This is a genomic window from Polyangium sp. 15x6 (assembly GCF_029960785.1).
GTDB lineage: Bacteria > Myxococcota_A > Polyangia > Polyangiales > Polyangiaceae > Polyangium.
This window is the reverse complement of sequence record NZ_JASBQE010000017.1, coordinates 1-57,671: the sequence shown is the minus strand read 5'-3', so window position 1 is coordinate 57,671 and position 57,671 is coordinate 1. Positions and strand designations below refer to the sequence as shown.

General features: G+C 68.0%; 49 protein-coding genes and 1 pseudogene (1 of these 50 running past the window's edge). 26 read left to right on the top strand and 24 right to left on the bottom strand.

Going from position 1 to position 57,671, the window contains the following annotated elements:
• The 3 genes in view from QHF83_RS14985 to QHF83_RS14975 are tightly spaced (at most 14 nt apart) and all read right to left on the bottom strand, a layout consistent with a single transcriptional unit that may run on beyond the window.
• Positions 1-146 carry the start of a hypothetical protein gene (locus QHF83_RS14985; protein WP_282418506.1) on the bottom strand. It extends 394 nt beyond the left edge of the window, so the window shows 146 of its 540 coding nt (coding positions 1-146); its start codon is at positions 144-146; the stop codon falls past the left edge of the window.
• A gap of 14 nt (positions 147-160) precedes the next feature.
• A complete protein-coding gene (locus QHF83_RS14980) occupies positions 161-793 on the bottom strand; it encodes a hypothetical protein (RefSeq protein WP_282418505.1) in 633 nt (210 codons plus the stop codon).
• A 13-nt stretch (positions 794-806) separates the two neighbouring features.
• A complete protein-coding gene (locus tag QHF83_RS14975; RefSeq protein WP_282418504.1) occupies positions 807-2,030 on the bottom strand; it encodes a DUF1015 family protein in 1,224 nt (407 codons plus the stop codon).
• A gap of 86 nt (positions 2,031-2,116) precedes the next feature.
• Between QHF83_RS14975 and QHF83_RS14970 the strand changes: the two genes are divergently transcribed.
• From QHF83_RS14970 to QHF83_RS14940, 7 genes are all read left to right on the top strand, one after another.
• Positions 2,117-3,748, top strand: a complete 1,632-nt coding sequence (locus tag QHF83_RS14970) for a helix-turn-helix domain-containing protein (RefSeq protein ID WP_282418503.1) — start codon at positions 2,117-2,119, stop codon at positions 3,746-3,748.
• Positions 3,741-5,240, top strand: a complete 1,500-nt coding sequence (locus QHF83_RS14965) for a glycosyltransferase family 39 protein (protein ID WP_282418502.1) — start codon at positions 3,741-3,743, stop codon at positions 5,238-5,240. The genes QHF83_RS14970 and QHF83_RS14965 overlap by 8 nt, the downstream gene beginning before the upstream one ends.
• A gap of 22 nt (positions 5,241-5,262) precedes the next feature.
• Positions 5,263-5,589 (top strand): TerB family tellurite resistance protein, encoded by a 327-nt coding sequence (locus QHF83_RS14960; RefSeq protein WP_282418501.1) that lies wholly within the window; start codon positions 5,263-5,265, stop codon positions 5,587-5,589.
• A gap of 40 nt (positions 5,590-5,629) precedes the next feature.
• Positions 5,630-6,688, top strand: a complete 1,059-nt coding sequence (locus QHF83_RS14955; RefSeq protein WP_282418500.1) for a LysM domain-containing protein — start codon at positions 5,630-5,632, stop codon at positions 6,686-6,688.
• 2 nt (positions 6,689-6,690) lie between these two features.
• A complete protein-coding gene (locus tag QHF83_RS14950; protein ID WP_282418499.1) occupies positions 6,691-7,827 on the top strand; it encodes a serine/threonine-protein kinase in 1,137 nt (378 codons plus the stop codon).
• A 60-nt stretch (positions 7,828-7,887) separates the two neighbouring features.
• Positions 7,888-9,282 carry a DUF1573 domain-containing protein gene (locus QHF83_RS14945; RefSeq protein WP_282418498.1) on the top strand — a complete coding sequence of 465 codons (1,395 nt, stop codon included), beginning with the start codon at positions 7,888-7,890 and terminating at the stop codon, positions 9,280-9,282.
• A gap of 203 nt (positions 9,283-9,485) precedes the next feature.
• Positions 9,486-10,496 carry a helix-turn-helix domain-containing protein gene (locus tag QHF83_RS14940; RefSeq protein ID WP_282418497.1) on the top strand — a complete coding sequence of 337 codons (1,011 nt, stop codon included), beginning with the start codon at positions 9,486-9,488 and terminating at the stop codon, positions 10,494-10,496.
• On the opposite strand, the gene QHF83_RS14935 is transcribed toward QHF83_RS14940, so the two are convergent.
• Both QHF83_RS14935 and QHF83_RS14930 read right to left on the bottom strand, forming a co-directional pair.
• Positions 10,497-11,432: a hypothetical protein gene (locus tag QHF83_RS14935; protein WP_282418496.1), complete on the bottom strand. Its 936-nt coding sequence runs from the start codon at positions 11,430-11,432 to the stop codon at positions 10,497-10,499.
• 31 nt (positions 11,433-11,463) lie between these two features.
• Entirely contained in the window at positions 11,464-13,167 is a 1,704-nt protein-coding gene (locus QHF83_RS14930) for an AMP-binding protein (protein WP_282418495.1), read from the bottom strand.
• A gap of 43 nt (positions 13,168-13,210) precedes the next feature.
• Between QHF83_RS14930 and QHF83_RS14925 the strand changes: the two genes are divergently transcribed.
• From QHF83_RS14925 to QHF83_RS14915, 3 genes are all read left to right on the top strand, one after another.
• Positions 13,211-13,609: a TIGR02266 family protein gene (locus tag QHF83_RS14925; RefSeq protein ID WP_282418494.1), complete on the top strand. Its 399-nt coding sequence runs from the start codon at positions 13,211-13,213 to the stop codon at positions 13,607-13,609.
• 106 nt (positions 13,610-13,715) lie between these two features.
• Positions 13,716-15,971, top strand: a complete 2,256-nt coding sequence (locus QHF83_RS14920; RefSeq protein ID WP_282418493.1) for a hypothetical protein — start codon at positions 13,716-13,718, stop codon at positions 15,969-15,971.
• A 62-nt stretch (positions 15,972-16,033) separates the two neighbouring features.
• Positions 16,034-16,945 (top strand): M23 family metallopeptidase, encoded by a 912-nt coding sequence (locus QHF83_RS14915; protein WP_282418492.1) that lies wholly within the window; start codon positions 16,034-16,036, stop codon positions 16,943-16,945.
• Positions 16,946-16,966: 21 nt separating this feature from the next.
• On the opposite strand, the gene QHF83_RS14910 is transcribed toward QHF83_RS14915, so the two are convergent.
• The 7 genes from QHF83_RS14910 to QHF83_RS14880 all read right to left on the bottom strand — a co-directional run bounded on the left by QHF83_RS14910 (position 16,967) and on the right by QHF83_RS14880 (position 24,735).
• A complete protein-coding gene (locus QHF83_RS14910; protein WP_282418491.1) occupies positions 16,967-17,767 on the bottom strand; it encodes a hypothetical protein in 801 nt (266 codons plus the stop codon).
• 17 nt (positions 17,768-17,784) lie between these two features.
• Positions 17,785-18,756 carry a CDC27 family protein gene (locus QHF83_RS14905; protein WP_282418490.1) on the bottom strand — a complete coding sequence of 324 codons (972 nt, stop codon included), beginning with the start codon at positions 18,754-18,756 and terminating at the stop codon, positions 17,785-17,787.
• Between the two features lie 8 nt (positions 18,757-18,764).
• Positions 18,765-20,186 carry a serine/threonine-protein kinase gene (locus QHF83_RS14900; protein ID WP_282418489.1) on the bottom strand — a complete coding sequence of 474 codons (1,422 nt, stop codon included), beginning with the start codon at positions 20,184-20,186 and terminating at the stop codon, positions 18,765-18,767.
• A 79-nt stretch (positions 20,187-20,265) separates the two neighbouring features.
• The gene (locus QHF83_RS14895) at positions 20,266-21,390 is read right to left on the bottom strand and encodes a D-Ala-D-Ala carboxypeptidase family metallohydrolase (RefSeq protein ID WP_282418488.1); all 1,125 of its coding nucleotides are present in this window, start codon (positions 21,388-21,390) and stop codon (positions 20,266-20,268) included.
• Complete coding sequence (locus tag QHF83_RS14890) at positions 21,383-21,775, bottom strand: hypothetical protein (RefSeq protein ID WP_282418487.1); 393 nt, start codon at positions 21,773-21,775, stop codon at positions 21,383-21,385. The genes QHF83_RS14895 and QHF83_RS14890 overlap by 8 nt, the downstream gene beginning before the upstream one ends.
• A 36-nt stretch (positions 21,776-21,811) precedes the next feature.
• On the bottom strand, positions 21,812-23,353 hold the full coding sequence (locus QHF83_RS14885; protein ID WP_282418486.1) for a hypothetical protein: 1,542 nt from the start codon (positions 23,351-23,353) through the stop codon (positions 21,812-21,814).
• 5 nt (positions 23,354-23,358) lie between these two features.
• Positions 23,359-24,735, bottom strand: a complete 1,377-nt coding sequence (locus tag QHF83_RS14880) for a trypsin-like peptidase domain-containing protein (RefSeq protein WP_282418485.1) — start codon at positions 24,733-24,735, stop codon at positions 23,359-23,361.
• Positions 24,736-24,779: 44 nt separating this feature from the next.
• On the opposite strand from QHF83_RS14880, the gene uvrC reads away from it, so the two are divergent.
• A complete protein-coding gene (gene uvrC / locus QHF83_RS14875; protein WP_282418484.1) occupies positions 24,780-26,924 on the top strand; it encodes an excinuclease ABC subunit UvrC in 2,145 nt (714 codons plus the stop codon).
• A gap of 36 nt (positions 26,925-26,960) precedes the next feature.
• On the opposite strand, the gene QHF83_RS14870 is transcribed toward uvrC, so the two are convergent.
• The 4 genes from QHF83_RS14870 to QHF83_RS14855 form a co-directional block, all read right to left on the bottom strand.
• Positions 26,961-28,232 carry a PAS domain S-box protein gene (locus tag QHF83_RS14870; protein ID WP_282418483.1) on the bottom strand — a complete coding sequence of 424 codons (1,272 nt, stop codon included), beginning with the start codon at positions 28,230-28,232 and terminating at the stop codon, positions 26,961-26,963.
• A 147-nt stretch (positions 28,233-28,379) separates the two neighbouring features.
• On the bottom strand, positions 28,380-28,883 hold the full coding sequence (locus QHF83_RS14865; protein ID WP_282418482.1) for a hypothetical protein: 504 nt from the start codon (positions 28,881-28,883) through the stop codon (positions 28,380-28,382).
• 95 nt (positions 28,884-28,978) lie between these two features.
• Positions 28,979-31,963 carry a hypothetical protein gene (locus tag QHF83_RS14860; RefSeq protein ID WP_282418481.1) on the bottom strand — a complete coding sequence of 995 codons (2,985 nt, stop codon included), beginning with the start codon at positions 31,961-31,963 and terminating at the stop codon, positions 28,979-28,981.
• Between the two features lie 154 nt (positions 31,964-32,117).
• Complete coding sequence (locus QHF83_RS14855) at positions 32,118-32,744, bottom strand: hypothetical protein (RefSeq protein ID WP_282418480.1); 627 nt, start codon at positions 32,742-32,744, stop codon at positions 32,118-32,120.
• Positions 32,745-33,386: 642 nt separating this feature from the next.
• Between QHF83_RS14855 and QHF83_RS14850 the strand changes: the two genes are divergently transcribed.
• Positions 33,387-33,791, top strand: a complete 405-nt coding sequence (locus QHF83_RS14850) for a hypothetical protein (RefSeq protein ID WP_282418479.1) — start codon at positions 33,387-33,389, stop codon at positions 33,789-33,791.
• Positions 33,792-33,799: 8 nt separating this feature from the next.
• Complete coding sequence (locus QHF83_RS14845; protein WP_282418478.1) at positions 33,800-34,294, top strand: hypothetical protein; 495 nt, start codon at positions 33,800-33,802, stop codon at positions 34,292-34,294.
• Between the two features lie 13 nt (positions 34,295-34,307).
• On the opposite strand, the gene QHF83_RS14840 is transcribed toward QHF83_RS14845, so the two are convergent.
• The 4 genes from QHF83_RS14840 to QHF83_RS14825 form a co-directional block, all read right to left on the bottom strand.
• On the bottom strand, positions 34,308-34,958 hold the full coding sequence (locus QHF83_RS14840) for a hypothetical protein (protein WP_282418477.1): 651 nt from the start codon (positions 34,956-34,958) through the stop codon (positions 34,308-34,310).
• 523 nt (positions 34,959-35,481) lie between these two features.
• Complete coding sequence (locus QHF83_RS14835; RefSeq protein WP_282418476.1) at positions 35,482-36,735, bottom strand: hypothetical protein; 1,254 nt, start codon at positions 36,733-36,735, stop codon at positions 35,482-35,484.
• Positions 36,736-37,003: 268 nt separating this feature from the next.
• On the bottom strand, positions 37,004-37,627 hold the full coding sequence (locus tag QHF83_RS14830) for a hypothetical protein (protein ID WP_282418475.1): 624 nt from the start codon (positions 37,625-37,627) through the stop codon (positions 37,004-37,006).
• 230 nt (positions 37,628-37,857) lie between these two features.
• Positions 37,858-38,199 carry a hypothetical protein gene (locus QHF83_RS14825; protein ID WP_282418474.1) on the bottom strand — a complete coding sequence of 114 codons (342 nt, stop codon included), beginning with the start codon at positions 38,197-38,199 and terminating at the stop codon, positions 37,858-37,860.
• Positions 38,200-38,317: 118 nt separating this feature from the next.
• Here QHF83_RS14825 and QHF83_RS14820 point away from each other — a divergent pair, with 118 nt between their 5' ends.
• The gene (locus QHF83_RS14820; RefSeq protein WP_282418473.1) at positions 38,318-38,821 is read left to right on the top strand and encodes a hypothetical protein; all 504 of its coding nucleotides are present in this window, start codon (positions 38,318-38,320) and stop codon (positions 38,819-38,821) included.
• Between the two features lie 129 nt (positions 38,822-38,950).
• Entirely contained in the window at positions 38,951-39,148 is a 198-nt protein-coding gene (locus QHF83_RS14815; protein WP_282418472.1) for a hypothetical protein, read from the top strand.
• 7 nt (positions 39,149-39,155) lie between these two features.
• Here QHF83_RS14815 and QHF83_RS14810 read toward each other — a convergent pair whose 3' ends face one another.
• Entirely contained in the window at positions 39,156-40,376 is a 1,221-nt protein-coding gene (locus QHF83_RS14810) for a hypothetical protein (protein ID WP_282418471.1), read from the bottom strand.
• 98 nt (positions 40,377-40,474) lie between these two features.
• On the opposite strand from QHF83_RS14810, the gene tssI (QHF83_RS14805) reads away from it, so the two are divergent.
• From tssI (QHF83_RS14805) to QHF83_RS14760, 10 genes are all read left to right on the top strand, one after another.
• A complete protein-coding gene (gene tssI / locus QHF83_RS14805; protein WP_282418470.1) occupies positions 40,475-42,559 on the top strand; it encodes a type VI secretion system tip protein TssI/VgrG in 2,085 nt (694 codons plus the stop codon).
• Positions 42,560-42,573: 14 nt separating this feature from the next.
• On the top strand, positions 42,574-42,936 hold the full coding sequence (locus tag QHF83_RS14800; protein ID WP_282418469.1) for a PAAR domain-containing protein: 363 nt from the start codon (positions 42,574-42,576) through the stop codon (positions 42,934-42,936).
• Positions 42,933-43,790, top strand: coding sequence for a DUF4123 domain-containing protein (locus QHF83_RS14795; protein WP_282418468.1), 858 nt, complete (start codon positions 42,933-42,935; stop codon positions 43,788-43,790). The genes QHF83_RS14800 and QHF83_RS14795 overlap by 4 nt, the downstream gene beginning before the upstream one ends.
• A gap of 18 nt (positions 43,791-43,808) precedes the next feature.
• Entirely contained in the window at positions 43,809-45,917 is a 2,109-nt protein-coding gene (tssI, locus tag QHF83_RS14790) for a type VI secretion system tip protein TssI/VgrG (protein WP_282418467.1), read from the top strand.
• A 135-nt stretch (positions 45,918-46,052) separates the two neighbouring features.
• Positions 46,053-48,137 carry a type VI secretion system tip protein TssI/VgrG gene (tssI, locus tag QHF83_RS14785; protein WP_282418466.1) on the top strand — a complete coding sequence of 695 codons (2,085 nt, stop codon included), beginning with the start codon at positions 46,053-46,055 and terminating at the stop codon, positions 48,135-48,137.
• A gap of 14 nt (positions 48,138-48,151) precedes the next feature.
• Positions 48,152-48,514 carry a PAAR domain-containing protein gene (locus tag QHF83_RS14780; protein WP_272417791.1) on the top strand — a complete coding sequence of 121 codons (363 nt, stop codon included), beginning with the start codon at positions 48,152-48,154 and terminating at the stop codon, positions 48,512-48,514.
• On the top strand, positions 48,511-49,371 hold the full coding sequence (locus QHF83_RS14775; RefSeq protein WP_282418465.1) for a DUF4123 domain-containing protein: 861 nt from the start codon (positions 48,511-48,513) through the stop codon (positions 49,369-49,371). The genes QHF83_RS14780 and QHF83_RS14775 overlap by 4 nt, the downstream gene beginning before the upstream one ends.
• A 15-nt stretch (positions 49,372-49,386) precedes the next feature.
• On the top strand, positions 49,387-51,534 hold the full coding sequence (gene tssI / locus QHF83_RS14770; protein ID WP_282418464.1) for a type VI secretion system tip protein TssI/VgrG: 2,148 nt from the start codon (positions 49,387-49,389) through the stop codon (positions 51,532-51,534).
• The gene (locus QHF83_RS14765; protein ID WP_282418463.1) at positions 51,531-52,250 is read left to right on the top strand and encodes an N-acetylmuramoyl-L-alanine amidase; all 720 of its coding nucleotides are present in this window, start codon (positions 51,531-51,533) and stop codon (positions 52,248-52,250) included. Before tssI (QHF83_RS14770) ends, QHF83_RS14765 begins: the two co-directional genes overlap by 4 nt.
• A gap of 116 nt (positions 52,251-52,366) precedes the next feature.
• Positions 52,367-53,098 (top strand): N-acetylmuramoyl-L-alanine amidase, encoded by a 732-nt coding sequence (locus QHF83_RS14760; protein WP_282418462.1) that lies wholly within the window; start codon positions 52,367-52,369, stop codon positions 53,096-53,098.
• A 6-nt stretch (positions 53,099-53,104) separates the two neighbouring features.
• On the opposite strand, the gene QHF83_RS14755 is transcribed toward QHF83_RS14760, so the two are convergent.
• The gene (locus QHF83_RS14755) at positions 53,105-54,340 is read right to left on the bottom strand and encodes a hypothetical protein (protein ID WP_282418461.1); all 1,236 of its coding nucleotides are present in this window, start codon (positions 54,338-54,340) and stop codon (positions 53,105-53,107) included.
• Positions 54,341-54,520: 180 nt separating this feature from the next.
• Here QHF83_RS14755 and QHF83_RS14750 point away from each other — a divergent pair, with 180 nt between their 5' ends.
• Positions 54,521-56,185, top strand: coding sequence for an ATP-binding protein (locus QHF83_RS14750; RefSeq protein ID WP_282418460.1), 1,665 nt, complete (start codon positions 54,521-54,523; stop codon positions 56,183-56,185).
• On the opposite strand, the gene QHF83_RS14745 is transcribed toward QHF83_RS14750, so the two are convergent.
• Positions 56,133-56,468 carry a hypothetical protein gene (locus QHF83_RS14745; RefSeq protein WP_282418459.1) on the bottom strand — a complete coding sequence of 112 codons (336 nt, stop codon included), beginning with the start codon at positions 56,466-56,468 and terminating at the stop codon, positions 56,133-56,135. The genes QHF83_RS14750 and QHF83_RS14745 overlap by 53 nt on opposite strands.
• 57 nt (positions 56,469-56,525) lie before the next feature.
• A pseudogene (locus QHF83_RS14740) lies at positions 56,526-57,671 on the bottom strand (hypothetical protein); the annotation flags it as partial.

Below are 57,671 nucleotides of genomic sequence, written 5' to 3'. Positions count from 1 at the left end.
GGGGCGTCCTCGAGCGTCATGCCCACCTCGACCGCGAGCGCACGGCGTTGCTCGCGCATGAAAGCCACCACGAGGTCGACACGACGGCGCATCTCGGAGACCGTGAGCGCGTCGAGCCGTTGCTGGAGATCGTCATCGTCCGCCATCAAAATCGCGCTCCTTACCGCCCCCGCTCGTAATCCTTCGCCGCCCTCTCGACGATATCCCAATCCCGCGCCGCCCGCTCCGACTCGGCCACGAGGTCGGCCGTGAACAGCGTGAGCCCCCAGATCCCATTCTCGCGCCGCCGGAACCCGTAGCGCGTGCCGCGCGCCGTCTCCACCGTCGCCCGCTCGCCCACGATTTCGACCTTCGCCATTCCCGACAGATCCCGCCGCAGCCGCGTCACGAATCCTTTTTTCGTCGCGAGATCCACCCACACGTCCGCCCCGTCCTCGGCCGTCGCGTGCGTCCGGTACGCGTCGACGAGGCGCGTGCGCTCGGGCTCGGGGTAGGCCTGCGTGATGCGGTCGCTCGCCTTCTTGCGATAATCGCGGATGCTGTAGGCGGCGTGTTGCGCCGAATCTTCGAGGTAATGGAAGCAGGTGCGCGCGTCGCCGTGCGCGAGGTTATACGCAATCCGCAGGTAAGCGCCCTCGGGCGTGGTGTCCGGCGGGAAACGAGACGCCGCCCAGAAGACATACCCGCCGCCGCCGAGCGTGAGGAGGGCGAGGCCGGAGGCGAGGGCTTGGCGGCGCGTGAGGGGCATCGGCGAGGTCAGCGTCTCGTTTCCACGGAAAAGGCCGCTCGGCAAGCGGCCAGGCGTATCAGAAGGTGTGCACGAAGAGGCCGCTGCGGAGCTTCGGCTCGAACCAAGTGCTCTTCGGCGGCATGAGCAGGCCCGCGTCACTCACCGCGAAGAGCTGCTCGATCTGCGTCGGATAGAGGTGGAGGCCCAGCGTGAACTCGCCCGCGTCGACGCGCCGCTCGAGCTCGCCGTAGCCGCGGATGCCGCCCACGAAGTCGACGTGCTTGTCCCGCCGCGGGTCCTTCACGCCGAAGATCGGGCCGAGGAGGAGGTCCTGCGCGATCGAGCAGTCGAGCGAGGCGACCGGATCCTCGGCCCGCGCGGGATCCTGCGGGGCGCGCAGGAGGTACCACTTGCCCGCGAGGTACGCGCCGAAGGTGCGCGGCTCGGGCGGGGTCGCGGCGAGGCCGTCCGGGCGCGGCTCGACCTGCATGACCGACGCGAGGCGCTCGAGGATCGCCTCGGGCGAGCGGCCCTCGAGGTCACGCACGACGCGGTTGTACGGCATGATCTTCATCTGGTCGTGCGGGAAGACGACGGCGAGGAAGATGTCGTGCTCGCGGCCGTCGCCGCGGGATTTTTGGTGCACGCGCGCGGCGGCGGCGCTGCGGTGGTGGCCGTCGGCGACGTAGAGGCAGGCGACGTCCTCGAAGCGCTCTTCGAGGGCGCGCGTCGCGTCGCGGCCGAGCACCCAGAAGCGATGGCCGACGCCGTCCTTCGTGGTGAAGTCGTAGATCGGCGGCGCCTCGGTGGAGGCCCGGACGAGCGCGTCGATCGCCCCCTCCTTGCGGTACGTGAGGAAGACGGGCTCGTCGTGCGCGGAGAGCTCGTCGATGTGGCGCGTGCGGTCGTCTTCCTTGTCGGCCCGGGTTTTCTCGTGCTTCTTGATCGTGTCTCCGAGGTACTCGGAGACGGCCGCGCAGCCGACGACGCCGATCTGGCGGTGGTCGCCCATGGTCTGCGCGTAGAGGTAGAGGTGCGGCTCGGGGTCCTGGGTGAGCGCGCCCTCGGCGATGAGCTTCGCGAGGTTCTTCGCGCCCATGGCGTAGACCGCGTCGTCGTGCTCGTCCGTGCCCTCGGGGAGGTCGATCTCGGGGCGAGAGACGTGCAGGAAGCTCGCCGGGTTGCCCTCGGCGAGCTTGCGGGCCTCGGCCGTGGAGATGACGTCGTACGGCGGGCTCGCAACCTCGAGGGCCAAGGAGGGCGGGGGGCGGAAGGCACGGAAGGGGCGGACTTTGGCCATGCGCTGCGGTTAGCCCGGTTGGGGGCGGGTGTCGAGACAGGCGCGTCCTGGGCTGACGAAGCAGATCCTGTGGTACACGTCCGGGCGTGCCCGTGCCCGGAGACGACGACAACGAGCGGCTGACACCCACGATCCCGCCGCCGCCCATGATCGAGTCGCCCTCGGGCGCACGGACGCGGCGGGTCATCGCCGTCGGTGGCGGGCGCGGCGGCGTCGGCAAGACGCTGCTCACCGTGAACCTCGGCGTCTACTTCGCCCAGCTCGGCCGCGAGGTCGTCGTCTGCGACACCGATCCGTTCGGCTCGAACCTGCACGGCGTGCTCGGCCTGGAAACGCCGCCGCTCGTGACGAGCGAGGCGCTCGAAGAAGGCAAGGCCAAGCCCGTGAGCACGATCGTCCCGGGCCTGCGCCTCCTGCCCACGGCCTACGATCCGATGACGGCGACGCCGATCCGCCCGAACCGCGGATCGCACTGGGCGAGGCAGATCGAGAAGCTCGACGTCGACTACGTCCTTTTGAACCTCGGCGCCTCGACGACGGCCTCCACGCTGGATCTCTTCCTCCAGGCCGACGTCGGGATCTGCGTGACGGCGCCCGAGCCGCTCGCGATCGAGACGACCTACCGCTTCGCTCGCGCGCTCTACCTGCGCGTGCTCCGGCGCGCGCTCACGAAGGAGCGCTTCAAGCTGCGCCTCGTCGAGCGCGTGATCGCCGCGCTCCCGCCGCTCGCCCCGCCGCCCGCGATCGTCGCCGAGATCAAACGCTACGACGACGGCGTCGCCAAGGTCGCGGCCGAGGAGATGCTGAGCGTGGCCGCGCACCTCGTCGTCGGTCAGACGCGCCTGCGCTCCGACCTCGATCTCGGCATGAGCATGTCCGTGATCGCCGAGCGTTTCCTCGGCATCTCGCTCGACTACCTCGGTCACATCGAGCACGACGACGCCGTGTGGCTGACGGTGCGGCGCAGGCAGCCGCTCCTCATCGACAGCCCCACGTCGAAGAGCGCGCGCAACATCGAGCGCGTTGCGCGCCGCATCCTGGCGCTGCTCGCCGCGCAGAGCACCCGCGGCGGCGCGCTCCCGGCCCGCGCGCCGGTCGCCCAGCAACGCGCCGGCGCCCTGCCCGCCACGCTCTACGAGGTCCTCGGCGTCCCGCGCACCGCCGCCGACGACGAGATCCGCCGCGCCGTGAAGCGCCAGCGCGAGATCTTCCGCGAGGGCAGCCTGCCGCTCTGCTCCGTCGTCGCGCCCGAGGTCTTGCGCCAGGTGCAAGCGCGCATCGAAGAAGCGCACGACACGCTGCTCGATCCCGTGCGCCGCCGCGCCTACGACCTCTCGACGTTCCCGGACGACACGCCCGCCACGGTCGTGCCGCAGCGCAGCAGCAACGCCGCGCAGATGGCCGAGCTCGCCATGTTGCAGGCCGAGCTCGCGCGCGAGATCAACGCCGAGACGCAGTTTTCGGGCGCGCTCCTGCGCAAGGTGCGCGAGTCGCAGGGGATCGAGATCACCGAGATCGCGCAGCGCACGAAGATCAACGTCGCGCACCTCAACGCGATCGAGAACGAGTCGGTCGGGGACCTGCCCGCGCTCGTGTACGTGCAGGGCTTCGTCCAGCAGGTCGCGAAGTTCTTGAAGCTCGACCCGGCGCAGGTCGCGAAGACGTACACGCGAAGGCTGCGGGACATCTCGCTCGGGCGCGCGAGGGGCAGTGGATAAGCCTTCGGACGAAGGACGGGATCGGCTCTTCTCGGCCGCCCTCTTCGTGCTGGCGCTCCTCTTGCGCCTCTACGTCGCCATCGCCTGGGCCCGCGAGCCCGTGTGGGACGGGCACTACTACGACTTCGGCGCGCGTCGCATCGCCGAGGGCTTCGGCTACTCCGACGACATCGTGGTCGGCGGCCAGCGTGTCTGGCACCCGTGGTGCCACTACCCCGTCGGCTACAGCGGCTTCCTCGCGATTTTCTACCGGCTCTTCGGCGCAGGCCCCGCGACCGCGCCCGTCGTCAACGCCGTCACGGGCGCGCTCGTCGTGGTGCTCGTGCACAGGCTCGCGAGGTACACGACGACGAAGAACCGCGCCCGCGCCGCGGGTCTTCTCTGCGCGCTCGATCCGGGCCTCATCGTCTACGCGGCGCTCGTGATGACCGAGCCGCTCGCCGCGCTCGGCCTCGTGGCGGCGGGGTGGCTCGTCGCGCGGGACGCGAAGACCAAGCCGATGCGCGGCGCGCTGCTCGCGGGCCTTGCGCTCGGCCTCACCACGCTCGTGCGGCCGCAGAGCCTGCTCTGCGCGCCGGCGCTCGGCTTGTTCGCCGCTTGGGGGCTACGCCCGGACAAGCCGGGCTACGCCCCCAAACCCCCCACGCTCGGCGACGGCACGATTCGTACGAAGCTGAAGAAAGGGCTCGTCACGGCCGGGATCGCGCTCGCGACGGCCGTGCTCGTCGTCCTGCCCTGGACCGCGCGCAACTGCCGCGTGATGGACGGCTGCGCATTCGTCTCGACGAACGCCGGGTGGAACCTCGCGATCGGCGCGTCCCCGCGCGCCACGGGCCGCTTCGAAACGCTGCGGGCGAGCGACGGCTGCAAGGTCGTCACGGGCCAGGTGCAGCAGGATCAATGCTGGCGCGACGAGGGCCTGCGGTGGATCGTGAACGACCCGATCCGCTGGCTCTCGCTCGTCCCGAAGAAGCTCGGCCACACGTTCGATCACGAGTCGTTCCCGATGGGCTACCTCGGCGAAGCGAACCCCGCGGCCTGGCCCGAGCCGCGCAAAGCCACGGGCCGCGCCGTGCTCACCGCGGTGCACGTCGCGCTGCTCGCGTTCGCCGCGCTCGGCCTCGTCGCCTCGCCGCTCGGACGAATGCCGCTCCGCGCGCGCCTCACGCAGATCGCCGCGCTCCTCGCGATCGTGGGCGTCGTGCTGCACGGCATCCTCTCCGACGCGCATCCGTTCTGGCCGCTCGCCGTGCTGATCGTGCTCTTCGGCGCGCTGCCGCTCCCGGGCGCGCCGGCCCGCAACGCGGCCGTCGGCTACCTGGTCTTCGCCGTCGCGACCGTGGCGCTCACGCACGCGGTCTTCTTCGGCGAGGACCGTTATCACGTGGTGATCACGCCGGTCCTCTGCCTGCTCGCGGCCCTCGCGTTGCGACCGTCCGGAGCGCTCGCCGCTCCTTCACGAGCAGCCGCAGACGTTCCCCCACCGTCCTGACCAGGTCTGATAGAGTACCGTCATGTTGAAGAACCTGAGCCGCGAGGATCGTCTTCAGGTGATGCGGTTCGTGTGCTCGTTCGCCTGGGCGGACCTCGAGGTCAAGCCCAAGGAGCGCGCCCTCGTCCACAAGATGGTCAAGGAGTTCCAGCTCGATCCCGACGAGGCGAAGCAGGTCGAGGGTTGGCTGCAGGTGCCGCCGCGCGCCGAGGAGGTCGACCCGGCCACGATCCCGGCCGCGCACCGGAAGATGGTGCTCGACGCCGCACGCCGGATCATCAAGGCGGACGGGAACGTGGACCCGGAAGAGGCAGAAAGCTTCTCGCTCCTCGAACAACTGCTGGCTTAACCGTTCGCCACCCCCAGCGTCCGTCTGGTACGCTCGGGGCGTGCTTCGCCAAGGTCTCGGTCGCCGGCACGGGCCGTGGGGGATCACCCTCGCGTGCGTGGCGACCGCGCTCGCCCTCACGATCGCACCTGCCAGGCCCGCCGGCGCGTTCCCGCACGTCGTGCGCTCCGGCGAGACGCTCGCGCAGATCGCCGAGCGCGTGTACGGCCGCGTCGAGATGGAGCAGATCCTCGTCGCGGCCAACTCCCTCGACGCGGGCAGGGGTCTGTCGATCGTGCCCGGCATGCGCCTGGAGATCCCGTCGGTCGGGCACCACCGCGTGACGGCCGGCGAGACCTGGACCTCGCTCGCCGACACGCTGCTCGGCCACCCCGAGCGCAGCGACGTCCTCGCCTTCGCGAACGAAGCCAAGCCCTGGATCCAGCCCACCGAAGGCCAGGAGATCCGCGTCCCTTACAACCTGCGTTACGTCGCCGGCCCGGGCGACTCGACGTTGACCGTCGCCTACCGCTTCCTCGGCCAGCGCGACAAGGCGTGGATGCTCGATCGGTACAACCGCCTCGGCGGCGAGTCGCTGCAGCGCGGCGACGTGGTGCTCGTGCCGCTCACCGAGCTCGAGCTCACGACCGAAGGAAAAGCCCTCGCCGCGAGCGCCGGTGCGCTCGTCCGCTCGGAAGGCGCAGGCCAGGCGCGGGAGGCGCAGCGGCGCGCCGAGGTCGAGCTGCCGCAGCTCGCCGCCGATGTGCGAAACGGCCGCTACGTCGACGCCGTCACGCGCAGCAATCGCCTGCTCGGCTCCGGCGAGCTCTCGCGCCCCCAGCTCGCCCAGATCCACCAGCGCCTCGTCGAGGCCTACGTCGCGCTCGACGCCCAGGGCCTCGCCGAGACGTCCTGCCTCGCCTGGCGCGAGGCCGACCCCGCGCTCGTCCTCGACCCGATCGAGCTCTCCCCGAAGATCGTGCGTGCCTGCACGAACGCGAGCACCCTCGGCGCCGCGGCTCCGCCCGCCGCCGTGATCCCGTCCGCCCCTGCATCCGCGTCCGCGGCCTCGCCCACGCCCCCCAGCACGCCGCGCCGCACGCCCGTGGGAGGTCGGTAGGCGTGCAGCAAGGCGAGACGCGCGCCCCGGTCTCCTCCGACGTCGCGTACCTCGCGCCGGGCACCGTCGTCGCCTCGCGGTACACCGTCGAGTCCGTCGTCGGCGAGGGCGCGACGGGCATCGTCTACGTCGCCACGGACGGCGAGACGGACGCGCGTGTCGCGCTCAAGGTCATCCACCGGAGCCTCTGCTTCGACCCGCACTTCTCGCGCCGCTTCACGCGCGAGGCCTCGATCCTGAAGCAGCTCGAAGGCAACCACATCGTGCGCCTGCTCGACGTCACCGAGGACGACGGCCTGCCCGTGCTCGTGCTCGAGTACGTCGAGGGCCTCTCGCTCGAAGCGACGTTGCGCAAGCACAGGCCCACGATCGAGGAGGCCGTGGAGATCACGCTCCAGATCTGCGCCGCGCTCGGCGCCGCGCACGCGGGCGGCTTCGTGCACAGAGACCTCAAGCCCGGCAACGTCATCATCCAGGGCGAGCTCGGCACGGGACGAGTACCGATGGTCTGGGTCGTCGACTTCGGCCTCGGCAAGGCCTTGCACCGCGACCCGTCGGGCACCTCGCTCACCGAGCGCAACATGATCCTCGGCACGCCCGAGTACATGTCGCCCGAACAGGTCCGCGGCGACGAGCTCGATCATCGCTGCGACATCTACGCGGCCGGCGTCCTGCTCTTCGAGATGCTCACGGGCCGCGCGCCGTTCGCGGGCAAGACGCCGATCGCGGCCATGACCGCGCACCTCACCGAGCCCGTCCCCTCCCCGCGCGCGTCGAGCCCCGATCGCGACATCCCGCCTGCGCTCGAAGCCGTCGTCCATCGCGCCCTCGCCAAAAACCCCGACGAGCGGTACGAGACCGCGCGCGCCTTCGCCGAGGCCCTCTCCGCCGCGCGCGACGAGCATCACGTCATCGCGCCTGCCGCCGTGGACGACGCCGACGCGCTCGCCACGGGCGACACCGAGCTCGAGCTCCGCACGGCCGTCGCGAAGGCCGTCGCGCTCGAGTCGAAGTCTGCGTCGACGACGAAAGCTGCCGCGGAGCGCCCGGGACAGCCTGTGCGGTGGCCGTGGATCCTCGTGGCGGTCGTGCTCGCGGCCGTGGCGATCGCCGTCGGCGCGATGGCGGGCGCGCGATAGCAGGCGACGCGCATCGCGGATGGCTTTCGCGCGCCATCGCGGCGATAATGCGCCGCGATCATGAAGAAGCGCTTCCTTTCGAAAAAATGTTTCCTCGCGGCCTCCGCTGTCGCCCTCGGGGTCGCGCTTTTTCCGAGCGCTGCGCGCGCCGAGGTCGTCGCCGTCGATTGCGACGTCGATCCCGACTGGTGCAAGACCGCCCCGATCGCCTTCTCGCACAGCGACTCACTCCCGATCGAATGGAGCTTCGACACGGGTTGGGTCCCGGCGAACTCGCCCTTGCAGGTCCACGTCTGGGCGGGCGTTTATGCGACCACGCGCGTCTCGCTCAAGGGCGCGCTCGAGACGAGCTGGCCCGAGGCGCTGCTCCTCCGCGCGCCGGGCAACCCCGACGGCGGCTTGCTCTCGTATCACTACGGCGTCGAGCTCGGCGCGCAGGCGCAGCTCCACGTGAAGATCGCCGGCATCCCGTACGACTGGGTCGGCGACATCCCGTACGTCCCGCAGATCGATTTCCAGGTCGAGGGTGAAGAGATCTTCGACGCGTGGGGCTTTCACCCCGGCGCCACGCTCTCCAGCAAGACGCAGCCGCAGACGATCATCGAGGTCGGCCTCAGCGACATCATCAGCATCCCCAGCGTCTTCGTGGACGGCGGCCTCAAGGTCGACGTGCAGATGGAGCTCGCCGCGACGTACACGACCGAGCGCATCGTCGTGGAGAGCGCCGAGGGCAAGGGCGTCAAAGGCGGCGACATCACCGAGGAAGGCGGCGAGACGAAGGCCGAGTATCTCAACGGCCCCTCGATCGACCTCGACGTGCATCCCGAAGGGAACATCGACTACGACGGCATCATCCACTTGATCCCGGGCATGTGGGTCGAGCTCCTCGGCCAGAACTTCTCGTTCGACCTCGTCGACATTCCGATCACCTTCCCGATCACGCAGACGACGTGGTCGTTCCCCAAGCAGCGCGTGCACGTCCCGCTGCCCGACGTCGTGCTGCCGAAGGCCGAGATCGATTTTGGCGAGGTCGAGGTCGGCCAGAAGAGCCTCGAGAGCTTCAGCGTGTGGAACGCGGGCGAGGCGCGCGCGAAGGTGACGATCGTGTCGAGCAGCCCGGAGCTCTTCCCCGCGTGGGATCCGAGCCTCGACATCGAGCCCGGCGTCACGGCGGACACGGCCGTGCGCTTCATGCCCCGGAAGAACGGCCCCTTCGAGGCGACGTTGTTCATCGCGTCCAACGACCCGAACGACCCGGTCCAGGAGATCGTCCTCAAGGGCGTGGGCTTCGGCGGCCCCGTCGCGCCGTCCGAGGACATCTCGCAGGAGAGCGGGTGCGCCTGCCGCGCCGCCGGAAGCGACGCGCCCACCCCCGCCCCGGCGGGCCTCGCGCTCACCGCCCTCGCCGGTGTCGCGGCCCTCGTACGGCGAACTCGGAGGATGGGTCGACGTTGACCCCCGTGGGTCTCCTGTGACCCCCTTCCAAGGCCGTCACAGGAACGACGCACACGGCATTTCGCCAGCTTACAAACTCCCCCCTGGGTCCGTCGCGACCCCCCGTCTGACAAAAACCCGCGAAACTCCGCCAATTCCTTGGCTGGCATGACCGTTGCTGATGTCCATTCCGCACCTGACTTCAGCATCGGGGAGTTCCTGACATGTCGACGGCCACGCAGCAGGACCAGCACAGCCACGAAACCCAGCCCTCTTCGCAGACCCGCGCCGTACGCCAGGCGCTCGTCTCCATGGGATCGCGCATCGTCGGGCAAGGCGCGGCGATCGAGGAGGTCGTCCACGCCATCGGAGTTCTCTCGACGTCCCGCGCGCCCGCGCTCTTCGTGGGCGAGCCCGGCGCCGGCAAGCGCTTCTTCGCCCGGGTCCTGCACGAGACGACGGCCCAGGGCCCGCTCGTCCTGCTCTCCGACGAAGCCGCGCCCATCGACGCCGCCGCGCTCCGCACCGCCACCGAGAGCGCTCGCGGCGGCACGCTCGTCCTCGTCGACATCGATCGTCTCGCCCCCGAGCTCTCCGACGAGCTCGTCGCGCTGGCGAACCGCGGCGACACGCGCCTCATCGCGACCTCCACGGCGCCGCTCGATCCGGATGGGTGTCACGCCGCGCTCTGCGCGCTCTTCGCCACGAGCACGGTCAAGCTCCCCACCTTGCGCGAGCGCGCCGAGGACATCCCGCTGCTCATCCAGCACTTCTTCGAGCTGCACGCGACGCGCTCGCGTCGCACCGATCTGCGCGGCCTGTCGCCCGAGGCGATCGCGCTGCTCGAAGGGCACAGCTTCGCCGACCATGTGCGCGGCCTCGACCGCGCGATCGATCAGGCGATGGCGTTCGCCGAGGGCCCGTACGTGACCGTCTCGGATCTGCCCGAGGAGATCCGCGGAGCGAAGCCGCACGGCTCACCGCTCCTGCTCGGCGCGCTCCCCGTGAACGGCCTCGATCTGCGCGCCGCGGTCGAGGAGTTCGAGACGCGCATGATCCTCCAGGCGCTCGAGCGCACGGGCTGGAACAAGAACCGCGCCTCGCGCTTGCTCGGCCTGAACCGCACGACGCTCGTCGAGATGATCAAGCGCAAGCGCCTCGCGCCGCCGCTCGGCGCCCGCAAGCCGGTCACGGCGAAGGCCGACGCGCTCGAGGCGCTCGCCGACGCCGAGTGATCAGCGCATCACGTCCTTGAAGCTCATGGCCGGCTTCGGCGGGCCCTCGTGGGCCAGCCGGATCACGAGGTCGGCCATCTTCTGCACCACCCACGGAAAGTGCTCGGGCCCGAGCGACGTGATGTCGAAGTCGGGCGCCGAGTTCATGAAGTCGATCGCGTACGGCACGCCGTCGCGGATCGCGAGCTCGACCGTGTTCATGTCGTAGCCGAGCGCGCGACAGAGCGAGCGAGCGTCCTCCACGCAGCGCGCGAGCAGCGCCGGTTCGAGCGGCGGCATCGTCTCGCTCGCCCGCACGTACCGGTCGAAGTGCCCGAGCCGCGGATCCCACAGCGCGGGCAGCACGTGCTCCTTGCCGATCACGATGCACCGCACGTACTGCGACCACGGGATCGCCTCCTGCGCGATCATCGTGAGCATCCCCGTCCGATCGTACGTGCGCCAGAGCTCCTCCATCGAGCTCACGCGGTAGACGTCGCGAAACCCTCCGCCCCAGTGCGGCTTGATGAACATCGGGAAGCCGAGTTCGCGCGCCGCGCCTTCCCAGTCGAGCGGGAAACGCAGGTTGCAGAGCGTCTCGTTCGACACGCCCTCGCCGTACGACTTCGACGGCAGCACCACCGTCCTCGGCACGCGCACGCCGAGCCGCGCGGCGAGCGCGGTCCCGAAGAGTTTGTCGTCGGCGATCCGCCAGAACGGGTTGTTCACCACGCGCGTGCCGTTCAGCACCGCGAGCTTCAGCACCGGCTGGTAACAGGTCACCTCGTGCGAGATGCGATCGACGAGCACGTCGTACGGCGGCGGACGATCGATCGAGGTGATGTCGAGCTCGGCGTAACTCGCGACCACGCCGGCGTCGCGCCGCGCGACCTCGGCGATCAGGGCATCGGGAAAGGAGCGCTCACGTCCGACGAGCAAGCCAACGCGGAGGACCATCAGGCCCTCCTACACCAAACTTCTGCGCTCGTCACAGGGCCATGCTGCGGAGCTCGCGCTTCAGCACCTTGCCTGTCGGGTTGCGCGGTAAGGACGGAAGAAACACGAATTCGCGCGGCACCTTCGCGCCAGACAGCCGAGCGCGCGCGAACGCCTCGAGCTCCTTCGCCTCGACGCTCGCGCCCGGCTTCAGCACCACGAACGCGCGCACCCGCTCGCCCCACACTTCGTCCGGGACGCCCACGATCGCGACCTCCGCGACCACCGGATGATCGTGCAGCACGCCCTCCACCTCGGCCGGGTACACGTTCACGCCGCCCGAGATCACCATGTCGCGCTTGCGACCTTCGAGGAAGAAGTAGCCGCGCTCGTCCCTGCGCGCGAGATCGCCGACCGAGAAGAACCCGTCCCGCATCGCGTCGCGCGTCCCCGCGTCGTCGGCGTGATAGCCCGAGAAGAGCTGCCCGCTCCGCGCGTAGAGCTCGCCCACCTCGCCGGGCGCGCAGATCCGACCGGACTCGTCGTAGAGCCGCACCTCCGCGCCCGGGATCGCGCGGCCGATCGTGCCCGGCGCCGCGCGCAGATCCGCGGGCTTCGCCAGCGTCACCACGCCCGTCTCGGTCGCCCCGTAGAAGTTGAACAGTTTGTCCCCGAAGATCCGCAGCACCTCGTTCGCCAGCGGCACCGAGATCGCCGCGCCGCCCGTGAAGATCGCCTTCAGCGACGACGTGTCGTAGCGCCGGATCCTCTCCTCCCCGAGCTCCACGATCCGGTGCAGCATCGTCGGCACCACGGCCGTCGTGGTCACGCGGTAGCGCTCGATCGCTTCGAGGAACGACTCGGGCCGGAAATCGCGCAGCACGATCACCGTGCTCCCGACGAGGTACGACATCGTGATGAACCCGAACGCCGTCGCGTGATAGAGCGGGCACACCGCGAGGTGCACCTCGCCCATTTCCATCGGCGTCTCGCCGATGAACGCGAGCGCCGCGGTCGTCGCGCCCTTCGCGAACTGCCGAACCGCGCCCTTGGGTTTGCCCGTCGTGCCCGACGTGTACATCACCACCGCGGGCTCGTCGCCCGCGGGAGGCGGCGGCCCCTTCGCCGACGCGACAAGCCCCTCGAGCGTCGGGAACGGCTCGACCGCGCCGCCCACCGAAAAGCATCGCGGTGCGCCGATCTGCGCGAGCAACGGCGCCGCCTCGCGCACGGTCTCGGCGACGTCCACGTCGAAGAACAACGCGCGCGCCCCCGAGTGCGTCGCCACGTACTCGAGTTCGCTCGGCGTCGACCGGAACGAACAACTGACCGCCCCGCAGCCGAGCTTGCCGGCGGCGATCTGGAGCAGCACGAACTCCGGCCGGTTCTTGAGCATCAACGCGACCCGATCGCCTGGCCGAACCCCTCGCTCGGCGAGGGCCGCGGCGATGCGCTCGATCCGCTCGTTCATCTCGGAGAACGAGTACGCGCGATCCTCCACGAGCCTGCCGCTCGGCGACGCGGAGAGCCCCACGAGGCCCACGGTGTGGGGATCGTTGTGGGCCATGAAGTGGAACAAGAGCGGCGGCGCGGCCTTCTTGGTCCGCCAGAGCTCGCGCGCGGTGGCTTCGAGCCCGGACCAGTGGACGTGACGCGGCATCTTGGTCTGGATCGCGACGCGGCCTACCGTCCGCGCCCCGAACACCATGCCCTCGGCGGCCTGCTTGAGCGAGGAGAGCCTCTCCTTCCAGTGCATGCCCGGATTGTAGTCTCGCGACGTTGGGGATAGGTTACTTCCCGTGAGTGACCGGCGAACCACCGGAGGCCGCGCGGCCATCGAGCTGAACGTCGAGTACAAGCGCCTCAACACGTTCTTCGCCGACTACACGCGCAACATCTCGAAGGGCGGCACGTTCATCCGCACGGATCGGCCCCTCGACGTGAACACCGAGTTCGTCTTCGCGCTCAGCATCAAGAACCTCGCCGAGCCGCTCCGCCTCCGCGGTCGGGTCAAGTGGATCGTGCGCCCCGTCGACGCCACGCCCGACTCCCCCGCCGGCATGGGCATCGAGTTCCAGTACAACGACGACAAAGAGCGCCGCGAGACCGAGGCGATCGTCGAGAAGCTGATGGCGAACGAGCTTGGCGACGAGCTCGCCGGCAAGCTCCTCGGGCACAAGCCGAACACGAAGTCGTAAGCGCGAAGAGCTCCGGTTCGTCTACGCCGGTTTCAAGCTTGCTCGGGCGCCCGGGGGCCCTCGTCGCCTCGTGCAGGTTCGCGCCCGCCGTGTACACTCCGCGGAGATGCCTCCGAGATCTACGCCCCGCGCGCGCGCGTTCGCCCGAGCCATCCTCGCCTCGCTCCTCGCCGCCGGCGCCGCGGGCTGCGGGACTTCGGCCCGGCCCACGAAGACCCCCGTGCAGGTCGTCGAGGGCCCGGTCAAACCCGTCGACGTCCAGGACGCGGACTTCGCCACGACGCTCGCGCGTGTCCTCTCGGACGGCTCGCGCACCCCGGAGCGGCTCGGCACCGTCGCGGGCGTCGTGCGCCGCCAGCTCATCCACGCCGAGCGACGCTTCGCGCTCGGCGCGCCCGAGCGAGGGACCTCGAGCGTGATGGGCGCGCTCTACCTCGTCCGCGTCGGCGAGGGACAAGGCGCGATGGTCGACGCGGCCGGCGCGCGCGCGCTCGACGGCGCCATCCGCCACCTGAGCACGCTCGGCGACGAGGGACGCGTGCACGCGCTCATGCGCATGCGCGCCGCCGCGCTCGGCACGAGCGCCCCGGGTCGCGCCGAGCTCGACGAGCACCTCTCGAACCTCGAGCGCTGGATCGGCGACACCCACGCGGGCAGCCCCGGCGTGCGCCTCGGCGCCGAAGCGCGGTACCTGGCCGCGCGCGCGATGGTCGATCCGTCCGGCGAGACACTCGACGCCGCGGCGAACGCGATCGAGGCGTGGGTCAATCGTGGCATCGAGATCAACCGCATCTTCCGGCAGACGGGCAAGCGGCCCGAGCGCGCCGAGGCCATGGAGGCGGCGCGCTCCATCGAGACCGGCGCGGTCATGCTCGCGTCGATCTTCATCCGCCACGGCGACGCCCAGGGCGCTTTGTCGCGCATCGAGAGCTCCGAGGTCCGGCTCATCACCGAGCCCGCGCTGCGCAGGAGCCTCATGGTCGCCTCGGAGGACGGCGACGCGGAGGCCTGGGAGATGGTCGCGGCGGCGTTCGCCAACGAGGGCGCTCCGACGACCGAGGACGAGGACGAACGCGAAGAGCGGCTCGATCCGCGCCTCGTCGAGGCGGGCGTCTGGGGCAGCGTGCTCGAGGCGTACCGCAAGGACCCGAAGAACTTCCGCATGGCCGCGCTCCTCGCCGAGGAGCTCGTGCGCCTCGGCATGTCCGAGGGCGCGCCGGCCGTGCTCGCGGGCGCGCTCGGGGCGCAGCCGAACGCGCGGTTCGTCGCGGCCGCGAACCGCATCGTCTTCGAGGCCATGGCCGTCGACGCCGACGCGGGCGACGTCGACGCCGTTCGCCGCACCTTCCGCGCCGCCGCGCCGATCCTCGCGGCCGCCGATCGACCGGAGATCGCGGCGGCCGGCCTCGAGCCCACGCCCGCGCGCCTGCGCTTGCTCATGGCCTCCGTCGAGGTACGCAGCGGCGACCTCGCCGCGGCGCGCCCGCTCTTCGTGGCCGCCGCGAAAGGTGATCCCTCGGTCGCCGCGTGGATCCGCGTCGCGCGCGCCGATCGCCAGGCCAAGGACTCCACCGCCGCGCTCGACAACCTGCGCCGCGCGTATGCCGCGCCCGACGCGCGTGTCGCCCTCGCCGACCTCGCCGAGGCGCACATGCTCGCCTTCGAGATCCATCGCGACCTCGGCGCAACCGACGTCGCCAAGGCCGAGCTCGCGGACGCGCTCACCGCCGCGCTCGCCTCGCAGAAGCAGCGCGGCGATGCGGGCATGCGCGCCCGTGCCGAGACCTTGCTCTCCCGCGTCCTCGAAGCGTACGGCGACGCCAAGGCCGCAAGGCGCGCGCACGATCGTGCCCTCTCCGTCGCGGCCACCGATCGCCCTGCGCTCGGCGCCACGGTCCTCCAGATCGTCTCGCGCGCTCTCGTGCGTCGCGACCTCGACGCGGCGCGCGCGGCCGTCCGCCAGGGCCTCGAAGCCGACGTCGATCAGGAAGAGCGCATCTACGGCGGCCTCTGGCTCTCCCTCCTCGAACGAGAGCTCCGCGCGGCGCCGGACGACACGGCCACGCGCGCGCTCGCGACGAACGGCGATCGGGACGCGTGGGTCGTCAAACTCGCGCAGTGGGCGCTCGGGCGCATGACGGACGACGGCTTGCTCGCTTCGGCACAGAATGCGGCGCAGCGAGTCGAGGCGGAGTTTTACACGGCCATGGCACGCCGCGCCTCCGGCGACCCGGCGGCGGCGGAGCGTTTGCGCAAAGTCGCGGATAGCCCGGTCCTCGATCTCGTCGAGGTCCAGCTCGCGCGGGATCTGCTTGCGCCGAATTTTCGCGCAGAGCTGCCCCAGGGCGCCGCGCTGCCCTGAACGGTCGGGCCTGGGAAGCGCATTTCCCTCCCGCGACCGGTCACGGATGATATCATACATTCATGAAATCCTTATTGTCGCGGGGAGCTTCTGTCCTCGTTTCTGCGGGCGCGCTCGTCCTGGCCGGCTGCGGCGCGGACGGGCCTGTCGTCTGGCCAATCAGCGGCGCGACCGAAGGTGATTTTCCACTCTCATCGACCTTTGGTCCCCGCGTCCGCACGGAAGACGACGTCTACGACTTTCATCGCGGCATCGACATTGCCGTCCCCGAGGGCACGGACGTCTACTCGATCGCCGCGGGCGTGGTCAGCGAGATCCAGGAGGACACGAGCGCCGGCGGTATGCTCGTCAAGGTCGATCACGGCGGCTACTACAGCACGTACGTGCATTGCTCCGAGGTCGACGTCGACGTCGGGGACAGGGTCGACGCCGGCGAGGCCATCGCCGAGAGTGGCAAGGCCTCGAATGGCTTCGCGCACCTGCACTTCGAGATTCGCAAGCCCGGCGACAACAAGAAGGACTGTGTCCACCCGCTCGACGTCCTGCCCTATTCGGACAGAGGCGCACCCACGCTGGAGATTGGCAAGGTGGACATGACGACCCCCCTCGAGCCCAAGATCACGGTCCGGGCCCGCGTCCCTGCGGGCGAGCTCGATCTCCGCAGCGTCTCCGTCGCCACCTTCGAGGCCGACGCGGCCGCCATCCTCGAAGGCCTCGAGCCCCTCTCCGAGCGGGTCTACGACATCGAGGACTGGAATCGCACCTACACGTCGAGCGAATCCGACGTCGTCATCGACGACCCGAACAACGAGGGCATTCTCGTCCGCCCGCAAAGATACAACAACACGATGTCGGCGTACGAAATTGATTTCACGTTCACAGGGCTCGTCGGCACGGTCACGAGCGGCATGCTCCGCGTCCGGGCCGTGGCCGTGGACGTGAAGGGCAACAAGATCAGCGTCGAATCGCAGTGACGCGCTGGAAACCTGCCTGCATCAGGGCAGGATGTTGAAATTGTCGAAACGCGCCCGGCCCGGGTCCGGCGCCGGCTCGTCGATCCCTCCGGTCAGGGCCACGTACAACTCCCCGACGGGCAGCGGGTTCGGCTCGCTCGCCTGCACCGTCCATTGCTGCGCGTCGGGCGACGTCTCCCAGAACGTATTGCCGTCCTGCTCGCGAATGCGCCAGAACGCGTGCGCGGTGGGATCGTATTCGATATACGCCACATCGGTGTAGTTGTTATCGAGGATCTTGTGGAAGTACAGCGTCCCCTGGTAGAAAGCGATCTCGACCGCGTTCTCGGCCCCCGTGCCGACCTGGAATGACGCATAAGCTTTGGCGGTCGGGTTCGGGACCTCCAGCACCTGGACGAACGCGCCGCAATTCGAAATGTCGTACGGCTGGGTCGAGTAATGCACCGCGTACCCTGGGGCCCCGGACTCTATCGTCATGACCAGGTTGCCCTCGGACTCGGCGATCGACGCGCCGGCTTCCGTATAGATCGACCATTCCGCCGGATCGGTCATCCCGTCGTCGAAATCGTCCTTCAAGGCGATCGTGCACTGCGGAGCCCCGCCCGCGCCCCCGGCGCCCCCGGCGCCGCCCATGCCGGAGCTGGAACTGCTGCTCACTGGAGCGCCCCCGCCTGAATCGCTGCCGCTCGAAGCGCTCGTCCCCACGCTCGCGCCTCCGCCGCCGAGCCGCGGATCGTACGCGTTCCAGTCCCGGTTGCAGCCGACGAGGCCAACGAAGAGCGGCAACCAGCCGAGCCTCGAAATCGTGTTGTTGTACGCCATGCCAAACCTCGCCCGGATCAGAACGCCCCACCCACCTCGACGAACGCGCCCCCGGGCCCGACCACGACCCGGGCGTCCGTCTTCTTCGCCGCTTTCGGCCCGCCGAGCGTGATCATCAGCGCGCCCGCCGCCACGCCCACCGCGCCGCCCACGAGTGAGCCGAGCGCGATCGTCTCGAGCCGTTTCCCCTCGTCGATCACGTCCGCATACCGCGGATCCGTGCACCGCTTGCCCCCGCAATCGGCGACGAGCCCGTCGTATTTGCTCTGCGCCATCGCGGTCGTCACGCCAAACACCCCGAGCCCCACCACGCCGAGCCCTGCGACCACGTATCCGGCGATCCGCACCCCGCCGCCCGTCGTCGATGCCGCGGGCGCGGGCGCACTCGGCTCGGTCTTCGGCGCCTCGGCGCCCGGGGCCACGAAGATCGTCTTCGTCTGCCCGCCGACCACGACCTCCTCGCGGTGCATGGGCGCGCCTTTCGCTGGCTCGACCTCCACCACCACCTTGCCTGGCAGCACCACGATGGCCACGCCGAGCCGCTCGGCGGGCAGCGCCGTGCCATTGAGGGTCACACGCGCCCCCTCGGGCTGCGCGAGCGCCACGATCACCTTCGCCACCTTGGGCTCGAGCGCCGCGAGGTCGGCCGCCGCGCTGTCGCGGGCCCGCTCGTATTTCGGTTGCTGCTCGGCGAGCGTCGCCGCTTCGATGCGCGTCGCCGAAAGCTCTTCGTACGCCTCGACCATCTTGCCCAGCGCGAGGAGCGAGCGTGCGACCATCAATCGTGCATTCGGGCTCTTCGTGATGGAGTAGGCCTCGCGAAACTTGGCGATCGCCTCCTCGTGTCGGCCCTTGTCGAACAGATCCTGCCCCGCGTCGAACGCCTTCTGCGCCGCGGCCGGGGATGCGGAGGTCGGTCCGGCCAGCGCGGGCGCGCTCGAAAGGACGAGCTGGGCTGCCATCACCAATGCTGCGAGGGAACGTCGCATGAAACGCGTCATAACTCCCGGGGACGATAGCCCCCCTTCGATGGAGGTTTTGCCGTTCGGCTCGTCGTGGCCGTCGAAATGGGCGCCGCGGGCTTCGCCGCCGCGGGCGCCGTGTTCGCCGACGCCGACGCCGACACCACCGCGGACGCGGCGGACGGCGGCGCCGCGGCCGTCATCACGGGCGGCGCCTGCGTCTCGACCGGCGCGCCCTGCATGGCCGGCGCCTCGCTCGGTAGCTGGGCGTCCGTCGGCGGCTTCCCATACCGCATCCACACGAACACCGCGAGCGCCGCCACCGCCACCGCGCCGATCGAAATGAAAATCCCCCGGGACGACCTCTTCTTCGACGCCTCGACGTCCGCGTCCTGCGTGCTCGTGAGCGCCGTGCGTGCCGGCGTCGAGGGTGCCGGCAGCGCCGCCTCCTTGCTCCCCGTCCCCGAGCCCGTCACGCCCGAAATGCCGGACACCACCGATCGCCGGCCCTCCGGGGCGAGCGCCGACGGCGCGCGGTGCACGTTGATCGCCCGGACATACGCCGCCACCGCGCGGTGATTCGCCACCACGACCCCTTCTGCGCGCGCGGCCGCCTCCAGCGCCTCGGCGAACTCGGCGGCGCTCGTGTATCGCTCGTCCGGGTTTTTCTCCAATGCCTTCAAGCAAGCCCGCGCGATGCCCTCGGGCACCTCCGGAATCACCTCGCGCGGCGAGACGGCCGTGCCCTCGGTGATCTGGTACATCATCGCGACCTCGCTATCGGCCTGCACGAGCCGCCGGCAGGCGAGCATCTCCCACAGCACCACCCCTGCCGCATACACGTCCGTACGCCGATCGAGCGGCTTCGAGCGAATCTGCTCGGGCGCCATGTACGGCACCTTCCCCTTCACCGTCCCCGTGCGCGTGCTCGAAAGCCGGGAATCGGCGCGCGCGACCCCGAAATCGGTCAGTTTGGCAATCCCATCCGTGCTCACGAGGACGTTTTGCGGGGACACATCGCGGTGCACGATGTGCAGCGGCACGCCGCTCCCGTCCGTGAGCTCGTGCGCGGCGTCGAGGCCCGAGAGCGCGTCGAGGAAGATCCGGAGCCCGATGTCGATCGGCACGCGATCGTGCTGACGAACCGCGCGCCGCAGGATCTGCTGCAGGCTCGGCCCCTCGACGTATTCCATCACGAGCGAGAGCGTCCCCTCCTCGTTCTCGGTCACGTCCAGGGTCGCGACCACGTTCGGGTGCCGGATCTGCGCGGCGAGCCGGGCTTCGTCGAGGAACATCGCGACGAACTCCGGCTCCTTGGCGAGATGCGGGTGCATCTCCTTCACGGCGACGAGCCGTTCGAACCCGCCGAGGCCGTGGGCACGCGCGAGGTAGACCGTGGCCATGCCGCCGGACGCGATCTCGGCGAGCTTGTCGTAACGGCCGTTCTCGGATGCCATCCGGACGAGGGTACACGAGGTGCCCCGACCTCTGGAAGTCCTCCTGATCACGAGCCCTTCACGGGCCCGTCACGACCGGCTAATCGTCTTTCCCGCCGTCTGGCGGCTCCTTGTCGATGTGCACGTGGGACGCGTTGTTCAATTTGCTCAGCGTCGCCGCGTCGCCGTCCCGGATTCCGTCGTCGTTCTTGTCCGGGTGCTTCGCGTCGGGCTTCGGTAGATCCGTATTGCCGGTTTGCAGCGCGTCCTTCCCCTTTTCGAGCAGCACCATCCGCCCGCCGGCCTTGTCCTTCGCCCGCAGCGCGGCCCGGTAGAGGTTCAGGATCGCGGTCCGGCCTGCCTGCGTCCCCCGGATGCCGTTGTAGTTGCTGGGCGCCATGTCGATCGCGCCGCCGTGCTGGTGGTTCGAGTTTGGCACGCCCCCGACCGCCTTGTTGCGTTGCGGGCAACGCCACGCGCTGTTCACGGTCACCCTCTCCCCATACTCTGCCTCCACGGCTTCGAGCAGCTGGAGCATTCCGGAGTTCAGCACCACCTTGTCCGCGGCGTAGTTGTTCGCGTTGAGAAACTCCGGCCGCGGCGCTGGCACGATCTGGTCCCGGTACGGCACGTGCAGCGAGGTCTTCTTCGCCGGCAGCGACCGATAATCGACGTACTCCTGCCGGATGATGTCGCGCACGTCCTGCTCGATCTTCTCCGTGTACGTCGTCGACCGCCCGCGCGTCAGCTTCACCGTGATCTCGTAGCCCACCGGCTTGTTCCGCTGCTTCGAGCCGTTCACGGGCCGCTGCGACGCCGTCACCTTCGGGACCCACGTGAACTCCGCGCCCTTGCCCTTGTTCGGCGTCGGCGTCCCGCTGTGGCTCCCGATCGGCTTCACCTCCCACTCCGCGTCTGCCATCGGCGGGTTCGTCCGGACCGTCAGCTTCCGATCCTGCCCGATCAGGAAGATGAACTCCTTCGCCGGCACCCACACCTCTTTCGTGTACCGGTTCGGCGTCTTGTCCTGCTGCCCCTGCTCCGTGTAGCGGCTCTTGTATTCGAGCTTGAAGCCCGCCGGACAATCCGCGCAGGCCGCGCCGGCCTCGGACGCGGGCATGTTCGACGCGGCCTGATCCGCGTTCTGGAGCTGGTCTGCCTTTGCGACCTGGTCCTCCGGCCGCTCTGGCCGCGGCCGCGGAATGGGCACATCGCCTTCACTCACGACCCACCTCCTCTGCGGCCTTCGGCGCGTCGCGCTCGCGCAGCCACGCGATGGCCCGGTCCATCAATGCGCTCACCTTTTGCCATCCGCTCGCCTCCGGGTCTTCGAGAATCTCGCGGACCCAGGGCAGCGCCGGATCTTCCTCGAAATCGGGCCCGAGCACCAGCATCAGCGACACGTAACGGAACACGTCCTGCTCCGACTTGCACCCGTGACGCGCCGCGCGCCCGAGCGCCCGATCGACGAGCGCCCCGCAGCCCTCCTCGCCGAGCCTCGACCATTCCGCCGGAAAAATACCTTGGATCTGCGCGATCACGCGCTCCCGGTACTCTTCGAGCTCCGCCTGGCGCAGCGCATCCACCTGTTCGCGAAGGATTCTCAACATGACCCGGCCCTCGCCCTCCGAAATCGCGGCGCCCCACTATGGCAGCGCCATCACCTCCACCACCGCCGCCCCCTTCGCGCCCGCCTTCTTCGGCGCCACGAGCTTGCCGCTCTCGAGATCGAAGCGCCCCGCCGCCGCCTCGATCACCTTCTTCGTCTTCGCCCCGTCCACGCCCGCCCCGCTCGTCACGGACACGCGCACCACGCTCCGCTCGAACACCGCCGCGAGCAGCCCGATCGTGTCGATCAGCGCCTCCTCGTCGAGCTTTTCCTGACGGAACACGACGAGCGGCTTCGCGCCCTCTTCCAGCTTGCCCTTGCTCGCCTCGGCCTTCGCGTCGCCGCCGGGCAGCGCGCCCGACCGCGCGAGCGCCGCGATCACGTTCGTCGCGATCGGCGGCGCCTCCGGCGGCGGCGTCGCGAGCAGCGACGCCCCGCGATAAAGCTGCCACGACCGCTGGAACAACGTCGTCAGCGTGAGCGCCCCGCGCCCCGACAGACCCGCCATCCTCGCGTTGTCCCCGATCGACGCCGGCGCCACGTCCCCGAGCCGCCGCAAGAGCGTGAGCGGCTCCGGCGCGCCCTTCGCTGCTGCCACGATCCGCGCCCCGCCCGGCGGATCCGTGGCGAGCTTCTTCTGACCTTCCAGAAGACCCTTCGCGAGCGCCGCGAGCGCGCGCTCCTTGTCGGCGATGAACCCGCGCGGCGCCACGGCCACGAGCGGAACGAGCTTCGGCGCGTCCGCCGTCGTCAGCACGATCTTGCGCCCTGCGGCCCCGTCCGCGCCCATCTCCGTCCGATCGAACGCGATGAACCCGGCCTCTTTTTCGTCGTGACTCCCCGGCGCCACGACCTTCACGTTCGCGGACGGCACGCCCGCCACGTCGAGCAAGAACAGCCCCACGAACGTCGACGGCGCGCCCGGCCTACCCACCAGCGTCACGTCGCCCTTCACGGGCCCCGTGGGCAGCCCGTCCTTCGCTGCGAACGCCTCGCGCCCGCGGGAAAACCCGGCCACGAAGAACACCTCGGGCGACAGCGCCCGCAGCCGCTCGTAGGCCGCGATGAACGTCGGCAGCGGCACCACGGCCACGTCCGCGCCGTTCTCGTCCCCGCCGCCGCGCGCGAGCGCCTCCTCGACCGCGCTCATCGCGTCCGACACCGCGATCCGCACGTCGAGCCCCGCCGCCGTGAACACGCTCTTCGGCCCCGGCGTTTGTCCCTCGTTCGCGAGCATCCCCGGCGCCGCGAGCTCCCAGCCGAGCGACACCACCTTCAGCGGCCGATCGAGCAACGCCTGCGGCTTCGCGTCCGCCGGCGGCGCGCCTGCGCTCGAGCTCCCGTTCGCCACGGGCACGGGGCCCGCGCTCGCGCTCGTGCTCGGCACGGGCCCCGCGCTCGCGACGGCGCTCGCCGCGGGGCCTGCGCTCGTGCTCCCGCTCGGCGCGGGCAGCGCGGCTTCTGCGGCCTCGCTTTTCGCCGGCGGCGCCGTGTGGGGCGCGCGGCTCCGCGTCACGAAGATCGCGCCGAACCCTCCGAGGAGGCAGATGAGCAAGACGAAGACGATTTTCTGGCGCAATGGACTCACCACTGGCTGGAGGAGGCGCTCGGATCGCCGAGCTTGCGCCGCCCCGGGTAACTCGATTTGACGAGGCGCTTGAGCTCGTTCACCGGCACGGCGAGGTTCAGGTTCTGCGCTCCCGCGAAGGCACCGCCGAACTGGGCCGTGTTGATCCCGATCACCTCACCGCGCATGTTGAACAGCGGCCCGCCCGAGTTTCCCGGGGAAATCGGCACCGAGATCTGGATCCACTGCCGCCCCTCGTGCAGCCGCCGCGCCGAGACCAGCCCGTCGGTCAGCGTGTGCTCGAGCCCGAGCGGATTGCCGATCGCGATCGCCCTCTCGCCGACCACGATCTTGTCCGAGTCGCCGAGATCGAGCGGCTTCGCGCTCGGCGGCGTGCCGCCTTCGAGGGGCTTCTCGATCTCGATCCCGAGGAGGGCGAGGTCCGCCTCGCGGCTGTCCACGAGCACCTGGATGTCGCCGTAGATCGCGCCGTTCTCGAACTTGAGCCGCGCCGACGCGGCGCCGTCGATCACGTGGTGGTTCGTCACGACGACCCCCGCCTCGTCGATCAAGAACCCCGTCCCGCCGCCTTGCGCCTCGCCCTTCTTCACGAAGATCGTCACGACCGACGGCGACAGATCACGGAAGAGCTCGGCCGGCGTCTTGTCGCCCTTCCCCGTCGCGCCGGCGTCCACGGGCGCGCTCGCGTCCGCTGCCGTGCCTGCGTCCGCGACCGCGGGCGTCACCGCCGCCGCGTCCGCTTCTGCGCCGGCGTCCGCTGCGGCTTCCGCGTCTGCGCCGGCGTCCGTGACCGCGTCCATCGCGGGCGTGGCGGCGGGTGCGGGCTCCGGGAACGCGGGCTTCACGCCGCCGAGCAGATACGCGACCTGCGCGAGCGTCTTGTAACCCGAGGCCGCGAGACGATCGCCTTCCTTCACGTAGAGCGACCCGGTGAACTTCGCGGCGCCCGTGAACGCGAGCGACACGCCGAGCAAGAAGATCGCGAGCACGTCGGAGATGATGCTCGCCCCGCCCTTGGTTTCTCCTTCTGGCAGGAGCCTGTCGGCGATCCCGAGCGGCACGATCACGGTCACGGCGAGCGCGATGAGCGCCCGGGCATAACCGTTCTCGGTCAACGCGCCGACCGCGGCCATGAGCGACACCAGGGTCGCGACGAACCCCCAGACGATCGCGACGACCTTGAGAAGGATCAGCGCGACACGAAACCCTGTCGATGGCTGGCTCGGCGTGAGCCTGGGTGCTGGCTTGGGCGTGGGTTTGGGGCTGGGCATGGGGGGTTTGGGGGCGGAGCTCGGCTTGCCGAGCGGAGCCCTCATCACGAGACGAACGCTCTGGCGGAAGCGAGCGTCGCTCTCGGTTCGGCGTCGCGTCAAGCCAGAGCTTGCTAGGAGCGCCGATCCGGCGCTAGACGAAGGACGTGTCCGACGACGCACGTGCTCCGGAGCCCGAGACCGATCCCGTCCTCGCGAAGCTCGACACGCTCCCCGTAAAGCCCGGCTGTTACCTCTTCTACGACAAGACCGGCGCCGCGATCTACGTGGGCAAGGCGAAGAGCCTGCGCTCGCGCGTCCGCAGCTACTTCCAGGAGGGTGGCAGCGACTCGCGTTACTTCATCCCGATCCTGCGCAAGATCGTGCGGGACCTGGAGACCGTCGTCACCGCCACGGAGAAGGAAGCGGCCGTCCTCGAGAACGAGCTCATCAAGAAGCACAAGCCGCGCTTCAACGTGAAGCTCCGGGACGACAAGGACTTCCTCTGCCTGCGCATCGACACGAAAAACGCCTGGCCGCGCCTCGAGACCGTGCGCCGCCCCTCGCCCGACGGCGCCCGCTACTTCGGCCCCTTCCACTCGGCGACGAGCGCGCGCCGCACGCTCCACCTCGTCAACAAGCACTGGAAGCTCCGCACCTGCACCGACCTCGACATGGCCTCGCGGCGCAGGCCCTGCTTGCAATACCAGATCAAGCGCTGCCCCGCGCCGTGCGTCTACGAGGTCGATCGCGACGAATACGCCGAGCAGGTCCGCTCCGTCTCGCTCTTCCTCGAAGGCCGCCACGACGAGCTCACGGGCGAGCTCGAAAAACGCATGAAGGAAGCGGCGCGCGCCATGGAGTTCGAGCGCGCGGCGATCTACCGCGACCAGCTCAAGGCCGTCGAGAGCGCGCGTGAATCGCAGCGCGTCGTCTCCGTGAAGGACGTCGACCAGGACGTCGTCGGCCTCTACCGCGAGGGCTCGATCGCCGAGGTCGAGCTCATCAAGGTCCGGAGCGGCCGCGTCGCGGACACCGTCTCGTTCTCCCTGCGCGGCGTCGAGCTGCCCGACGAAGAAATCCTCGGCAATTTCCTCACGCAATACTACGGCGACGAGGCCGAGGTTCCGGTCGACGTCATCCCGGACGAGATCCTCCTGCCCGTCTTGCCGGACGGCGCCGAGGGTGTCTCGGAATGGCTCGGCGATCGCCGAGGCCGCAAGGTCGCGCTCGTCGTGCCGCAGCGCGGACCGCGCGTCGAGCTCCTCGCTATGGCGCGCGAGAATGCCGAGCACGCATTCAAGGAAAAGCAGCGCGCCTCGGACGACATCGAGGCGCGGCTCGACGACCTGCGCGAGCGCCTGCGTTTGCCCGCGCTCCCGCGGCGCATCGAGTGTTGCGACATCTCGCATCTCGGCGGCGGCGATACCGTCGGCTCGATCGTCTCGCTCAAGGACGGCCAGCCCGACCGCAAGCATTACAGAAGCTTCCGGGTCCGCACGAAGACCGAGGGCGACGATTACGCGGCGATGTACGAGGTCCTCGCCCGCCGCTTCCGGCGCGGCCGCACGGCGAAGGAGGTCAAGGAGGCGGAGGTCGCCGCGGAACTGGCCGCGGAGGCGGCGGCGGAAGCGGATCTCGCGGCGGACGCTTCGGCGATTGCGGAGCCGGGCATGGAGCTCGATGAGGCCGCGGAGGCGATCGACGAGGCCCGCACGGAGACGCCCTCGGAGCCGCCGCCGCCGTCCTCGGGGAAGAAGGCCGAGACCGACTGGGATTTGCCGGACCTCTTCGTGGTCGACGGCGGCCGGGGCCAGCTCAATGTCGCGCTCTCGGCGGCGCGCGATCTGGGCCTGCACGACTTGCCCATCGTGGGCCTCGCGAAGGAGCGGGAGAGCGTGATCGGCGAGAAGATGGTCGACCGCGTGTATTTGCCTGGCCAGAAGAACGGCATCTTGCTCCGGCCTGGCAGCTCGTCGCTGTTCTTCCTGGCGAGGACGCGCGACGAGGCGCACCGGTTCGCGAACCATATTCGCGAAAAGCTCGGCAAAGCGCGGCGACTCCGCTCCGAAATCGAGGACATCCCCGGCCTCGGCGACGCCGTCCGCAAGGCCCTCCTGCGCGAGCTCGGCTCGATGGCGGCGCTGCGCACGGCGACGGACGCGCAGATCCTCGCCGTGACGGGCGTGACGAAGCGCCATTTGACGGCGATCCGGAAGGTGATTGCGGCGCCGGGGGTGGTGGCGGAGCCTGCGCCAGGGCCGACTGCCGCAGAGGCTATGCCCGCAGAAGACCGCAAGGACGAAGCATAGCGGGCCGAGGCGCACCGCCGGGGTGACGTTCGCGCCCTACACGCGCCGCATGGCGAAGGCAATCCCACTCTGGAGCGTGCTGCGCGTGACGATGTTGCCGAGATCCACGCCGAGACCGATGAGCGCCTGGGCCACCTCGGCGCGAATCCCCGTGAGCACCACCTCTGCGCCGAGCAGCCGCACCGCCCTGGCGGCGCGCAGCAGCGCATCGGCCGCCGCAGCGTCGACGGTCGCCACGCCCGTGATATCGAGAATGGCCACCTTCGCGCTCCGCGCCGCCACGCCTGAAAGCAAGCTATCGAGCACGCGCTCGGCGCGCGCCTCGTCCACCATGCCGATGAGCGGCATCACGACCGCGTGATCGCTGATGGGAATGAGGGGCGTCGAGAGCTCCGCCAGCATGGCCGCCTGCGCCCGGATGATCTCGTCCGCGTACTGCCGCCGCTCCTCCTCCACCTGCTTCGCCGCCCGTAGATCACGCGTGACAGCCCCGATGCCGATCGGCTGTCCCGTCTCCTGGTCCTTGATGAGGAACGCGTTGTATTGCGTGGGGAACGCCTCGCCCGTCTCGAGGTGCCTGAACTCGAGCTCCCCCTTCCAGCACCCCGTCTCCAGGATCACCGGTATGATGTCCTGCACGAAAAAGCGGGTGGCCTCCGGCGTGAGCACCTTCGTGACGTCGAAGCCTCGCATGTCCGCGTCGACGTCGTATCCGATCAGCCTCCGGCCGGCCGCGTTGCAGTAGATCGTGCGGCCGTCCAGCGTGCAGATGCCGATGAAATCGGCGCACGCTTCCACGGCGGCGATCATCTGCTGCCGCTCCTCGGCCTCCCGCTTCGCCGCCCGCAGGTCGCGCGTGACCGTGGCCAGGGCGAGCGGCGCCCCCGTCTCGGGGTGCCGGACGACATAGATGCTGTAATAGACGGCGATGGGCTCGCCCGTGGGCATGTGCCGGAACCGGAACTCTCCCTCCCAGTGGCCCTCGGTCATGAGAATGGGGACGATCTCCTCCAAAAGCCTGGGAATGTCCTCCGGCATCACGTAATCGGACATCACGGTGCCCTGCACCTGCTCCGCGCGCTCGAGCCCCACGAGTTTGCGGCCGGCCGTATTGACGAAAATGGCCTCCCCCTCGAGCGAGGCGATCCCCACGAAATCCGTGCAGCACTCGAGGGCGGCTGTCATGAGGATGCGCTCCTCCTCCATGCGTTCGAGGAGAGTCTCCTTGGCGCGCAGGGCCTCGATGGTTCGCTCTTGCAGAGCGACCTGCTCCTCCAGCGCGGCGATGCGCCGAGACAATGCCTCCAAGGATCCTCGATCCTCGGACCTCCCCTCGGAACAGCCATTCATGAAGACGAACGTATCCGAGCGGCGTGAAAAGTTGCAACAGGGATCACGCCCTCGCGCGGACCTCGCCGCGGCGTAAATCGTCAACGGATTGACGAACCACAGCCATCAACGCGCCGATACTTTGGCGCCGAGCCCCGTCATCTGCGTGTTCAGCTGCGTTTCCAGCTCGGTCGCAAAGTCCGAACAGAAGGACGCCCGGATCCAGTCCGTCCTTCGCTGCATCACGAGCGTGGACGCGGTGGTCGCGGCTGCGGCGCTCACCTGCGCGGCCTTCTGCTGCGTGATCACCCCGTGAACCGCGTGCCGGATCGGCATCCAGACGAAGACCTGGCAAGACCAGGCATTCGAGAAGAAGAAGCTCCGGCCATCCACGAAGCGCAGCGTGGCGCCGGCGGCTTGCCATCCGCCGGCTTGGTCCGTCCCGCCGTCGGCCACGACCGTGATGAAGGGGAACTCTGCTTGCGAGACGCCGCCGATCCATACGATCGGATTTTCGGCTTCTTCCGTGTCCTCCTCGACGTCCTCCGGAGCCGCCTGCGCAATCGCAGGAATCGCCGCACAAAGGGCGGCGATCATCCACGCAAACCAGGGCTTGCCAGCTCGAACCATGTCTCCTCCTCCCCGGCAGGGTCCGCCGGGCACGCAGGGCTACATGGGTCCGCTCGGCGTCGCGTCGATGCTCGGATCGCGCTCCGTGGTGAGGTTCAGCCGTCCGCCTCGAACGCGCTCTCGTCGAACAGGGACCGATGGGCGTGGTGGGCCTCCACCCGACGCGCCAGGGCGTGCCGCCCGAGGGCCTCATACCCTGCGACCATCAGCTCCAGGGCCTCGGCCTGCCAAAGCGGGGGCCGCTCGTCCTGGGGCGGCCATGGATAGGAAGCGTGCAATTCCCGCCCGAGGGCCAGCGCATAACGAGGATCTCCCTCCGCGAGTTCTCGCTTGGCGCGCGCAATCCAGCCCGGCAGCTTTGCCTGGACCTCGTCCGCCGCATCCTGGTACTTCGCCAGCGCGTCGGCGAGCTCGATTCCTTGGGAATCTCCCTGCTCGGTCCAGATGCCAAAGATACCCATCTTGGGGTCCACCGCGCTCCGCTCCGCGTAGGACCAGCGCATGGCGGCGCGGTCCTCCCGTCGAATTCGCGCTTCGTGCTCCGCGAACCCATCCAGCACCTCGAGCAGCCGCCGCGCCAGGAGCATCTCGTCCTTTCGGCAGTGGAATGCGCCCACCTCGTCTTCGAGGACGCCGTTCACCCACGCGCGAATCTGATCCAGCAGCGTCTCCCCGCGCCAAACCTGGAAGTGGAGGCTATTATCGACGAGCATCACGCCGCTCGGCGTACAGGACGGATCGTCGTAGACCAGGGCGAGCCGATGGTCGGGGCCGGCCGCCGCGACGAGCAGGTACTCGGGGGCATCGCACGGCTGGACCTGGTGCAATCGCTCGTCGAAGCCCTCCTTGACCTTTCGATCGAGCCCGCCGTCTTCGAATAGCTCCATCACGCCCGCGGGGTCGATGCTGAACAGCTCCCGGAAACCACGCGCCTCGGATTCCGTGAGGCTCGAGAAATAGGCCCACGCGAGCGCGACATGTTTGGGCAAGCGGAACCCGTACGTCTTCTCCACCCGCGCCGCGACCGCCGGGAAGCGCAAAAGGGCGGTCTCCAGCGCGGCGGCCCAGCGACGCTCGTCCTGCTCCGCGTCCGAAGGGTGCTCGGCCTCCAGATAGGCCCTGTATTGCTGCTCCTTGTTTCTGCCGCCGTTCTGGAGACCGTCCCGGATGGCCCACGCGAAGTCCTCCTCGGTGGTATTCGCTTCATCGGCCAGCGCGTAGTCGCTCCACATGTCACGGATGCCCATCGCGTCGATGACCTCCTGGCCCGCGTTGTCATCCGCTCGAAGGCGCTCGATGCACGGCTTCCAGCGCCTCGCGATGTCCGGGAACCCCTTCTGCCACCCGGCGAGGAACGCGCGAAAGCGCTGCACGGAGACGTTCTTCACGTCGTACTGCGCGGTAACGAAGAACCCCACGGCCGAATCGTCCTCGGGATCCGTGTGGGTGAAGGCCAGGGTCAATGTGAGGATTCCATCCTGGAGCTGGATACAGTCGCTCGGATCCGCGGCCTGTCCGTCCGCGGTCTCGAATCCCAGCTTGTATTCGCCGCGCTGGATCAGGAAGGGAAAATAGTCTCCCGCAAGCGACACGGCAAACTCGAACCCCAGCGGTTCGGTGGCGGGATCTGCGTCCTTGTAGGCGTCCTTCATGAAGATCCCACGATTCGCGTGGTGAACCTCCGCTTTGCGCGCGAGCGCGCCTCGCCCGAGCGCCTCGTACGCGGCCACCATCAACGAAAGCGCCTCTGCCTGCCAGAGGGTGGAGAAGTTCTGCCGATCCGGGACGCCGCAGGCGCAATGGAGCTCCCGGCCGAGCGCCAATGCATATCGCGGATCTCCTTCCGCGAGGAGCTGCCTGGCGCGCGCGACCGCCTGCGTGACGGCCTCCTGGGATTCGGCGGCATGGATGTCCGACGGAATCTCGAAGCCCGCGCCATCCCCCAGGTCGGTGCAAATGCCGACCCCCGAGCGAAGCTCCGCCATCTGCGCGCGCTCGCTGTAAGGCCAGCGCATCCGGGCGCGATCTTCCTCGCGGACCTGCTCGGTATACGCCTCGAACTCCTCGAGCGCCTCCAGGAACAAGCGGACGTTGAAGAACGCGGTTTCGTCGATCTTCCCGCCGTCGCTCAGAAGCCCGGGGTACTTGACGAGCTCACGGGCCCAGTCCCGGAAGAAGTCGAGGAAGGTCTCTCCCATCCAACGGGACTTGTCTTCCATGTCGTAAACGACCGCGCCGCTGGGAAGGTAGGCCGGATCGTCATAGAAGAGCGCGAACGCGTGGAAGTCCCCGAGGAACATGATCAGGGCCTCCGGCGGGAAGGCCGGAGCGACGAAGTGCATCCGCGGATCGAATCCCTCCTTGAGCGGCCGCTGGAAAGCGCGCTCCGAATAAAGGCTGAGCACCCCCGAGGACACCGTAGAAGGGCCGATGCCGAGGCGCTGGGCTGGTGCCCGCCACTCATACGGAGAGAGGCTCGAGAAAAAAGCCCAGGTCAGCGCCGCATGCTTGGGCAGGAGAAGTCCGTAGGTCTGCTCGACCCGGGCCGCCACCTCCGCGTGGCGAGCCATGCATTGGTCGACGGCTTCGGCGCGCCGGCGCTGGGCGTCTTCTTTGCCCTTGGGCCGCGCCTTCTGCAGGTAGGCCTGGTAGCCCTCCTCGGTCTTCTCGAGGAACGTCCGGTCGTCCTCGTCCTCGGGACGAGGCGTCAGGAACGCCCGCTCGAAATCGTCCGCCGTCACGTTCGCCGGATCGTCGAACGCCTCCTCACGCGCCACGCCGGGGTCGTGCTCGAGGGAGGGGAACGCCCGCTGGAAGCCCTCCAGATAGGCCACCCAGCGCTCCTCGGTGAGCTTCGTCAGGTCGTACGTCCTCGCAAACTCCATGACGTCGGAGATGCTGCCATCGGGCATTCTTATCACGAGCATGTAGGTCAGGGTGAGGGTATCGCCTTCGATCTCGATGTCGTCGGATGGCGACTTGTCTTGATAAAAAAGGCTCCTCAGCCCGAAGGTGACCCCGTCGTGCTCGAACGGGAAGAACCGCAAGGCAATCTCTTCGATCTGGTGGGCAGTGAGCATGGTCTTCGGGTGGGAGGTGGAGCGAAGGGGCCGGGGTCGGTCCGCGGGTTATGACGACGCGTGGCGTAGGTAAGACAAACTGCTCCCGAACGTCAAGAACAGCCTTGCGCAAAGGCTGCAGCCGGGCTGAAAGGCTTGGGCTCCGGGGTGAGGTTCAGGCGTCCTTTTTGCGCGGGAGCGTCTGCTCGTCGATCAGGCAATCGTAGATCGTGGCCTCACCTGCCCATTTCGACGGGTGTTGAACGTCCGGCACCACGACATGACCGATTTCGGGCGGCATGAGCTCATACCCGGGATACGCGACTGCGATCTCCTGTGCGATCCCATCCGCATAGGGTTGCTCCTCGGGTGTGAGCTCGATGCGCCGCTCCGCCGGTGGGAAGAGATTGCCGTGACCGTCCGGCTCGTCGAGCCAGAGATAGCGGTAGCTATGGAGGACGTAGTAGGGTACGAGAAAGCTCACCCCGAAGGCGAGCGAGTGAACACCAACGTCCCGGGCGAGCGTGGGGAGACGGATGCCCCACACGTGAGCCCCGCTGGGTCCTGCCCCCCAAAAATGCGGGAACGCGTTCTCCACGTCGCATTCCGGGAACCGGTCCCGGAGGTGGCGGAGCAGGCCGCGCCAGACCTCGTATTCCGCGCCTGTGATGGCCTGTCTGCGCCGTTCGACGAGCCGTCGATGTTCCGCCGTCCGACTGTACTCGCGCTCGACGGGCGAGATGCCGATTCCTGGATAGTACTGGCGAGCGAGTTCGATCAACTCGGCGGGCGAGTGCTTCATTGTGCGCGTACTCTAGCGCCGAGCCTATCATCTGCGACTGAACTTCGGTCGCGAACTCCGAGCAGAAGAGCGCCCGCAGCCACTGTGGACGCCTATGCATCACCACCCGAGACGCGTTGGTCGCGGCTGCAGCGGTCAGCAGCGCTGCCTGTTGCGAAAAGTGCAGGTGAGAAATGCACCAATCCCCACGAACGCACTTCCAGCCTCCGCGACCTCTTCCGCCGCCCCCTCGACGTCCTCCGGTGCCGCCTGCGCAATCACAGAAACCGCCGCACAAACGGCGGCGACCATCCACGCAAACCAGCGCTTGCCACCTCGACCCATGTCTCCCCCTCCCCGGCAAAGCCTGTCGGGCACGCAGGGCTACATGGGTTCGCTCGGCGTCGCGTCGATGAGATGATCGGATCGGACGGCCGTGTAGCCTTAAAGGGCCGGCGTGCGGTTCAGGCGTCCTTTTGCGCGGAATCCATGGGTCGTCGTTCAAACAAGAGCGCGTAGCCTCCGACGTCCTTGGGGAGCGTAGAAAGCCATAGACCGGCCGCAGCAGAGGACCCTTGACGTGCTTCCGACGGGCGTGCGGCCGGGCGCGGGCTCTGGCTGCGTGATCTAGCATCGCCGACCGGAGCATGGTACAGGGCACGAATGAGTCTGAAAGACGTTCTGAAACAGCGCGGAAAGGAAAAGGCCGTCGACCTCGAGGAATTCGAGAAGGTCGTGACAACGCTGATGCGCGACATCCGTAAGTGGGTGGAGGGGTTGCCGTTCGAGCTGATGGAGTGGAGCGTGCTCGTGCAGCATGCCGACAAACGTCTCAATCTACCGGCGATAACAATCCACTTCGAGGACGACCAGGTGACCGTGCAGCCGCGGTCGTTTCTGGCGGGGCGACGACCCCAAGTCGAGGTTAGCTCGGGCGCGCGCGCCGCCCTCTTGGAATATGTCGGCGCGTCCGGATGGATGTATTCTTGGGAGGGGGTTCACGGTCCGCTCACGTCTCTGACCGAGGAAACCTTCCGCGACGGAGTCCTCGCGGAGCTTCTACGATGAATCGCCTCGTGAAGGCCAAAGAATGGTACGATGCTCAGCTCTCCCGGTTGAAACACATTCAGGAGCTCAGTGAGGAGCACGACCAGGAGACTTCCTTGCGACCGTTACTTGGCGACCTGTTGCGTCTCAAGAAGGGCGACCGGAAGGTACGGCTCAAGGAGGAGCGCGAGGATCTGTATCGAGTAGCTCTCATGCGACTGTTTGCAGGGTTCGAGGCGGACTTCAAGGAGGGCTTCTTCGAGTACATTGCCAAGCGCAGCGGGATGTCGAATAAGCAAGTCGCAGAAACGCTGCCGGACGCGATCTCAACTTGGCTCGTGATGTATCGCGTCCTTGAACCGCAGAGCTTCTCGGAATCGTTGTTGGGTCAGATCCATCGAATCCGTGACGAGCGTAATCGACTGGCACACGGAGGGTTCCACCAAGCTCTCGCCCATACCTCTCCCGACGAGGCATATGGCGCGCTCAGGCAGCCACTCGAAACCCTTGCCGCCAAACGATGATCCCCGCAGACCGTCACTCGTCTGGTAACCCCTGACAGCAGAAGACCCTCGGATCGACGCCCTTCACCTCTCCCACGTGCTCCCCGCCCTTCGGTTCGCACGTCCCGGGCTCGTTGACGGTCCACTTCGCCGACATCGACCCCAGGGCGAAGGAAGCTGCGCCGAAGTTGATGCAACTCCCGTCCAGAGCCGGGACGTTCTCGAACAGCGACATCGGCACACCGCCGCATGTCGAGTCCTGGAACGCCGACAGGGTCGCGCTGCATTTTGCTCCCGAAGGCTCCCCGCATTCGCAGGGAGAGCAACCGACCTTCCCGGTGGTCCCACGATAGAACAGGAACCGCTCGGGGAACGCCTCGGGACATTGCGGCAGGTTCGCCTCATCGACCGGCAGCGTATATTGCACACATTGCCTGAACTCGGGCGGAGGTGGCTCGGTGCTCGGCAGGCACGTCTCGCTCGTGGACTCGCAACGCCCTTCTGCCGTGCCATGACAGGCCTTCGCGTACTTCCCCCAGTAGATGCCGTTCGCGAACGATTTAGGCCCACCAGGCGGGCCAGGAGCGAAGCCCGGGGCCTTGGGGGCAGGGTCTCCGATCGGCTCGCATCCCGTCACGCTGGGAGCCGCCAGCTCGATCGACGAGAAGCTTCCCGAAGGGAGCACGGTGGGTGAGACGCACGAACCGTCCCAACCTTCCGGGCCTGAATACTCCGTTGGATTGACGCCCTGGCAGAAGCTCGCGGAATCGACGTTGATCGAGCTAGGCAGCGTGCAAGACGCGGGTCCGCACGAGCAAGCCGCACATTGCACATGCACCGACAGATCGGCGAACCCGGTATAGAACACGGTATCGGCTCGTCCGGGACAGTCGGGAGCATCTTCCTCCGTCCCCATCCACAGAAGGACGGCCTTCTCGCGGAAGTCTGACGTTCCCATCGGCACACACTGCCCGCCTCGCGTGACACACGACAGGGGTTCGAGCCCATTGCCGCCATCGCGAGGGAAGCAATCCCCGTGGATGTCGGCATCGGGGTTCGCGTCCGGTTTACAGCGGAATTCGAGCTCCCACGGTTCGGTTGTGCAGCCATGAACGGCCAGGATGGCGCCAAACGCGAGTGCTCCAACGATGCCGACCGTCCAGGATGCGCGATATCGATCGAAAATCATGCAAAACTTCCTCTTCGAGCTACTGTGAAATGGCAATAGTGACACCAGCCGAAGCCATGAACCTGCCACCACTCCAGACGGGGGTGGCGCTGTCGGACGTTCGGATCGAGATCGACGTTTGCCTGAGCATGGAGGAAACGTCTCCGAACAAGCGAACCGAGAACGGTCCAGCGATCTTGTAGCGAGCCCCGACGCCGATCCCGACGCCCGGGATCACCTCACTTTCCCTGTCAGGCAAGTAGAGCGAGGTGTCGGCCATCTCGTATTGTATCACGTTGAGGCTCACCAACACGCACGTATCCAGCCACTTCCACGATACGCAGGGACCACCTAACCCACTGAATAGGAATGCGTCGATCGGACGAGCCTCCACCGGCCCGACAGACCACACGCCCCGGACGCCAGCCATCACGGAGAAGGCTTCTCGACGATACCAGCCAGCAAGCGAAGCACCCATCGCTGGAGACGGTAGAGCCCCCACAACCAGTGTGGCTCCGCCCTCGGCACTGAACAGGCCACGACCTTTCGGTGTGCTCGCAGGGTCCACCTTCTCGTGGGCCACGTTCTCGTGAACAACCACTCGTCGTTCTTTCGGCTCCTTCTCGATCGTGATGACTTGCGGCTGAGCCTGGGCAGGCTCGGGAAACTCGAGTTGTAGGAGCATCGACTTCCCGCCGACGCATTCTGCGGTCTGCTTCAGGTCTTCTCGGCCCGGGAGTGTCGCAGTGATCTTCGTCTCACCAGGCGAAATGAACGTCCAAAACGCACCTTCGCTTCGAACACGCTTGTCGCTTCCGATCGACACCATGGCGTCAACATCGTTGACCATGACGTCGAGCCGACAGACGCGTCGGCGCACGCGTTCGTACGCCTCGAAGAATTGCCTACGTTCGGCGGACGAGATCCCGGCCGCCTCCGATACGGCAACTTGCAGTGCAAATGCCATTTCGAGATCGGTTCGTGGATCCGGCAGGAACATCGAGAGGACGAGACCGAGGCGCCCGGACAGGCGAGGATCATGCTTCATCGAGAGGGCTTCCGAATACGCATCGGCAGCCTCGTTCAGCCGGCCCGCTTCGAGGGCTCGATCTCCCACGGCAACGCGCGACTTGAATCGTTCCTCCGCTTCGGGGCTCAACTTGCGATGCCGGCTAGCGCGCGAGGGTTTGGGTTCGTTCGGCGGAGCAGAAGACGTCTCGGGTTCCGCCGCCATCGTGGACGCCGAAAGCGTGACCAGAAGCAGCAGAGTCGCGAGTGAGAAAGAACGAACCACGGGACGAGCATCCTACATACTCGGACGAACCCTCGTCAAGGGGGGGTTGTGTACGGACGAACCTGACGACCCGGCTTTTGGCGTCACCGTCTGTAAAAGCGCCTGGGCGCAGCGGCCCGCCGCCTGAACCGTCGCTACCGGAGATCCTGCGGCGACGGATTCAAAGGCTTGCTGCGCCCTGAGATGCGCGCGGTGCGGAGCGACGGTGCGGACGCTCGTGCCGATATGAATGTTTGGGTAGAAGTGGCAGAGTCGTGCTAGGTGAGGTTCAGCCGTGCTGTTTGCGCGGAATCCAATGAGCGTTGAGCAAGCAATCGTAGATCGTCGCCGCACCCGGCACCCGATTCTCATGCTGCAAGTCTGGGACGATCCGGTACCCGATATCGGGCGGCATGAGCTCGTATTCCGGGAACGTGGCTACGATTTCCTGCACGAGCCTCTCCGCGTACGGTTGTTCCTCTGGCGTGAGGTCGAAGCGCTCCTCCCATGGCGTCGAGAGCCGGAAGCCAAACGAGTCGATCTCGTCGCGCCAATGGAATCCGCCGCTGTGGAGCACGTAGTAGGGCGCGAGAAAGCTCACGTGAAAGGTCATCGCGTGGCCTCCGACCTCCTTTGCGATCGTCGGAAGCCAGATATCGGCCGCGTGACAGGCACCCTCTGAAACCTTGGCCAGATACATGACCTTGTTCGCAACGCCGCACTCAGGCAATCGCTGGCCGAGTCGGTCGAGGAAGCTCCGCCATGACAGGTAGCTGGCAACGGCTTGCTGGCGGCGTTCCGTCAACCGTCGGATCTCCGCGGTCTCCCTGTACTCCGGTTGGTAGGGGTAGATGCCCAGAGGAGGATAAAACTGGCGAGCGAGCTCGATCAACTCCTCCGGCGAGTGTCTCATTGTGCGTTTACTCTAGGTCCGAGCCTCGTCATCCGCATGTTCAGCTGCGCTTCCAACTCGGTCGCAAAGGCTGGGCAGTAGGTCGCGCGCAGCCAGTTCGTTTGCCTATGCATCACGATGCTGGACGCGCACGAGGTCGACGACCTTGCCCACATGATCGACGACCTCGTGCGCGAGATGCGCCCACCTCGCGCACGGGTAGTGGTCGCGATTCGAGGCGGTCGCGACCACTACCAACCACCAGGTGGGCCGGTCGCGACCACTACCCGCGCACGAGGTCGACGACCTTGCCCGCGTGGTCCCGGATCTTGCTCACGTGATGGATCGACCTCGCCCACGTGATCGACGACCCCGCCCGCGTGGTCCCGGACCTCGCCCACGTGGTCGACGACCTCGCCCGCGTGGTCCCGGATCTCGCCCGCGACATGCCCCACCTCGCGCACGTGCTCGACGACCTCGCCCGCGTGGTCCCGGATCTCGCCCGCGACATGCCCCACTTCGCGCACGTGCTCGACGACCTCGCCCGCGAGATCCCCCCACTTCGCGCACGTGCTCGACGACCTCGCCCGCAAGCAAGATTCCGTCTCTTGCAAACAAATCCACCATGCGCATCCTCCGCACCGTCCTCGCGCTGTTGCGCGTGGAGCCGCAATGCACCCATTCCCCCCGTCTCGGGGAGGAGATCCCACCATGCCGAATTCTTTGGAGCCCGTCCCGCTCGACGTCCTCGTCCATGATTGCACCGCGCTCGCGCCCTTCCTCGCCGACCTGTCCGAAGGCGCCCGCCGGGGCATGCGCTCGGAGCAGGAAGGCTTTCCCGAGGTCGTCTCCGAGATCCTCACGAACCAGGCCATCCTCGGCGACAAGGCCGGCATCACGAAGTCCGACATCGAGGCCTTTCACGAATCGAACCAGCGCGTCACGATGATCGACGCACGCTTGCCCGCGATCAAGAAGCTGGTCGAGATGATGGAGGAGACGCGGGCCCTCGAAGACGACAAGCGGCAGCGGCTGGTCTACGCGTTCGCCGATTCCATCGAGCGCCGCGCCAAGACGACGGGCGACAAGACCCTGCTCGCGAAATACGAAAGGACGCGCAAGTATCGCTCGGCGATCGCGATGAAGGGGGTCAAGACGCGATCGAAGAGCGCCAAGGCCGCGGAGGCCGAGGGCGCAAAGGAGGGGCAGCGCTGAAGCGCACCCCTCGCACGCCGCACGGATGCAGCGCCCCCGATTGAAAGGACCTGTAAGGACACGATCGCGCCGCCGGGTGATATCGATCCTTTCGAGAGAGGTTCATCCGACCTCGAAGGAGAATGCCCCATGGCTCACGACGTGGAAGCAATCAAGGGACCTTACGGCTCGATCGGCTGGGTGCGATGCAAATCGTGCGGATGGAGCGGCGCCGGCGGCGATCAGCCCCCGAGATGCCCGCCGGCCGCCGCCACGAACCCGCCTCCGGGCACGATCGATCCCGTCGATCCGCTCGAACCCGAGCCGGTGAAAGAGCCCACGCCTTGACGGCGCCTCAATCGACGACGCGCACCACCGCCTTCGGCGCCAGCCGATAGCCGTCCTCGAATCGCTCGATCACCTCACGCAGCCCGAAATGCCGCAGCCGCGTGAGCGCTACATAAACGCGGTTCGCGCCCACCTCGAAGCTCGGCCGCTCGCCGGGCCACCCCGCTTCGAGTAGCTCCCACATCGTGAGCGGCTCGCCCGACCCCGCCTTTTGCTTCTCCACGAGCGCGAGCAAAATGCGCCGCTGCGCCCGGCCGAGCCGCCGCCGCTCTCCATCCGATCCTGCCACCCAGGCCGCGTCCTCTCCGAGCGTGAGCATGAGCTCCGCGCCGGTCCGCGCCCCGCCCCGCCCGATCAGCGCGGCGACGTGCGCCTCGAACGCCTCCGGCTCCGGCACGGCGCCCACGCAGGCGCGGATGCGGTCGGCCACCTCGATCGCCTCCTCCATGCTCGCCCGGAGCGCCGGCAGCTCGCCGAGCACGCGTTGCTCCACCCAGCGCAGGCAATCGACGAGCTCCGCGTCCGACGGCTGGAGCTCGCCCCGCACGATGCGACCCACGGCGTCCGAGATGTCCACGTAAGGCATCAACGAGCGCATGAAGAGCACGAGCGCCACGTAATCGCCCATCGGCGACGCGCTCCCCTGCATCGCGAGCTCGGGCGCCTGATACGGCGCGAGGGTGCCGTCGCTCGTCCCGTCGTCCTTCTCGACCGGAAAGTTCCTGCCGAATCCCACGAGGAAGAAGCGGCCCTCGGCGTTGAACAGCACATTGCCTGTAGAAATGCGGCCGAGGCAGATCGGCCCGCCCGTGCGCGGATCACGCTGCGCGTGCGCGGCCTGCATCGCCGTGCGTAGCCCCACGATGAACCCGTCGGCCGCGCCATAGGGGATTTTTTGCGCAGAATCGGCCATCGCCCGCACCACGTCCTGACCGTCGACCACCGCATCGCAGGCGAGCTCGAGGAATGGCGTCCCCTGCGCCTCACCACGAAAGGCAACCTTCGGGATCCGCGGGTGGTCGAGCATCGTGTGCGCGCGCTCCACCTCGGCGAGCGCCTCGCCGATGCGCCTCGGATTCGCCGATGCTCCGGGGAGCACCAGCGTGCAGCGCCGGCCGTCGTCCGCGCGCCTCGCCGCGACGACGTTGTACGCGCTGCGCGATCGAATGGGCACCGGATCGACGTAGCGCTCGAGGAACGAGGGCACGCTCGTGGATACCACATCCACGCAGATCGAGCGACGCCGCCGCGAGCCGCGTCGCAGTTTACGCTTGTCTTCCAGGAAAGGGCCGCTTTAGAGTCATGGCCCCCCAGGAGGCGGCTTTCATGCCGATTCTCGAACTTTCGTTCGCGTGTGGAGAGACGTCCTTGTCCGTGCGCCACTTCGCGGTGCACGAGGCCGTCTCGAGCTTGTTCACCGTGTCGGTGATGGCTCGGTCCGAGAGCCCCGGCATCGACCTCGAGGCGATCATCGGCAAGCCAGCGAGCCTGCGCGTCGTGAGCGGCTGGCTCTACGCGCGCCTCGGCGGCGCTCGGCTCTGGTCGGGCATCGTCAACGCGATCGAGCAGGTGCACGCCGTCCAGCCCGGGGGACAGGGCAAGGAGCTCTCCACCTATTCGCTCACGATCGTCCCCACGTTGTGGCTGCTCACCCAGCGCCGCAACTACAAGATCTTCCAGCACCTCTCGATCCCCGACATCGTCGATCGGGTCCTCGACGAGTGGAACCTCGAGCGCACCTGGAACGTCGATCGCGGCCGTTATCCCAAGCTCGAGTACAAGGTCCAGTACGGCGAGAGCGACTTCGCGTTCGTGAGCCGCCTGCTCGAAGAAGCGGGCATCTCGTACACGTTCCCCGACGACGACGCGAAGGGCTCGAGGCTCACGCTCGGCGACAGCCTCGAAGCGAACCCGCTCCGCCCGGGACCGGCGCTTCCGTACGTCGACAACCCGAACCGCGAGTCCGAGAAAGAGTACGTCTCCAAGGTCCGGCTCTCGCAGGCCGTGCGCCCCGGCGCGCACGTGATTCGCGACTACGATTTCCGCAACCCGAGCTACGCCCTCTTCGGCGACGCCCAGAACGCCGAGGGCAACGAGGCGAAGTACGAGCAGTACCATTACCAGCCCGGCGCCACGCTGATCGAAGGCGGCAAGGGCGGCGGCACGCCCGCCGCGGACGACAAGGGCACGGCGCGGTACGTCGAGTCGCACGGCAAGGATCGCGCGGGCCGGATGCTCGGCGGGGCGCGGAGCGACAGGCGCGCGGCCTCGTTCGAGACGAACACGATCGACCTCTGGCCGGGCCAGGTCTTCCGCATCGACAAGCACCCGCACGCGCTGCTCGGCGACGAGACGCGCTTGCTCGTGACGCGCTTCTCCGTCGAGGGCACGCCGGGCGAGGAGTGGCACATGTCGGGGCAAGCCGTGTTCACGGACGCGCCCTACAGGCCGCAGCAGAAGACGCCGAAGCCCAAGGTCGAGGGCGTGCAGAGCGCGCGCGTCGTCGGGTCTTCGGGGCAGGAGATCCACACCGACGAGTTCGGCCGCGTGCGCGTGCAGTTTCCCTGGGATCGCGACGGCCAGAACGACGACGACAGCTCGTGCTGGATCCGCGTGAGCCAGGGCTGGGCGGGCACGGGGTACGGCATGATCGTGATCCCGCGCGTCGGGCAGGAGGTCCTCGTCGGCTTCCTCGACGGTGATCCGGATCAGCCGATCGTCGTGGGCCGCGTCTACAACGCGAAGCAGGCCGTGCCGTACAAGCTGCCGGACAACAAGACGCGCTCGGCGTGGAAGACGAACACCTCGCAGGGCGGCGACGGCTTCAACGAGATCATGTTCGAGGATCTCAAGGATCAGGAGCTCGTCTGGGAGCACGCGCAGAAGAACCGGCGCAGGCTCGTCAAGAACGACGAGACGATCACGATCGGCCACGATCGGCAGAAGCTCGTGCAGAACGACGAGCAGGAAAAGACGCTCGGCAACCTCAAGGTCTACGTCGGCAAGGACCAGGACATCGTCGTCAAGCAGGACAAACGCGAGCGCGTCGAGGGCGACGATCACCTGGCCGTCTGGGGCAAGCAGAGCACGGCCATCGAAGGCAACCGCTCGTTCGTGGTGAAGGGCGACCGGCACGAGGTCGTCGGCAAGAACCACGCGCTCGCGGTCGTGCAGGACATCCACGTCGCGGCCGGATCGGCGATCGTCATCGAGGCGGCCAGCGATCTCACGCTGAAGGGCCCCGGCGGGTTCATCCGCATCGATTCGGCCGGCGTCACGATCCGCGGCAAGAAGGTCTGGATCAACAGCGGCGGCGCGCCCGGCGAAGGCCGCGGCGCCTCGCCCGACGCGCCGGCCGAGGCGATCGAGGCGGTCGTGGACGACGTGAGCAAGACCCTGATCGGGCAATAGGAAGGAGCCGGGCGATGCCTCCTGCCGCGCGCATCACGGATCGACACGTCTGCGGGATTCATCCGCCGAACGTCATCGTGGAGGGCGAGGACACGGTCATCGTCGGCTTCCAGCCGCAGGCCCGCGTCAGCGACGCCGAGGCGTGCGGCGCCGCCATCTCCGCCGGCGAGCCCACCGTCATCATCGGCGGGAAGGACGCCGCGCGGAAAGGCGACCCCACGAACCACGGTGGAACGATCGCGTCGGGGTGCCCGACCGTCATCATCGGCTCCAATCCGATGGCCGTCCTCCAGACGGACAAACCTTTCTGCGAGGACTGCGCCAGGAAGGCGGCCGAGCGCGCCGCGCGGCAGAAGGCCGGGAGGGACGGGTCGTGACCGAGCCTCGGCTCATCGTCGAGGTGCGTTATGGCAAGCTCGCCGGCACGAAGACCGTGATCGAGGCCGGCCGCGGCTTGCGCGTGGGCCGGACCGACCTCGCCGACCTCGTCATCGCGCACGACATGCAGATGTCGGGCACGCACTTCGAGCTGCAATGGGACGGCGCGCGCTGCGCCTTGCGCGACCTCCACAGCCAGAGCGGCACGCGCCTCGGCGGCCAGGCTGTCGCGCTGGGCGAGGTCCCGCACGGCGGCTGGATTCAGGCGGGCGAGACCGATTTCATGGTCTACGTCGAGGGCAAGACGGATCCGCCTTCGGACTTCCTCGAAGACGACGCGCTCGCGCGGGAACAGGCGCGTGTCCTCGCGGCCGAGCAGGCGCTCTTCTCGTTGCGCTCGATCGCCGGGGACAAGCCTCTGTACGCCGTCCTCGACATGGCGCGGGATCGGCGCATCCTCGCCCTTGTCCGCGAGCACGTCGAGCCGCACCGCTCCCTTTACGACGGCCCGCAGGGCGAGACGTTCGAGGACGTCGCGCCGTACCTCGTGGGCCCGATGCGCCGCGACTCGGCGCTGCTCGATCGCCTCGTGCGCGAGGGCTTCGGCAAGCGCTGGGGCATCTACTGCACGAGCGACGAGAAATTCGTCGAGGTGCGCCGCCATTTCCGGCGCTTCTTGATGGTCGAGCTCGACGAGACCGGGGAGCAGGTCTACTTCCGCTTCTACGACCCCGGGGTCGCGCGGGTCTTCTGGCCGACGTGTAATGCCGCGCAACGGACCGAGCTTCACGGCACGCTCGGGGATATCTTCGTCGAGGGCAAGGACCTCTCTCTCCTCCGCCTGCCACGCTGACGTACTGGGAGCTTTACGATGGCCATCCTGGATCTGAAGGTCGCCGGAGAACACGAGCTCTTCGTCCGTCATTTCTCCATGGATGAGGGCGTCTCGGAGCTCTTCACGGTCACGCTGCTCGTCCGCTCGCGCGACCATAGCCTCGACTTCTCCTCCATCGTCGGAAAACCCGCCTCCTTCCGCGTGCAGGCCGGCTACGAGCACGTCGCGGGCGGCGGCACGCGCGGGCTCGCGGGCATCGTCTCCTACGCGGAGCAGGTCGAAGCCTTGCAGGAGGTCAGCGCCGAGGACGGCCTCTCCACCTACGTCCTCTGCATCGTCCCCGACCTCTGGCTTTTGACCCAGCGCCGCGGCAATCGCATCTTCCAGCACCTCTCGATACCCGACATCGTGAAGCGTGTCCTCGGCGAATTCGGGATCGGCGGCGACTGGCGCGTCGACGGCGGCGCGTATCCGAAGCTCGAGTTCAAGGTCCAGTACGCCGAGACCGATTACGACTTCGTCTCGCGCCTGCTCGAAGAGGCCGGCATCGCGTTCGTCTTCGAGGACGGCGGCCGGCTCGTCTTCAGCGACGCGCTCGAAGCGGGCCCGAAGCGCAAAGGCCCGCCGATTCCGTACGTCGACAACCCGAGCACCGCAGCCGAAAAAGAATACGTCAAGAACGTCGGCATCGGCCGCGCCGTGCGTCCCGGCTCCGTCGTTTACCGCGATTACGACCCGCGCCACCCCGAGCTCGGGCTCGACGCGCACGCCTCGCCGCACACCGGCGTGGAGAAACCCTTCGAGCAGTACCATTACGACGCCGGCGCCTTCCTCGTCGAGACGGGCAAGGCCGGCTTCACGCCCGTCGCCGACGACAAGGGGTTTGCCCGGCACGACCACGGCTACGGCTACGACCTCGCCCGCCGCACGCTCGAAGCGGCGCGCGCCGATCACCGCGACGTCACCGTCGAGGGCAACACGCTCGACCTCTCGCCCGGCGTCGTCTTCTCGATCGCGCGCCACCCGCACCCGGAGCTCTCCGAGGGCCGCTCGCTCTTCGTCGTCGAGAGCAAGCTCTCCGGCTCCGACACGGGCGAGTTCGAGATGAGCGCGCGCGCCTTCTTCACGGATTACAAGTACCGCCCGCCGAAGAAGACCCCGAAGCCGCTCATCCACGGCGTGCAGAGCGCGACCGTCGTCGGCCCCGCGGGCCAGGAGATCCACACCGACGAATACGGCCGCGTCCGCGTCCAGTTCCCCTGGGATCGCGAGGGCAAGCGCGACGACGACAGCTCCTGCTGGATCCGCGTGAACCAGGGCTGGGGCGGGCTCGGCTATGGAATGCTGAACCTCCCGCGCATCGGCCAGGAGGTGCTCGTCGTCTTCCTCGAAGGCGACCCCGACCAGCCCGAGGTGACGGGCCGCGTCTTCAATGCCATCCAGCAGGTCCCGTACAAGCTGCCGCAGCACAAGACGCGCAGCACGTGGAAGAGCGACACCTCGCTCGGCGGCGGCGGCTTCAACGAGATCATGTTCGAGGACCTCGCCGAGAAGGAGCTCGTCTGGCAGCAGGCGCAAAAAGACCGCCGGCGCAAGGTCGAAAATGACGAGTTCGCGACGATCGTTCACGACCGTACGAAGCTCGTGAAGAACGACGAGCACGAGCGTATCGAGGGCAACCAAAAGCTTTGGGTCGGTAAGAATCTCGATGCGGTCACGAAAACGAACAAGCACGAGTGGATCGAGAAAAACGCTCACGCCGTGGTGAAAGGCAGCCGACGTGAGGAGGTCACGGGCAAGCATTCACTGACGGTGAAAAAAGACCTTCAGGAGAAGGTCAATGGAAGCCTCGCGTTGCGCGCGGGGAGCGACGTGCACCACGTGGCCGGCGAAAACTGGGTCGGCGAGGGCGGCGGCGACGCGACCGTGAAGGGGCCCGGCGGCTTCCTCCGTATTGATGGCGGCGGCGTTACCATTTCGGGCACGATGGTGTGGATCAACGAGCGCGGATCACCCGGCAAGGGCCGCGGCGCGAAGGCCGAGGCGCCCGCGTTCGGCGAACAGACGGGCCCCAAGCTCGATGAGGGCCTCGGCGAAGGGTCCGGCCAGCTCGGCGACGAAGAAGAGGCGAGCTGCCAGCATTGACGCAGAGCGAAACGCATTTTGCGCCCATTTTGATCTTGAGCCCGACCGCGAAGCCGGTTTAGGGTGCCTCTGCCAAAATTCGGACAGTACGCGCATTGGTCCTGGCGGTCACGTCACGTCGAGGAGGCGGCTTCCATGCCGATCTTGGAGCTATCGTTCGCTAGTGGTGAGACGTCGTTGTCGGTGCGCCACTTCTCGGTGCAAGAGAGCGTCTCGAGCTTGTTCAGCGTGAACGTGATGGCGCGTTCGGAGAGCCCTTCGATCGATCTCGAAGCGATCGTCGGGCAGCCGGCGAGCCTCCGTGTCGTGAGCGGCTGGCAGTACGCGCGCCTCGGCGGCGCGCGGCTCTGGACGGGCGTGGTGAGCTCGATCGAGCAAGTGCACGCGGTGCAGCCGGGCGGCCAGGGCAAGGAGCTGTCGACGTATTCGCTCCGCATCGTGCCGACCTTGTGGCTGCTCACGCAGCGGCGCGGGTATCGCATCTACCAGCACCTCTCGATCCCCGACATCGTCGATCGTCTGCTCGGCGAGTGGAGCGTCGAGTCGAAGTGGGAGATCGATCGGGGCCGGTACCCGAAGCTCGAGTACAAGGTTCAGTACGGCGAGACCGATTTCGCCTTCGTGAGCCGCCTGCTCGAAGAGGCGGGCATCTCGTACACGTTCCCGGACGACGACGCGAAGGGCTCGAAGCTCACGCTGAGCGATCGCCTCGAAGCGAACCCCGCGCGGCCCGGCGGCGCCCTGCCCTACGTGGACAACCCGAACCGCGAGTCCGAGAAGGAGTACCTCTCGAAGGTCCGCCTCACGCACATCGTCCGGCCCGGCGCGCACACGATTCGCGACTACGATTTCCGCAACCCGATGTTCGCGCTCTTCGGCGAGTCACCGAAGGCCGAGGGGCCCGAGGCAAAGTACGAGCAGTATCATTACCAGCCGGGCGCCACGCTCGTCGAGAACGGCAAGGGCGGCGGCGGCACGCCGACCGCGGACGACAAGGGCACGGCGCGGTACGATCAAGGGTTCGGCAAGGACCGCGCGGATCGCATGCTCGGCGGCACGCGCGCGGACAAGCGCACGATCGCGTTCGAGACGAACACGATCGATCTCTGGCCGGGGCAAATCTTCTCCGTCGACAAACACCCGCACGCCGAGCTCGGCGACGACAAACGCCTGCTCGTGACGGAGTTCTCGGTCGAGGGCACGCCGGGCGAGGAGTGGACGATGTCGGGCCAAGCCGCGTTCACGGACGCGCCTTACCGGCCGCAGCAGAAGACGACGAAGCCGAAGGTCGAGGGCGTGCAGAGCGCGGTCGTGGTGGGCCCCGCGGGCCAGGAGATCCACACCGACGAGTTCGGCCGCGTGCGCGTGCAGTTCCCCTGGGATCGCGAAGGGAAAAACGACGACAATAGCTCCTGCTGGATCCGCGTGAGCCAGGGCTGGGCGGGCACGGGGTACGGCATGATCGTGATCCCGCGCATCGGGCACGAGGTGATGGTCGGCTTCCTCGACGGTGATCCGGATCAGCCGATCATCGTGGGCCGCGTCTACAACGCGAAGCAGGCGGTGCCGTACAAGCTGCCGGACAACAAGACGCGCTCGACGTGGAAGAGCGACACCTCGCTCGGCGGCAACGGCTTCAACGAGATCATGTTCGAGGATCTCAAAGGCCAGGAGCTCGTCTGGGAGCAGGCGCAGAAGAACCGGCGCAGGCTCGTCAAGAACGACGAGACGATCACGATCGGCCACGATCGGCAGAAGCTCGTCTCGAACGACGAACAAGACAAGACGATCGGTTACGTAAAAGTGTTCGTCGGCAAGGACCAGGACATCGTCATCAAGCAGGACAAACGCGAGCGCGTCGAGGGCAACAGCCACCTGCACGTGCAGGGCAAGCGCAACCAGCGCATCGAGGGCAATCAGTCGCTCGAGGTGAAGGGCGATCGGCACGAGCTCATCGGCGAGAACCACGCGCTCGCGGTGTCGAAGGAGCTGCACATCAAGGCGGGGACGGCGCTCGTGATCGAGGCCGAGGATCTCACGCTGAAGGGCCCGGGCGGCTTCATCCGGATCGACGGCAGCGGCGTCACGATCCGCGGCACGAAGGTCTACATCAACAGCGGCGGCGCAGCGGGCCAGGGCTCGGGCGCGTCGCCGGAGAAGCCGGACGCGGCGATCGAGGCGGTCGTCGACGACGTGAGCAAGACGCTCATCGCGCAATAAAAGGAGCCACGAAGATGCCTCCTGCCGCACGAATCACGGATCGCCACAACTGCGGGATTCATCCGCCGAATGTCATCGTGGAGGGCGAGGGCACGGTCATCGTCGGCTTCCAGCCGCAGGCCCGCGTCGGCGACGCCGAGGCGTGCGGCGCCGCCATCTCCGCCGGCGAGCCCACCGTCATCATCGGCGGGAAGGACGCCGCGCGGAAAGGCGACCCCACGAACCACGGCGGCACGATCGCGTCGGGGTGCCCGACCGTCATCATCGGCTCCAATCCGATGGCCGTCCTCCAGACGGACAAACCTTTCTGCGAGGACTGCGCCAAGAAGGCGGCCGAGCGCGCCGCGCGGCAGAAGGCCGGGAGGGACGGGTCGTGACCGAGCCTCGGCTCATCGTCGAGGTGCGTTATGGCAAGCTCGCCGGCACGAAAAAGGCCGTCGAGGCGGGCCACGCGCTGAAGGTCGGCCGCACCGAGCTCGCGGACCTCGTCGTCGCGCACGACGGGCAGATGTCGGGCACGCATTTCGAGCTGCAATGGAACGGCGCGTCGTGCTTGCTGCGTGATCTCGGCAGCCAGGGCGGGACGCGCCTCGGCGGCCAGGCTGTCGCGCAGGGCGAAGTCCCGCACGGCGGCTGGATTCAGGCGGGCGAGACCGATTTCCTGGTGTACGTCGAGGGCAAGACGAAGCCGCCGCGGCGCAAGCGCGAACGTTCGCCCGAGGACGAAGAAGCGCGCGTCGAGGCGGCCGCGCGGGCGTGCGAGCGTTTGCGCGCGGAGGCGGCGAAGGTGCCGCTTTATGCCGTCGTCGACAGCGCGCGTGATCGCCGGATCCTCGAAGTGCTGCGCGAGGGCGTCGAGCCGCATCAATCGCTCTACGACGGCCTGCAGGGCGAGACGCTCGAAGACGTCGCGCCGTACCTCGTGGGCCCGTTCCGCAAGGATTCGGCGCTGCTCGACCGTCTCCTCGCCGAGGGCTTCGGCAACCGCTGGGGCATCTTCTGCACGAGCTACGACAAGTTCGTGGAGGTGCGGCGGCACTGGCGGCGCTTCTTGATGGTGACCCTCGAATCGACGAACGAGAAGGTCTACTTCCGGTTCTACGATCCGGGCGTGTTCCGCGTCTTCTGGCCGACCTGCAGCCCCGCGCAACGCCAGGAGTTCTCGGCCGGCATGGAGGAAATCTTCGTCGAGGAAGAGGACCTCTCGATCTCGGCGCTCGTAAGGCCTCACTGATTCGGAGTCAATGCCGTGGCAAACCTCGAGCTCTCCCTCGCCTCCGGTCAACGCGACCTCTACGTGCGGCGCTTTTCCGTCCGGGAATCCGTCTCGAACCTCTTTTCGATCCACCTCCTCGTCCGCTCGCCGGACCATAGCCTCGACCTCGGGGCCGCGGTCGGCCATCCCGCGGGCTTCCGCCTGCACGCAGGGTATGCCCACGTGCAGAGCGGCGCCCAGCGCACGTGGACGGGCATCGTGTCCCGCGCCGAGCAGGCGCACGCGCTGCAGGAGGTCACCGCCGAGGACGGGCTCTCGACGTACCACATCCACATCGTGCCGGAGCTCTGGCTGCTCACGCATCGCCAGGGCAATCGCATCTACCAGCAGCTCTCGATTCCGGACATCATCGATCGCCTCCTCGGCGAGTGGAACATCCGGCCGACCTGGCGTATCGAGCGCGACCGGTACCCGAAGCTCGACTACAAGGTCCAGTACCGGGAGACCGATTACGCCTTCATGTGCCGCCTCCTCGAAGAGGCGGGCATCGCGTATACCCTGAGCGAGCACCCCGAGCGCGGCACGACGCTCGTCTTCGGCGATCGCATCCAGACGAACACGCCCCGCTCCGGCCCGCCCATTCCGTACGTGGACAACCCGAACGAGGCGGCCGAGAAGGAGTTCATCAGCCGCGTGCGCTTCGGACGCGAGGTTCGCCCCGGCGCGGCGACGTTCCGCGATTACGATCCGCGCAAGCCCGATCTCACCCTCTTCGGCAAGGCCGAGCCGACGGCCGGCATCGAGGGCAAGCTCGAGCAATACCATTACGACGCGGGTTCGTTCCTCGTCGAGACGGGCAAGGCCGAGGGCACGCCGAACGCCGACGATCGAGGCTTCGCGCGTCACGATGGCAAGTACGGCACGGAGCTCTCGACGCGTGTCCTCGAAGCCGAGCGCACGGGCGAGCGGATGGTCTCCTTCGCGGCGAACACGTTCGACCTCGCGCCGGGCGTGATCTTCTCGATGGCGCGCCACCCGCATGCGGCGCTCCCCGAGAGCCGGCAGCTGCTCGTCGTCGGCGCCTCGCTCGAAGGCACGGACACCGGCGATTTCAACTTCTACGGCCACGCGTTCTTCGCCGAGGCGCCTTATCGTCCGGCAAGGCAAACGCCGAAGCCGCGCATCAACGGCTTGCAAAGCGCGACGGTCGTCGGGCCCTCGGGCCAGGAGATCCACGTCGACGAGTTCGGCCGGGTGCGCGTGCAATTCCACTGGGATCGCGAGGGGCAGAAGAACGAGCAGAGCTCGTGCTGGATCCGCGTGAGCCAGGGCTGGGGCGGCATGGGGTATGGCATGATCACCGTGCCCCGCATCGGCCAGGAGGTGCTGATTTCGTACCTCGAAGGCGACCCCGACCACCCGATCATCGTGGGGCGCGTCTACAACGCCGCCCAGCAGGTCCCGTACAAGCTGCCGCAGGACAAGACGCGCAGCACGTGGAAGAGCGATTCGTCGCTCGGCTCGGACGGGTTCAACGAGATCATGTTCGAGGATCTCGCGCAGAAAGAGCTCGTCTGGCAGCAGGCGCAGAAGGACCGCAACCGGAACGTCAACAACGACGAGTTCGCCACGATCGTCCACGACCGGCAGAAGCTCGTGAAGAACGACGAGTCCGAGCAGACCCTCGGCAATCGCAAGTTCTGGGTCGGCAAGGATTACGACGAGGTCACGAAGCAAAACAAGAACGAGACGTACAACAAAGACGTCCACCTCGTGGTGAAGGGCAGCCGGCGCGAGCGGATCGACGGCAAGCAATCCCTCACGGTGAAGAAGAGCCGCCACGAGAAGGTCGAGGGCAGGAGCGCGCTCCGGGCGGGCCAAGAGATTCACCACGTGGCCGGCGAGGAGTGGGTCGGCGAGGCGGGCGGCGCGGCCACGATCAAGGGCGCCGGCGGCTTCATCAATCTCGACGGCGCCGGCATCACCATCTGGGGCACGATGGTGTGGATCAACGAGCGCGGCGAGCCCGGCGACGGTAGCGGCTCGAAGCCCGAGGGGCCCTTCGACCCGCCCGCGCCCGAAGAGGCGGCCACGTCCGACGAAAGCCCGAATGATCACGCCCCGGACCAGTTTACCATCGATGATCCCGCCGACGGGGACGGGAGCCCGATCCCGGTATGAAGGTCGGGGAGCAGCAGCAGCAGCAGGTCGCGGGGACGGGCAATGGCGTGCAGCGGTGCGCCGTCGTCGTGGTGATCGATCCCGGGCACGGCGACTCGCACGACGAGAGCACCACCATCGATCCGGGGGCCGTCGGCGGCGGCCTCAACGAGAGCGACATCGTCCTCGATATCTCGAAGCTGCTCAAGGGCAAGCTCGCCGCGAAGACCGATCTCATCGAGTCGGTGCACCTGACCCGCGAGGGCAACGTCGACAATCCCTCGCAGCCAAAGCTCCTGTGGCGCCAGCAGGTCGCGGTGGCCAAGAAGTGTGACGTGTTCCTCAGCATTCACATGAACTCCTTCGAGAAGGCCTCGGCCAACGGCAAAGAGGTGTTCTACAACCACAAGTCGTCGAACAAGGCGGAGAGCGCGAAGTTCGCGAGCGCGCTGTATACGGAGTACAAGCTTCCGATCGCGTGGCGCCAGCCGCCCATCAAGACGTCGGGGCTCAGCGTGCTCGCGACGTACAAGTGGAAATCGACGAAGCTCGGCATCTATCGCGACTCCACCATCTTCCAATCGGTGAAGGCCGCCGCGTTGTTCGAGCTCGGCTTCATCTCCAATGACGCTGACCGAAAGGCCGTGATCGACAACAAAGACAACATCGCGGGCTGGCTCTGCGAGGGGATCTGCTCGTACGTGAGCGCCAACCGCGCCGCGCTCTGCGGCCCCTGACGAGGGCTCCGCTCCGAGGAGAGAAACAAAAATTCTCGGGCGAAAGCGAAGACGATCGCCCCGCCCAACAGTTCACGCTTCTTGATGGTTCGACGACATCGGAGGTTCGATTCCTCATGGCGACCGTATCCCCGGAGCAGCAACAGGCGCTCGCAGCGGAGCAGAGCGACGGCAGCGCCGTCCAGAAATGCGCCGTCATCGTGGTCATCGATCCCGGGCACGGAGACCGGCTCAAGAAGGGTTACCCCATCGACCCCGGCTGCGTCCATGGCGAGATCTACGAGAAGGACCTCGCGCTCGCCATCGGAAAGCTCCTGAAGCCGAAGCTCGAGGCGAAGACCAGCTGCGTCGAGTCGGTGCACCTGACGCGCGACGGCGATATCAGCGAGCTCCGGAGGAGGCTCCACTGGCGGACCAACATCGCCAAGGAGAAGAAGGCAAACATCTTCATCAGCCTCCACCTCGACGCGGCCGGCGCGTCGGCGACAGGCCAGTCGGTCTGCCATCACCCGAGCTTCAAGAACTCGGTCAAGCTCGCGACTGCGATCTCCGCGCGCGCCAAGGTGGTCAAGCCCAAGAAGGAGGGGCCCATCAGTCCCAGGAGCGATCTCCACGTGCTCAACAAGAACAATTTCGGCAAGGAGACGAAAGCCTCCGTGCTGATCGAGCTCGGGTTTATCTCGAACGACGCCGACCGCACGGCCTGCCAGACGAAGCAGAGCGAGATCGCGGCCGAGATCGCCGACGGCGTCGAGGATTTCATCCTCGCGAACAAGGCCATCTTCAGCGAGGACTCCAGCCTGCCGAAGAACGTGCCCATCCCGCGGCCCCGGCCGACCAATCTCTGAATTCGTTCACGAGCTGAGCCACGCCCCGGCGATCCCTTCGACCCGATCGGGCGAGAGGATCAGGCGGCCCGGCACCACGAGCTTCCAAGACGCGAGGCTCACCCGCGCCATGCCCGGGCCGGGGATGGGTAGAATTTGCAGCTCGGCGCCCTCGGCATTCCGGCGCAGGTCCACCTGCATCGCGCCGCCGCGGGCCGCCCGCATGGCCCCGAGCAGGTGACGAAAGACCGATCGTGACAAGGTACTCGGATCCGCCTCGATCACGATGGGCTCGATGTCGTGGAGGACGACCTCGACGTTGTGCATGGACGCCTCGGTCTGGAGCAATTCCAAAAGATCACGCACCAGCGCGTCGAGATGAACCGGACGCGACGCGGCGGGATCGTCCCACGCGAGCAATCTCCACAAGGCCGCGTGCTGCCGGAACCGTTCGAGGACCGTGGTCGCGAGCGCGAGGAGCTCGCGGGCGTGCGTCCATCGGTTGAAGGAGAGCTCCTCCGCGGCAAACTCCAGCCGAAGGCGCACGGCCGCCTGCACCTGGAGGATGTCCCCGAGCAGCCGATCGAGCGCCTCGGTGAGCTGCCCGCGCGCCACGAGCACCCGCTTCAAATCCTCCTCCAGCCGCGCAGCCAAGAGCTCCATTTCAATGCCGTGCGCGGCGCAGAGCATGATTTCGCGCAGCCGATGACCGACCTCGGGCCTGCGCACGGAGACGCTGAGCACGCCGGCCGTTGCCCCGGTGCCGTCGCGCAGCGGGGTCCCCTGGCAAGTGAACGCGTGAAACCCTTCGATGAAATGCTCCGGGCCGACGAGCTCCACGTATCCCTTTTCCGCGATCGCCGTGCCAATCCCGTTCGCCCCGCAAGCCGCCTCGTCGAGCAACGCGCCGGGACCGGGGAAAGGCTCGGGGCCATGGATCGTCCGCTCGTCGCCGAACACGTCGAGGACCACCGCCCGCGCGTCCCCCAGCATGGCCGCGTGCCGCTCGCGCCCCGAGGCGCGCGAGAGCGCTTGCATGTACGGCTGCGCGGCGCGGAGGAGCGCGTCGTGTCGGTCCCGCAGGCGCTCGACGTCGAGAGCGCCGAGCCCCTCGGCGCGCGGACGTCGCGGATCGGCTCCGCCCAGATGCGAGCGCTCCCAGGAACGCAGCACTTGCGGACGTAAAAGTTTCGACGAAATGGCGCCCGTCGACCGGTAAAGCCGCCCTGCCTCGAGGACACCTTCCACGGATACCGTGCCCATGGCCCCCTCCCCTCTCTGGCGAAAGCTTGGTGCGTGTGTCTACCTTCCGCCCCCCACTTGCGTGTAGACTAGATCCTGAGAAATGTACGCGCGATCTGCGGCCGCTGTCCACGCATTTGCGGAACATATCGAGGTGTCCGACGAAGCCGTCCATGGCGAAAGATGGAGTCGAGCCACACCATGGCAGACCTAGGGGAGCGACCCGACGCGACGTTCGATCTGGCCGCCGTGGGGATGGCGTTCGTCTCTCTCGATGGCATCTTGCTCCGCGCCAACCCGAAGCTCTGCGATTCGCTCGGCCGCAGGCTGGACGAGCTCGAGGGGCGCCCCGCGCAAGACCTCAGGCATCCGGACGACGCGGAGGCGGCCCTCCAGCACATTCAGGTATTGCGCGAGGGCGTCATCCAATCCGCCACGAACGAAGAGCGCTTGCTGCGAAGGGATGGCTCGCCGCTCTGGGTCGCCGTCACCCGCTCCCTGGCCCGCGGCCCTTCGGGCGCTCCTCTTCACATCCTCGAAGTCATACACGAAATCGAGCGCTACAAGCGCTCCGAGGAGGCGCGCGAGAGGGCCCTCGCCGGCGAACGGGCGGCGCGCATCCGGGTCGAGCTTGCCGAGGCGCGGATGGCGCGCCTCCAGACGATCACGTCCGAGCTCGCTCGTGCCCTGACGCCCACGCAGGTGGCGGACGTCGTGCTCGAACAGGGGCTCGCCGCAGTCTACGCCGACGCGGGTTACGTTGCGTTGCAGGCCGAGGGCGGCATGATCGAGGTCCTCCTCGCCCCCGGCTATCCGGAAGAAAGCTCCGAGCGATTTCGCCGCATTCCCCTCACCGCAGCCTTGCCGTCCGCTGATTGCATCCGCACCGGCCGCCTCCTCGTGTACGCCTCCCAGGAGGCATTCCGCGCGGCCTACCCCGACGCGCCGTCGCAGCGCTGGGCCAAGACCTGGGTGGTCATCCCGATGAAGGTCGGCGATCGGACGATCGGGGCGCTCGGCGTCACGTACCTCGATACTTGCCGGATCAACCAGGACGATCGGGCGTACATGTGCACGCTCGCCCAGCAATGCGCGCAGGCCCTGGAGCGGGCGCGCCTCTACGAGGCGGAGCAGCGGGCGCGGCTCGCGCGGGAGGAGGCGCTGGCCATCGCGGCGCACGACCTCCGGAATCCTCTCTCGGCGATCATGCTGGTCGCCACGTCCATGATACGAGCGGCGCCGGAAGACGAAGCGGGGAAACGGGTCCGGGAGCGGGCGCAAAAACTCAAGGCGACAGCCGAGCACGCGATGCAGCTGCTCCACAACCTCCTCGACGCCGCGATCATCGAGGCGAACACAATGACGCTCGAGCTCGGCCCGTGCGAGGTCGACGTGCTCCTCGCCGAGGTCGCCGAGATCCACGCGCCGCTCGCCGAGCAAAAGGAAATCAAGCTCGGCACCCGCCCGCTGGGCCACCCTCTGCCGCTGACATGCGACCGCGGAAGGGTCATCCAGGCCCTCTCGAACCTCGTCGGCAATGCATTGAAGTTCACCCCCAGGGGCGGGGCGATCACGCTCTCCGCCGGGCTCGACGGCGCCTCGGGGCGACTTTCGGTCGCCGACACCGGGCCGGGCATCAAGCAGGAGGACGTCCCGCGCCTCTTCGATCGCTACTGGCGCCCGCGGGCAGTGCGCGGCGCGGGAACGGGGCTCGGCCTGTACATCGTCAAGGGGATCGTCGAGGCCCACGGCGGGACCGTCTCCGTCGACAGCAAGCTCGGCGCGGGGACGACGTTCTCGTTCACCCTCCCCGTCAAACCGAGCGAGCGCGCTTCGCCGCAGAATGCACGAAAGCCCGCTCGCTGACGTGCCGGCCGGCCTGTTCCGTGCGTCGCGCCCTCCGGCGGTGGCGGTGGACCACCACGAAGCCGACGAGGCCATTGACGAGCAGGAGCGCGTTCGTGGCCATGAAGACCCAGTTTCCCAGGAGCACGCTGTACGACGTGAACCCGATCGAGGCCGCGGTTTGCCCGATCCACAACCATTTCGACACGCCGGCCACCGATCCGCTGCGCCACTGTTTCCAGTTTTGCCCGGTGAGCGTGGCGAGCAGGATGAACGAGCTGACCCAGCCAATGAGCTCCGTCATGCGCCTTGGCCCGCATGTGGGGCCAGGCGCCGCCGTCGCCAGGGTGGGGCTCCCCCATTAACCCTTGGCCCCGGCCGTCCCCCGCTCCGGCACCGTGACCGTCCCGATCGCGAGCGCCCGAAGCGCCTCGCCCCGCCCCTCGTATTGGTCCTGTGCCGGATGCAGCTCGCCCACGAGCCGCGCCCGGAATTTGCGGAACATCGGCAGCTTGCGGGCGACCGCGTCCGGCGCATAGGCCACGATGGGCTGGCTGTCCGAATGAATGCGCAGGAGCAGCCGCAGGTACGTCCCGCCGAGCACCTCGCGCTTCTGGTAATGACGCCCGCCGAGCAGCGCCCGCTCGGCCTGCATGTCGAGCGCGTCCGCGGGCAAACCCTTCTTCTCCCGGGCGAACGCCTCGCGGATCCGGTTCGACAAACCCTCCGGCACGACGGGCGCCCACGACAAACCCGAGCGCGCGATGAACTTGTCCGCCGCCTCGACGGCCGCCTTCAGCCCCTCGTCCGTGGGCCCGACGAGCGGCGCCGCCGCGGTCGAGAGCGCCTTCAGCGTCTCCATCTCGTCGAATGGCGTCTCGACCTCGCCGCCCACGAGCACGATCGGCGTCGCGTATTTCCCGTCCTCGCGAATGGCCTGGTCCATGAGCTCGACGAGGCTCCGGTCGTCCATTCGATCGGCGCGGGCGAGGATCTCGAAGATCTCGCGGCGATCCTCGATTTCCCAGGCCTCCTTGCCGGCGAGCACGTCGTCGATCTCCTTGTCGGCGCCGCGCTGCTCGAGCTCGGAGAGCAGCCGCTTCCACGCGGGCACGCGCCGGATGCGCGGCACGAAGCTCGGCTCGAACCACACGAGGTGGAGCAGCTCGCGGACGATGACGGGCTTTTGCGCCTCCTCCTCGGCGACGAGCGCGCGAATCTCCCGCCGCGGCGCGCTCCACGGGCGCACGCCCGCGGCCTCGTTCGATGCGCCGAGCGCGCCGCCGTCGGACGCCGAATCCTTGGGCGCCTCCGCGATTGCCGCTGCGGCCGCAGCCGCCGCCGTACCGAGCGTCTCGCGCCCCGGGGCCACGCCGCCGGGCGCGCCGCCGGCCCACGGGCTCGGCCCGCGGCCGCCCTCCGCGGACGACGTTGTTCCAGGACGAACCGGCGCGGGGACGGGCGGCGGGCGCGACGGGGGCGCCGCGGGAATCGTGGAGACGGCGAC

What these genes read in the sequence shown, in the direction of transcription:
- QHF83_RS14975 (WP_282418504.1), bottom strand. Translation starts at nt 2,030, where the DNA reads ATGGCCAAAGTCCGCCCCTTCCGTGCCTTCCGCCCCCCGCCCTCCTTG.
- QHF83_RS14960 (WP_282418501.1), top strand. Translation starts at nt 5,263, where the DNA reads ATGTTGAAGAACCTGAGCCGCGAGGATCGTCTTCAGGTGATGCGGTTC.
- QHF83_RS14945 (WP_282418498.1), top strand. Translation starts at nt 7,888, where the DNA reads ATGAAGAAGCGCTTCCTTTCGAAAAAATGTTTCCTCGCGGCCTCCGCT.
- QHF83_RS14940 (WP_282418497.1), top strand. Translation starts at nt 9,486, where the DNA reads ATGTCGACGGCCACGCAGCAGGACCAGCACAGCCACGAAACCCAGCCC.
- QHF83_RS14935 (WP_282418496.1), bottom strand. Translation starts at nt 11,432, where the DNA reads ATGGTCCTCCGCGTTGGCTTGCTCGTCGGACGTGAGCGCTCCTTTCCC.
- QHF83_RS14930 (WP_282418495.1), bottom strand. Translation starts at nt 13,167, where the DNA reads ATGCACTGGAAGGAGAGGCTCTCCTCGCTCAAGCAGGCCGCCGAGGGC.
- QHF83_RS14920 (WP_282418493.1), top strand. Translation starts at nt 13,716, where the DNA reads ATGCCTCCGAGATCTACGCCCCGCGCGCGCGCGTTCGCCCGAGCCATC.
- QHF83_RS14915 (WP_282418492.1), top strand. Translation starts at nt 16,034, where the DNA reads ATGAAATCCTTATTGTCGCGGGGAGCTTCTGTCCTCGTTTCTGCGGGC.
- QHF83_RS14910 (WP_282418491.1), bottom strand. Translation starts at nt 17,767, where the DNA reads ATGGCGTACAACAACACGATTTCGAGGCTCGGCTGGTTGCCGCTCTTC.
- QHF83_RS14905 (WP_282418490.1), bottom strand. Translation starts at nt 18,756, where the DNA reads ATGCGACGTTCCCTCGCAGCATTGGTGATGGCAGCCCAGCTCGTCCTT.
- QHF83_RS14900 (WP_282418489.1), bottom strand. Translation starts at nt 20,186, where the DNA reads ATGGCATCCGAGAACGGCCGTTACGACAAGCTCGCCGAGATCGCGTCC.
- QHF83_RS14890 (WP_282418487.1), bottom strand. Translation starts at nt 21,775, where the DNA reads ATGTTGAGAATCCTTCGCGAACAGGTGGATGCGCTGCGCCAGGCGGAG.
- QHF83_RS14865 (WP_282418482.1), bottom strand. Translation starts at nt 28,883, where the DNA reads ATGGTTCGAGCTGGCAAGCCCTGGTTTGCGTGGATGATCGCCGCCCTT.
- QHF83_RS14860 (WP_282418481.1), bottom strand. Translation starts at nt 31,963, where the DNA reads ATGCTCACTGCCCACCAGATCGAAGAGATTGCCTTGCGGTTCTTCCCG.
- QHF83_RS14855 (WP_282418480.1), bottom strand. Translation starts at nt 32,744, where the DNA reads ATGAAGCACTCGCCCGCCGAGTTGATCGAACTCGCTCGCCAGTACTAT.
- QHF83_RS14850 (WP_282418479.1), top strand. Translation starts at nt 33,387, where the DNA reads ATGAGTCTGAAAGACGTTCTGAAACAGCGCGGAAAGGAAAAGGCCGTC.
- QHF83_RS14830 (WP_282418475.1), bottom strand. Translation starts at nt 37,627, where the DNA reads ATGAGACACTCGCCGGAGGAGTTGATCGAGCTCGCTCGCCAGTTTTAT.
- QHF83_RS14820 (WP_282418473.1), top strand. Translation starts at nt 38,318, where the DNA reads ATGCCGAATTCTTTGGAGCCCGTCCCGCTCGACGTCCTCGTCCATGAT.
- QHF83_RS14815 (WP_282418472.1), top strand. Translation starts at nt 38,951, where the DNA reads ATGGCTCACGACGTGGAAGCAATCAAGGGACCTTACGGCTCGATCGGC.
- tssI (WP_282418470.1), top strand. Translation starts at nt 40,475, where the DNA reads ATGCCGATTCTCGAACTTTCGTTCGCGTGTGGAGAGACGTCCTTGTCC.
- QHF83_RS14800 (WP_282418469.1), top strand. Translation starts at nt 42,574, where the DNA reads ATGCCTCCTGCCGCGCGCATCACGGATCGACACGTCTGCGGGATTCAT.
- tssI (WP_282418467.1), top strand. Translation starts at nt 43,809, where the DNA reads ATGGCCATCCTGGATCTGAAGGTCGCCGGAGAACACGAGCTCTTCGTC.
- tssI (WP_282418466.1), top strand. Translation starts at nt 46,053, where the DNA reads ATGCCGATCTTGGAGCTATCGTTCGCTAGTGGTGAGACGTCGTTGTCG.
- QHF83_RS14780 (WP_272417791.1), top strand. Translation starts at nt 48,152, where the DNA reads ATGCCTCCTGCCGCACGAATCACGGATCGCCACAACTGCGGGATTCAT.
- QHF83_RS14765 (WP_282418463.1), top strand. Translation starts at nt 51,531, where the DNA reads ATGAAGGTCGGGGAGCAGCAGCAGCAGCAGGTCGCGGGGACGGGCAAT.
- QHF83_RS14760 (WP_282418462.1), top strand. Translation starts at nt 52,367, where the DNA reads ATGGCGACCGTATCCCCGGAGCAGCAACAGGCGCTCGCAGCGGAGCAG.
- QHF83_RS14755 (WP_282418461.1), bottom strand. Translation starts at nt 54,340, where the DNA reads ATGGGCACGGTATCCGTGGAAGGTGTCCTCGAGGCAGGGCGGCTTTAC.
- QHF83_RS14750 (WP_282418460.1), top strand. Translation starts at nt 54,521, where the DNA reads ATGGCAGACCTAGGGGAGCGACCCGACGCGACGTTCGATCTGGCCGCC.
- QHF83_RS14745 (WP_282418459.1), bottom strand. Translation starts at nt 56,468, where the DNA reads ATGACGGAGCTCATTGGCTGGGTCAGCTCGTTCATCCTGCTCGCCACG.